At 42.5% G+C, this 48,803-nt stretch carries 73 protein-coding genes; 64 read left to right on the top strand and 9 right to left on the bottom strand.

The genetic code is table 11. The features are described from left to right. Nucleotides 1-113: 113 nt before the first annotated feature. From AC4EHK_RS19150 to AC4EHK_RS19120, 7 genes are all read right to left on the bottom strand, one after another. Nucleotides 114-1,307 (bottom strand): tyrosine-type recombinase/integrase, encoded by a 1,194-nt coding sequence (locus tag AC4EHK_RS19150; protein ID WP_490980325.1) that lies wholly within the window; start codon nucleotides 1,305-1,307, stop codon nucleotides 114-116. Between the two features lie 105 nt (nucleotides 1,308-1,412). Continuing rightward, nucleotides 1,413-1,601, bottom strand: a complete 189-nt coding sequence (locus AC4EHK_RS19145; protein WP_490980324.1) for a hypothetical protein — start codon at nucleotides 1,599-1,601, stop codon at nucleotides 1,413-1,415. Between the two features lie 12 nt (nucleotides 1,602-1,613). Continuing rightward, entirely contained in the window at nucleotides 1,614-2,075 is a 462-nt protein-coding gene (locus AC4EHK_RS19140; RefSeq protein WP_490980323.1) for an ImmA/IrrE family metallo-endopeptidase, read from the bottom strand. 128 nt (nucleotides 2,076-2,203) lie between these two features. Beyond that, nucleotides 2,204-2,692, bottom strand: coding sequence for a hypothetical protein (locus AC4EHK_RS19135; RefSeq protein WP_490980322.1), 489 nt, complete (start codon nucleotides 2,690-2,692; stop codon nucleotides 2,204-2,206). A 9-nt stretch (nucleotides 2,693-2,701) separates the two neighbouring features. Next, complete coding sequence (locus AC4EHK_RS19130) at nucleotides 2,702-3,142, bottom strand: hypothetical protein (protein WP_490980321.1); 441 nt, start codon at nucleotides 3,140-3,142, stop codon at nucleotides 2,702-2,704. A 57-nt stretch (nucleotides 3,143-3,199) separates the two neighbouring features. Beyond that, nucleotides 3,200-3,961, bottom strand: coding sequence for a hypothetical protein (locus tag AC4EHK_RS19125; protein WP_490980320.1), 762 nt, complete (start codon nucleotides 3,959-3,961; stop codon nucleotides 3,200-3,202). 17 nt (nucleotides 3,962-3,978) lie between these two features. After that, nucleotides 3,979-4,419 carry a helix-turn-helix domain-containing protein gene (locus AC4EHK_RS19120; protein WP_490980319.1) on the bottom strand — a complete coding sequence of 147 codons (441 nt, stop codon included), beginning with the start codon at nucleotides 4,417-4,419 and terminating at the stop codon, nucleotides 3,979-3,981. A 151-nt stretch (nucleotides 4,420-4,570) separates the two neighbouring features. On the opposite strand from AC4EHK_RS19120, the gene AC4EHK_RS19115 reads away from it, so the two are divergent. Both AC4EHK_RS19115 and AC4EHK_RS19110 read left to right on the top strand, forming a co-directional pair. After that, a complete protein-coding gene (locus AC4EHK_RS19115) occupies nucleotides 4,571-4,798 on the top strand; it encodes a helix-turn-helix transcriptional regulator (RefSeq protein ID WP_490980318.1) in 228 nt (75 codons plus the stop codon). Nucleotides 4,799-4,814: 16 nt separating this feature from the next. Beyond that, entirely contained in the window at nucleotides 4,815-5,006 is a 192-nt protein-coding gene (locus AC4EHK_RS19110) for a hypothetical protein (protein ID WP_490980317.1), read from the top strand. On the opposite strand, the gene AC4EHK_RS19105 is transcribed toward AC4EHK_RS19110, so the two are convergent. After that, complete coding sequence (locus tag AC4EHK_RS19105; protein WP_490980316.1) at nucleotides 4,995-5,372, bottom strand: DUF2513 domain-containing protein; 378 nt, start codon at nucleotides 5,370-5,372, stop codon at nucleotides 4,995-4,997. The two genes, AC4EHK_RS19110 and AC4EHK_RS19105, sit on opposite strands and share 12 nt — an antisense overlap. Nucleotides 5,373-5,630: 258 nt before the next feature. Then, nucleotides 5,631-5,843 carry a hypothetical protein gene (locus AC4EHK_RS19100; RefSeq protein ID WP_490980315.1) on the bottom strand — a complete coding sequence of 71 codons (213 nt, stop codon included), beginning with the start codon at nucleotides 5,841-5,843 and terminating at the stop codon, nucleotides 5,631-5,633. 59 nt (nucleotides 5,844-5,902) lie between these two features. Between AC4EHK_RS19100 and AC4EHK_RS19095 the strand changes: the two genes are divergently transcribed. From AC4EHK_RS19095 to AC4EHK_RS18790, 62 genes are all read left to right on the top strand, one after another. Beyond that, nucleotides 5,903-6,640 (top strand): antA/AntB antirepressor family protein, encoded by a 738-nt coding sequence (locus AC4EHK_RS19095; protein ID WP_490980314.1) that lies wholly within the window; start codon nucleotides 5,903-5,905, stop codon nucleotides 6,638-6,640. 56 nt (nucleotides 6,641-6,696) lie between these two features. Then, on the top strand, nucleotides 6,697-6,984 hold the full coding sequence (locus AC4EHK_RS19090; RefSeq protein WP_490980326.1) for a helix-turn-helix transcriptional regulator: 288 nt from the start codon (nucleotides 6,697-6,699) through the stop codon (nucleotides 6,982-6,984). Between the two features lie 88 nt (nucleotides 6,985-7,072). Continuing rightward, entirely contained in the window at nucleotides 7,073-7,585 is a 513-nt protein-coding gene (locus AC4EHK_RS19085) for a helix-turn-helix transcriptional regulator (protein WP_490980313.1), read from the top strand. A 498-nt stretch (nucleotides 7,586-8,083) separates the two neighbouring features. After that, nucleotides 8,084-8,329: a hypothetical protein gene (locus tag AC4EHK_RS19080; protein ID WP_490980312.1), complete on the top strand. Its 246-nt coding sequence runs from the start codon at nucleotides 8,084-8,086 to the stop codon at nucleotides 8,327-8,329. Then, nucleotides 8,322-8,492 (top strand): hypothetical protein, encoded by a 171-nt coding sequence (locus tag AC4EHK_RS19075; RefSeq protein WP_490980311.1) that lies wholly within the window; start codon nucleotides 8,322-8,324, stop codon nucleotides 8,490-8,492. Before AC4EHK_RS19080 ends, AC4EHK_RS19075 begins: the two co-directional genes overlap by 8 nt. A gap of 102 nt (nucleotides 8,493-8,594) precedes the next feature. Continuing rightward, nucleotides 8,595-10,568 carry an AAA family ATPase gene (locus AC4EHK_RS19070; protein WP_490980310.1) on the top strand — a complete coding sequence of 658 codons (1,974 nt, stop codon included), beginning with the start codon at nucleotides 8,595-8,597 and terminating at the stop codon, nucleotides 10,566-10,568. Then, complete coding sequence (locus AC4EHK_RS19065; RefSeq protein ID WP_490980309.1) at nucleotides 10,568-10,777, top strand: hypothetical protein; 210 nt, start codon at nucleotides 10,568-10,570, stop codon at nucleotides 10,775-10,777. The genes AC4EHK_RS19070 and AC4EHK_RS19065 overlap by 1 nt, the downstream gene beginning before the upstream one ends. A gap of 1 nt (nucleotide 10,778) precedes the next feature. Then, on the top strand, nucleotides 10,779-11,705 hold the full coding sequence (locus AC4EHK_RS19060; protein ID WP_490980308.1) for a recombinase RecT: 927 nt from the start codon (nucleotides 10,779-10,781) through the stop codon (nucleotides 11,703-11,705). Then, a complete protein-coding gene (locus AC4EHK_RS19055) occupies nucleotides 11,705-12,406 on the top strand; it encodes an MBL fold metallo-hydrolase (protein ID WP_490980307.1) in 702 nt (233 codons plus the stop codon). Before AC4EHK_RS19060 ends, AC4EHK_RS19055 begins: the two co-directional genes overlap by 1 nt. 21 nt (nucleotides 12,407-12,427) lie before the next feature. Next, on the top strand, nucleotides 12,428-13,291 hold the full coding sequence (locus tag AC4EHK_RS19050) for a DnaD domain-containing protein (RefSeq protein WP_490980306.1): 864 nt from the start codon (nucleotides 12,428-12,430) through the stop codon (nucleotides 13,289-13,291). Further along, nucleotides 13,227-14,054 (top strand): ATP-binding protein, encoded by an 828-nt coding sequence (locus AC4EHK_RS19045; RefSeq protein WP_490980305.1) that lies wholly within the window; start codon nucleotides 13,227-13,229, stop codon nucleotides 14,052-14,054. The genes AC4EHK_RS19050 and AC4EHK_RS19045 overlap by 65 nt, the downstream gene beginning before the upstream one ends. 11 nt (nucleotides 14,055-14,065) lie before the next feature. Continuing rightward, entirely contained in the window at nucleotides 14,066-14,269 is a 204-nt protein-coding gene (locus tag AC4EHK_RS19040; RefSeq protein ID WP_490980304.1) for a hypothetical protein, read from the top strand. A gap of 36 nt (nucleotides 14,270-14,305) precedes the next feature. Beyond that, entirely contained in the window at nucleotides 14,306-14,710 is a 405-nt protein-coding gene (locus tag AC4EHK_RS19035) for a replication terminator protein (protein WP_490980303.1), read from the top strand. 49 nt (nucleotides 14,711-14,759) lie between these two features. Further along, complete coding sequence (locus AC4EHK_RS19030; RefSeq protein WP_490980302.1) at nucleotides 14,760-15,470, top strand: hypothetical protein; 711 nt, start codon at nucleotides 14,760-14,762, stop codon at nucleotides 15,468-15,470. Nucleotides 15,471-15,615: 145 nt separating this feature from the next. Then, nucleotides 15,616-15,792 (top strand): hypothetical protein, encoded by a 177-nt coding sequence (locus AC4EHK_RS19025; protein WP_490980301.1) that lies wholly within the window; start codon nucleotides 15,616-15,618, stop codon nucleotides 15,790-15,792. 133 nt (nucleotides 15,793-15,925) lie between these two features. Next, nucleotides 15,926-16,348, top strand: coding sequence for a hypothetical protein (locus AC4EHK_RS19020; protein ID WP_490980300.1), 423 nt, complete (start codon nucleotides 15,926-15,928; stop codon nucleotides 16,346-16,348). 32 nt (nucleotides 16,349-16,380) lie between these two features. Then, complete coding sequence (locus AC4EHK_RS19015; RefSeq protein WP_490980299.1) at nucleotides 16,381-16,707, top strand: hypothetical protein; 327 nt, start codon at nucleotides 16,381-16,383, stop codon at nucleotides 16,705-16,707. A gap of 46 nt (nucleotides 16,708-16,753) precedes the next feature. Then, nucleotides 16,754-16,942, top strand: coding sequence for a hypothetical protein (locus AC4EHK_RS19010; RefSeq protein ID WP_490980298.1), 189 nt, complete (start codon nucleotides 16,754-16,756; stop codon nucleotides 16,940-16,942). Nucleotides 16,943-17,107: 165 nt separating this feature from the next. Beyond that, nucleotides 17,108-17,266 (top strand): hypothetical protein, encoded by a 159-nt coding sequence (locus tag AC4EHK_RS19005; RefSeq protein ID WP_490980297.1) that lies wholly within the window; start codon nucleotides 17,108-17,110, stop codon nucleotides 17,264-17,266. Between the two features lie 35 nt (nucleotides 17,267-17,301). Beyond that, nucleotides 17,302-18,327 (top strand): DNA cytosine methyltransferase, encoded by a 1,026-nt coding sequence (locus AC4EHK_RS19000; protein WP_490980296.1) that lies wholly within the window; start codon nucleotides 17,302-17,304, stop codon nucleotides 18,325-18,327. Between the two features lie 29 nt (nucleotides 18,328-18,356). Next, nucleotides 18,357-18,485, top strand: a complete 129-nt coding sequence (locus AC4EHK_RS18995) for a hypothetical protein (RefSeq protein ID WP_490980295.1) — start codon at nucleotides 18,357-18,359, stop codon at nucleotides 18,483-18,485. A 20-nt stretch (nucleotides 18,486-18,505) separates the two neighbouring features. Beyond that, nucleotides 18,506-18,745 carry a hypothetical protein gene (locus AC4EHK_RS18990; protein ID WP_490980294.1) on the top strand — a complete coding sequence of 80 codons (240 nt, stop codon included), beginning with the start codon at nucleotides 18,506-18,508 and terminating at the stop codon, nucleotides 18,743-18,745. Next, entirely contained in the window at nucleotides 18,742-19,071 is a 330-nt protein-coding gene (locus tag AC4EHK_RS18985) for a MazG-like family protein (protein ID WP_490980293.1), read from the top strand. Before AC4EHK_RS18990 ends, AC4EHK_RS18985 begins: the two co-directional genes overlap by 4 nt. 17 nt (nucleotides 19,072-19,088) lie before the next feature. Continuing rightward, complete coding sequence (locus AC4EHK_RS18980; RefSeq protein WP_008497880.1) at nucleotides 19,089-19,220, top strand: hypothetical protein; 132 nt, start codon at nucleotides 19,089-19,091, stop codon at nucleotides 19,218-19,220. Nucleotides 19,221-19,236: 16 nt separating this feature from the next. Further along, on the top strand, nucleotides 19,237-19,473 hold the full coding sequence (locus tag AC4EHK_RS18975; RefSeq protein ID WP_490980292.1) for a hypothetical protein: 237 nt from the start codon (nucleotides 19,237-19,239) through the stop codon (nucleotides 19,471-19,473). 14 nt (nucleotides 19,474-19,487) lie between these two features. Continuing rightward, nucleotides 19,488-19,766, top strand: a complete 279-nt coding sequence (locus AC4EHK_RS18970; protein ID WP_490980291.1) for a hypothetical protein — start codon at nucleotides 19,488-19,490, stop codon at nucleotides 19,764-19,766. Between the two features lie 11 nt (nucleotides 19,767-19,777). After that, the gene (locus AC4EHK_RS18965; protein ID WP_490980290.1) at nucleotides 19,778-20,290 is read left to right on the top strand and encodes a Holliday junction resolvase RecU; all 513 of its coding nucleotides are present in this window, start codon (nucleotides 19,778-19,780) and stop codon (nucleotides 20,288-20,290) included. Next, entirely contained in the window at nucleotides 20,287-20,439 is a 153-nt protein-coding gene (locus AC4EHK_RS18960; RefSeq protein WP_490980289.1) for a hypothetical protein, read from the top strand. The genes AC4EHK_RS18965 and AC4EHK_RS18960 overlap by 4 nt, the downstream gene beginning before the upstream one ends. Nucleotides 20,440-20,459: 20 nt before the next feature. After that, a complete protein-coding gene (locus AC4EHK_RS18955) occupies nucleotides 20,460-20,657 on the top strand; it encodes a hypothetical protein (protein ID WP_490980288.1) in 198 nt (65 codons plus the stop codon). A 269-nt stretch (nucleotides 20,658-20,926) separates the two neighbouring features. After that, the gene (locus AC4EHK_RS18950) at nucleotides 20,927-21,118 is read left to right on the top strand and encodes an XtrA/YqaO family protein (RefSeq protein WP_490980287.1); all 192 of its coding nucleotides are present in this window, start codon (nucleotides 20,927-20,929) and stop codon (nucleotides 21,116-21,118) included. Then, on the top strand, nucleotides 21,115-21,576 hold the full coding sequence (locus tag AC4EHK_RS18945) for a hypothetical protein (protein ID WP_490980286.1): 462 nt from the start codon (nucleotides 21,115-21,117) through the stop codon (nucleotides 21,574-21,576). Before AC4EHK_RS18950 ends, AC4EHK_RS18945 begins: the two co-directional genes overlap by 4 nt. 76 nt (nucleotides 21,577-21,652) lie before the next feature. After that, nucleotides 21,653-22,330 (top strand): hypothetical protein, encoded by a 678-nt coding sequence (locus AC4EHK_RS18940; RefSeq protein WP_490980285.1) that lies wholly within the window; start codon nucleotides 21,653-21,655, stop codon nucleotides 22,328-22,330. 89 nt (nucleotides 22,331-22,419) lie between these two features. Continuing rightward, on the top strand, nucleotides 22,420-22,611 hold the full coding sequence (locus tag AC4EHK_RS18935) for a hypothetical protein (protein ID WP_490980284.1): 192 nt from the start codon (nucleotides 22,420-22,422) through the stop codon (nucleotides 22,609-22,611). An 11-nt stretch (nucleotides 22,612-22,622) separates the two neighbouring features. Then, a complete protein-coding gene (locus AC4EHK_RS18930; protein ID WP_490980283.1) occupies nucleotides 22,623-23,075 on the top strand; it encodes a sigma-70 family RNA polymerase sigma factor in 453 nt (150 codons plus the stop codon). Nucleotides 23,076-23,289: 214 nt separating this feature from the next. Beyond that, on the top strand, nucleotides 23,290-23,607 hold the full coding sequence (locus tag AC4EHK_RS18925) for a hypothetical protein (protein WP_490980282.1): 318 nt from the start codon (nucleotides 23,290-23,292) through the stop codon (nucleotides 23,605-23,607). 69 nt (nucleotides 23,608-23,676) lie between these two features. Further along, nucleotides 23,677-24,048 (top strand): hypothetical protein, encoded by a 372-nt coding sequence (locus tag AC4EHK_RS18920; RefSeq protein WP_490980281.1) that lies wholly within the window; start codon nucleotides 23,677-23,679, stop codon nucleotides 24,046-24,048. A gap of 38 nt (nucleotides 24,049-24,086) precedes the next feature. Beyond that, nucleotides 24,087-24,938, top strand: coding sequence for a terminase small subunit (locus AC4EHK_RS18915; RefSeq protein ID WP_490980280.1), 852 nt, complete (start codon nucleotides 24,087-24,089; stop codon nucleotides 24,936-24,938). After that, the gene (locus tag AC4EHK_RS18910; RefSeq protein ID WP_490980279.1) at nucleotides 24,938-26,224 is read left to right on the top strand and encodes a PBSX family phage terminase large subunit; all 1,287 of its coding nucleotides are present in this window, start codon (nucleotides 24,938-24,940) and stop codon (nucleotides 26,222-26,224) included. The genes AC4EHK_RS18915 and AC4EHK_RS18910 overlap by 1 nt, the downstream gene beginning before the upstream one ends. Before the next feature lie 3 nt (nucleotides 26,225-26,227). Beyond that, nucleotides 26,228-27,844: a hypothetical protein gene (locus AC4EHK_RS18905; RefSeq protein WP_490980278.1), complete on the top strand. Its 1,617-nt coding sequence runs from the start codon at nucleotides 26,228-26,230 to the stop codon at nucleotides 27,842-27,844. A gap of 4 nt (nucleotides 27,845-27,848) precedes the next feature. Beyond that, nucleotides 27,849-28,943 (top strand): phage minor capsid protein, encoded by a 1,095-nt coding sequence (locus tag AC4EHK_RS18900; protein WP_490980277.1) that lies wholly within the window; start codon nucleotides 27,849-27,851, stop codon nucleotides 28,941-28,943. Nucleotides 28,944-28,948: 5 nt separating this feature from the next. Then, nucleotides 28,949-29,200 (top strand): hypothetical protein, encoded by a 252-nt coding sequence (locus AC4EHK_RS18895; protein WP_490980276.1) that lies wholly within the window; start codon nucleotides 28,949-28,951, stop codon nucleotides 29,198-29,200. A gap of 182 nt (nucleotides 29,201-29,382) precedes the next feature. Beyond that, on the top strand, nucleotides 29,383-30,156 hold the full coding sequence (locus tag AC4EHK_RS18890; RefSeq protein ID WP_490980275.1) for a hypothetical protein: 774 nt from the start codon (nucleotides 29,383-29,385) through the stop codon (nucleotides 30,154-30,156). Beyond that, nucleotides 30,157-30,525: a hypothetical protein gene (locus tag AC4EHK_RS18885; RefSeq protein ID WP_490980274.1), complete on the top strand. Its 369-nt coding sequence runs from the start codon at nucleotides 30,157-30,159 to the stop codon at nucleotides 30,523-30,525. A gap of 35 nt (nucleotides 30,526-30,560) precedes the next feature. Next, nucleotides 30,561-31,571, top strand: a complete 1,011-nt coding sequence (locus AC4EHK_RS18880; protein WP_490980273.1) for a major capsid protein — start codon at nucleotides 30,561-30,563, stop codon at nucleotides 31,569-31,571. Nucleotides 31,572-31,632: 61 nt separating this feature from the next. Continuing rightward, complete coding sequence (locus AC4EHK_RS18875; protein ID WP_490980272.1) at nucleotides 31,633-31,890, top strand: DUF7210 family protein; 258 nt, start codon at nucleotides 31,633-31,635, stop codon at nucleotides 31,888-31,890. A 13-nt stretch (nucleotides 31,891-31,903) separates the two neighbouring features. Continuing rightward, nucleotides 31,904-32,245, top strand: a complete 342-nt coding sequence (locus AC4EHK_RS18870) for a hypothetical protein (RefSeq protein WP_490980271.1) — start codon at nucleotides 31,904-31,906, stop codon at nucleotides 32,243-32,245. Continuing rightward, nucleotides 32,242-32,586: a hypothetical protein gene (locus AC4EHK_RS18865; RefSeq protein WP_490980270.1), complete on the top strand. Its 345-nt coding sequence runs from the start codon at nucleotides 32,242-32,244 to the stop codon at nucleotides 32,584-32,586. The genes AC4EHK_RS18870 and AC4EHK_RS18865 overlap by 4 nt, the downstream gene beginning before the upstream one ends. After that, nucleotides 32,579-33,067 (top strand): HK97 gp10 family phage protein, encoded by a 489-nt coding sequence (locus AC4EHK_RS18860; RefSeq protein WP_490980269.1) that lies wholly within the window; start codon nucleotides 32,579-32,581, stop codon nucleotides 33,065-33,067. Before AC4EHK_RS18865 ends, AC4EHK_RS18860 begins: the two co-directional genes overlap by 8 nt. Beyond that, nucleotides 33,067-33,489 (top strand): hypothetical protein, encoded by a 423-nt coding sequence (locus tag AC4EHK_RS18855; protein WP_490980268.1) that lies wholly within the window; start codon nucleotides 33,067-33,069, stop codon nucleotides 33,487-33,489. Before AC4EHK_RS18860 ends, AC4EHK_RS18855 begins: the two co-directional genes overlap by 1 nt. Then, nucleotides 33,486-34,064 carry a hypothetical protein gene (locus AC4EHK_RS18850; protein WP_490980267.1) on the top strand — a complete coding sequence of 193 codons (579 nt, stop codon included), beginning with the start codon at nucleotides 33,486-33,488 and terminating at the stop codon, nucleotides 34,062-34,064. The genes AC4EHK_RS18855 and AC4EHK_RS18850 overlap by 4 nt, the downstream gene beginning before the upstream one ends. 66 nt (nucleotides 34,065-34,130) lie before the next feature. After that, entirely contained in the window at nucleotides 34,131-34,601 is a 471-nt protein-coding gene (locus tag AC4EHK_RS18845; RefSeq protein ID WP_490980266.1) for a hypothetical protein, read from the top strand. A 68-nt stretch (nucleotides 34,602-34,669) separates the two neighbouring features. After that, complete coding sequence (locus AC4EHK_RS18840; RefSeq protein ID WP_490980265.1) at nucleotides 34,670-34,945, top strand: hypothetical protein; 276 nt, start codon at nucleotides 34,670-34,672, stop codon at nucleotides 34,943-34,945. Between the two features lie 3 nt (nucleotides 34,946-34,948). Beyond that, nucleotides 34,949-39,730 carry a phage tail tape measure protein gene (locus AC4EHK_RS18835; protein ID WP_490980264.1) on the top strand — a complete coding sequence of 1,594 codons (4,782 nt, stop codon included), beginning with the start codon at nucleotides 34,949-34,951 and terminating at the stop codon, nucleotides 39,728-39,730. A 5-nt stretch (nucleotides 39,731-39,735) separates the two neighbouring features. Beyond that, a complete protein-coding gene (locus AC4EHK_RS18830; RefSeq protein ID WP_490980263.1) occupies nucleotides 39,736-40,482 on the top strand; it encodes a phage tail domain-containing protein in 747 nt (248 codons plus the stop codon). A 15-nt stretch (nucleotides 40,483-40,497) separates the two neighbouring features. Further along, complete coding sequence (locus tag AC4EHK_RS18825) at nucleotides 40,498-42,153, top strand: phage tail protein (RefSeq protein WP_490980262.1); 1,656 nt, start codon at nucleotides 40,498-40,500, stop codon at nucleotides 42,151-42,153. 19 nt (nucleotides 42,154-42,172) lie between these two features. Next, nucleotides 42,173-42,535 carry a hypothetical protein gene (locus AC4EHK_RS18820; protein WP_490980261.1) on the top strand — a complete coding sequence of 121 codons (363 nt, stop codon included), beginning with the start codon at nucleotides 42,173-42,175 and terminating at the stop codon, nucleotides 42,533-42,535. A gap of 29 nt (nucleotides 42,536-42,564) precedes the next feature. After that, nucleotides 42,565-44,613, top strand: a complete 2,049-nt coding sequence (locus AC4EHK_RS18815) for a hypothetical protein (RefSeq protein ID WP_490980260.1) — start codon at nucleotides 42,565-42,567, stop codon at nucleotides 44,611-44,613. A 110-nt stretch (nucleotides 44,614-44,723) separates the two neighbouring features. Next, complete coding sequence (locus AC4EHK_RS18810; RefSeq protein WP_490980259.1) at nucleotides 44,724-45,251, top strand: hypothetical protein; 528 nt, start codon at nucleotides 44,724-44,726, stop codon at nucleotides 45,249-45,251. Between the two features lie 112 nt (nucleotides 45,252-45,363). Next, the gene (locus tag AC4EHK_RS18805; RefSeq protein ID WP_490980258.1) at nucleotides 45,364-45,876 is read left to right on the top strand and encodes a phage holin family protein; all 513 of its coding nucleotides are present in this window, start codon (nucleotides 45,364-45,366) and stop codon (nucleotides 45,874-45,876) included. A 2-nt stretch (nucleotides 45,877-45,878) separates the two neighbouring features. Then, complete coding sequence (locus tag AC4EHK_RS18800) at nucleotides 45,879-46,142, top strand: holin (protein ID WP_490980257.1); 264 nt, start codon at nucleotides 45,879-45,881, stop codon at nucleotides 46,140-46,142. 5 nt (nucleotides 46,143-46,147) lie between these two features. Further along, entirely contained in the window at nucleotides 46,148-47,167 is a 1,020-nt protein-coding gene (locus AC4EHK_RS18795; protein WP_490980256.1) for a M15 family metallopeptidase, read from the top strand. Nucleotides 47,168-47,320: 153 nt separating this feature from the next. Next, nucleotides 47,321-48,580 carry a Y-family DNA polymerase gene (locus AC4EHK_RS18790; protein WP_490980255.1) on the top strand — a complete coding sequence of 420 codons (1,260 nt, stop codon included), beginning with the start codon at nucleotides 47,321-47,323 and terminating at the stop codon, nucleotides 48,578-48,580. The last annotated feature ends 223 nt before the right edge of the window (nucleotides 48,581-48,803 follow it).

The following is a 48,803-nucleotide window of genomic DNA, read 5'->3' as shown; positions in this document are numbered from 1 at the left end:
TACGATAAATGTAAAACCCATTAATACAGAAAACAGGCTCAAAACGTTGGTAACACAGCGTTTTGAGCCTTTTCTTTTTGTCTTTTTTCGGCTACTCGCACAAAACTCGCACACTAGCTTCCAGCATAGGCTTTGAAAATCTCCCCGAAACGATTTTCCAACAGATCTGAAGCTTCTTTTTTCTTCTTACTGGAAACATGCGTATAAATGTTCCGAGTGGTCTTGGCATTTACATGGCCGACCCGTTCCATAATGATGTGAAGTTCCACTCCTGCCTCTGTCAGCATCGTCACATGGGTATGGCGCAGAATGTGCGGACCTTCAATTTTAGAAAGACCAGCCTTCTCACAAAGCCGTATGCAACGTTTGTAGAGAACCCGAGGTGAATAGGGGAACCCATTCTTTGGACGGGTAAAAACGTAGCTCTGATCGTGGTAATCATCCGTCAGCAGCTGGTACTTCATTTTGTTCTCCGATTGTTTCCGTTTCACTTGTTTCAACGTCGCGAGGATGTTGTCATCGATATCAATGGTCCGAATCGAATCCAAGGTTTTCGGGGGTGTTACCTGGTACGATCGATAGCCTTTGATGTTCTCCATCGTCTTGGTGATCCGCAGCGTTTTGTTCTCGAAGGAAATGTCACTCCATTTAAGCGCACACAGTTCCCCGACACGCATTCCAGTGAATGCCAGCAGCAAGAACCAATCCTGGTCGTGAATGAGCCCGTGCGTCCGTGTGGCAGCTAAAAATTGCATCAACTCGTGCTCTTCGAAAAACTTTTCCTTCAGTTCTGTGTTTTCGATTTCTTCCACGGTCTGACGTCTCTTAGGGATTACGGTATTGGTCACCGGGTTATCTGAGCGCAAATTAATTTGACAGGCGAATTGAAAGATAAAATTTGCGGTGACTCTGGCATGGACCAATGTAGACTTCGATTTCTTTTTTGAGAATAAGTCGGTAAACACATTCTGGATCGTTTGATGCGTGATTCGTCCAATCGCCAAATCTCCAATATACTTGTTCAGTAGATTGATGGATGAATTGCGGCTGACCAGTGTATTGTTTTTGACGCCCGTTAACTTGTACGACTCAAACCACTGCATAGCAAAATCCCTGAACAACAAATTATTTGCCTTCTTTTCATCTATACCGGAATTCAACTCGTTCAAAGCCGTTTTTACTTTCTGCATGGCTACTGATTTCTTATCGGATTGTTTTCGCACAGCATTTCGTTTATTCGTGATGGGATCCCTCGGACCTTCTGCATAGCATTCCCATTTCCCGTTAGCTAATTTCCTGCATTTCATCGCACACACTCCTCCGGTTCACCATAGCATCCAAAAAGATAGAGTGATGGTCTTTTATAAAGGCATTCACATTACATTTGGTCGTTTTTGGGTCACTTTGAGCCATCAATGGTCGTATTTCGTTTCGAAAGCTTCTTCAGGCAATGGATTTCCGAAAGAATCGCTATACCCTTTAACTTCACCTACCAGTTGCCCATCAACCTTGTGGATCTTCTTGAAGACAGGAAAGACACCAGGGAACTCCTTTTGCTTATCGCTCAATTCGCTAAACAAGATGTACTCTTCTTTTTTCATCCTCAACCACTCCTATCCATATTGAAAATTAGCAAGATACTGACGCAGCCGTTTTTCGGCAAACCATCGTTCGACTCCAAATGTCTCCATAATCATCCACACAGCTTCTTTTTCGTAGTTCGGCAACTCCATCTTATCCAGCATGAAGGTGGGGATACAGAGGTGCTGTGAGAAGTTTTCAGCCTTCCATTCCTGGTATTCGCGCATAGACAAGGGAATGATGGCTTGGTTTCCGGCATGCCAGAGGGCATGGCATAACTCATGTCCGAAATCTTGCCATTGTTCATCCGGTGATTGGCGGCTATCCAAAAATATATGGCCATTCATAAACATTGCATCATGCGGAGCATAGCTAATTGTCAATCCTAAGCGAGCGTAGATATTTTCGATCATCAATTGGTGTGGTTGATAAATGTCAATGCGATTCAGTAGTTTTGTAATGTAATCTTCCAAGTTATTGTATGTATTAGCCATTTTATACCTCCTTATTAGAACGTTTGTTCTATCTAAGGGTACAAGAAAAACCCGCTTTTGGGAAGCGAGTTCTTCAAAGAACTTCATATTAAGTGAAGATTTATTAAAGTTTAATGATTTGAACGCCTTTAATTCAATATCTGTTGTGCTATAGCAATTCCGACAGCAGTGATTATTGCTGCGCCACCTAATACCCAAGTAATAGTATTGTTTCTAGCGTTCTTTTGTGCTTGAACTAGTTCAGTTTTAAATTGATTGAGCTTTAAATCTGAATCGCGATTTAGCTCAGATTTAAGAAGTTCTATTTTCCCACCAATCGAAGTCGACAAATTAGTTATACTTCCATCGAGTTTTGTATTTTGGTTGCTTATTGCACCTTCGATTCTAGAAGTAAGATGATCGAGTTTTTCAGATATTAGATTTTCATTCGCACTAAAACGCTGATCAATAGACTTTTCAAGTGAATCGATGCGCTGATCAGTATATTCTTTGGACGTAATTTCCATACTTCTCACCTCGAATCCCTTTTGTTTTAGTATATCATCAGCTTGTAATAGTGAGCCACGATAACCCTTGAAATTATTATGAGCTTCGATTTTAATTACTTTATCGGCCATGAAATCACCTTATTTCTTGAAATCTATTTTAGAACTGAATAATCTATTATCCCTATTACTTAACATCATGTTAATGTCTAATGCATCCCCGGCTTCAGCTTCCGAATAACAGACATCAAGAGAGTAGTAGTTTGAAATGAAATCTTCTTCTGCATATATGTTGTAAACCGATAAATCAAAAACTATGCGAAGCGTTAGAGAATTTTCTTCGTTGTCAATTTCTATAAAATGTTGTGCTGAGGATACTATTTCAAAATCTTTTCCACCATTATAATAAGTTAAGAAAATATAAATATAGAAATCACGATTAGGATGTTCTTGTTCTACAGGTGAAATTAAGTATTGTAATCCATTTATTTCAAACTGAAAATCAACTTCTCTTTTTTGATCTTCTTTTGAAATATTCATCCAAACTCTGCTTATACCAGGTTTAAAATCCCACGACGACATTTGCTCACCTCCATAAAGATTTAAAAGAAAATACTGCTTAAAAGTAGAGAGAAAAATTTATTCAACATAAGATTGTAAATCAAATCGCTCTTCTTTCCCCATTGGGCCAGTTGATGTATCAACAGATCCATTTTCCACTTTCCAAGGACCGGTCATTATAACAGTAATGTTTTCAGGTAAAGATTCATCTTGTAAAGGAATAATATGGTATCCCTGTTGCGCTACTTGCCCGTAATAAGTCCCGACTATAGGATTATTACTCATTAATCCAGATGCTGCGGAAACTTGCTCCTTTGTATCAGTAATAATAGTCATTTCACCATTGTAATCAACATCATATTCATTAGTATTTTCAGTTTCTGTAATTGCCATAATCGCTCTAACTGTTTCTTTCTCTTCAAATTCATATAGGTATTCTTCGTTTGGCCGGAAATCTACTAGATAAAATGTTGTTTTAACTTGAAAGCCATCAAAATCTAATGGGATGCTTCCGCCTTCGTCACTATTTATCTCACGTTGGTAAGACTCCTCAGTGCCGAAATATGAAATTAAATCCATCTGACCTTCAGGGAAATCAATTGTATCTTGAACCACGACTTCTTCCTCTTTTTCTTTCTCTTCTTCTTTTTCTTCTGAATTACTATCAGTCGGTACTTGAGATTCAATTTCTTCGCTAGTTTCTTCTGTTTGATTGTCTTGAGTTACAGTTTCTTCAGTTACTGGAGACTCAGTAGAAGCGCTTTCTTGAATATCATCATTTCCGCATCCACTTAAAAGCAAAGCTAAACTTATTCCGAATACATATATACTTTTTTTCATATTGTCCCCCTAATTTTTTATAGACCTGACTTATTTTCCTTCGTCTTTCTTTTCTTCATAACTTTATCCACTTCATAAGCAACTTCGAGCCGTTCCATCATATCCAGTATGTTATCACTTTTGTTTTTAAAAAAGAGCGCATCTTCGTTGATTGCCCAGTCTAATACTTCCTGTTGGTAGGAGGAGAGGTTTTCGTAGTCATCTCGGCTGACACCTATCTGATCGTAGGTAAAGAGGCTTTGCGGTTCGGGGTCTTTGGCTTTTTCTTCTCTACCTAATAAATAATCTAAAGATACATCAAAATAGTCAGCTATCTTAATGAGAGTATCGTAATCCGGTTCTCTTTGCCCTTGTTCATACATAGCATATGTCGTTCTAGCTACACCTATTATCTTAGCGAAATCTGATTGTGTTATTTTCCTTCTGGATCTTAATGATTTCAAACGATGCGAAAGCATATCATCACCCCTTAATAGTTAAATTATACCTACACAATGTGTGTAATGAAATAAAATACACGAAATGCGTATTTATGTATTGACTTGTCACGTAATGTGTACTATTCTAATAACAAGAAGTACACGAAACGTGTATAAAGGAGGGGTGACGATGAGAGAGTGGCTGAAGAAAAAACGCATTGAAGAAGGTCGAACTCAGGAACAGGTAGCCAAAGACTCTGCAATAGCTCGTACTACTTACGCAATGATTGAACAAGGTGAAAGAGATCCAAGTGTAACCGTAGCTGCCAATATTGCAGAAGCATTGAACTTTGAATGGACGCTTTTTTTTGAAAACAAAGTACACGAAACGCGTAGTAAAAAGCGAGTGGCCGTCTAAGAAAGGAGAGGGTTAGATGAAGGAACAAAAACAGTTAATATCAGCGGTTATAGAAAACCATGAGATTCAGTCAGCCACTCGAAGTATGACTTTGAATCTCACAATTTATTCACAGGAATTGAAAGGTGTGGAGCCTTACAACTTCTTATACAACGAAATTGAACAATTTCTAAAAGATAGAGGTTACTATCCTGGTTTAAAGACCTAACTTTTTAAGTACCATCGTTTTAGCTACTTCAGAAAGGACTGATAGTGAAGTTCCGGCAACTTTAGCAGTTATGCTCTTAGTGTTTTTCCAGACTTCTGGATCTCGAATATTGTCGAGCAACTGATGTCCATCATATGTGATAGACTCCAGAGCCGCATCGACTAAGCCAAACTCTGCATTAAAAATATGGCCATTGATTAATTTAGCTTCATGGAGCTTTGCGGCTGTATATAAGATTTGATCGAAACTATAAGAATCCCCAAAATGTTGCTCATAAAAAATCGATAAAATTTCAGAACGATTCATTTCTAGATGCTCTTCCATTTTCAAAAGAAGATCTCTAACACAATCTTGATCAAGTTTCATGATATCACCTCCCATCAACTACATTTTACCAGTTGGTTCGGGAGAGTGCGGTAACAACAGGAAATATTAAACTCATAAAACTTTCGTTCTCAGTTTTTAATTAGAAAATTTTGAATAAAAAATAGGAGGAATTGGAATGACTGTTCATTGCACAAGCGAAGAGCAAACGAATTTGTTATTGAAGAGTGGGTGGAAGCTCAACGATGTTAGAAGCTCCACACCCACTGATGAGGGATTTGTTTACATTCTGATCAAGTCTTAAAGACTAATGCCGTCGTACTTGTTATCTTCATCAACCAAAGATGCTGCAACATCTTTTGGTAATCCTAAAGAATAGCTATGACTATCATAGCCTGGCACTTCACCTCTACTGAATCCAGAGGACAAAAGAATCCATCCTTTTCCAAGGAGTCTATTTACTTCTATTTCACTGGTAGTTTCTTTTACTCGAACAATATCAGCGTATTCCATTTACTCACCTCCCATCCATAAAGGATAGGAAAATTATAACAAAGAAAAGAGGAAGAAAAATGAATGAGTTGATTCCCACAACGCAAAGCGAAGCCGGTGAGATTACTTTAAGTGGTCGTGATCTTCACGATTTTCTAGAAGTCGGAACTCAGTACACAAAATGGTTTGAGCGAATGACTGATTATGGATTTGTTAAAGGAATTGATTATTTATTGGTTAGTCAAAAAAGACAGACCAATAATCCAAGAAATCCTTTTACTGAACAATTGGACCACCAAATCAAACTCGACATGGCCAAAGAAATTGCAATGATTCAACGCTCAGAAAAAGGCAAAGAAGCTCGTCAGTATTTCCTGCAGCTTGAGAAGATGTGGAACAGTCCAGAAATGGTCATCAAAAGAGCAATGGACTTCCAACAGCAGAAAATCATCCATCTCGAAACACAGATTACTGAAGACAAGAAATATACCGATTTCGGGAAAGTTGTCAGCTTAAGTGACGGAGCAATCAACGTTGGAGCTTTCGCCAAAATAATGTACGACAAGCATGGCGTTAATATCGGCCGCAACAAGTTAATGTCTTGGCTTCGCGAAAACGGGTTTTTGATTAAACAAGAATGTCGAGAAAAGAACTTCCCTAAACAACATTACATCGAACGTGGATGGTTCAGACTGGCGCCAACAATTATTAAAAGAACGAACGGTGATGTGCAAGGTGGCACCACATTGATTACAGGTAAAGGTCAAGTGGAATTGGCAGACCTTTTGATTAAAGAATTTAGCAAAGTCGGAGTTTAAAAAGAAGAGGGCGCGAGGGACGCCCAGGAGGAGTGAAGAGGATGGAACAAACAGTTTTGATAACGATGTCGGCTGAGGATTTCCGAGCAATCGTGAGGGAGGAAGTTGCACTGGCAACGAAGCACTTACAGCCGAGGAATGAGCTGCCATTGTTCTTAACGGTGAAGGAAACAGCGGAGCTTTTGAGGATTAGTGATTCCAAGATGTACGAATTGATGGGACGTACGGACTTTCCGGTATGTCGAGAAGCCGGTGTGAAAATCTACTCAGACGAATTGCTCTCTTGGATTGAAGCAAATACTCAAGGTCTCCAAAAGAAGAAGCGAACTTTGTCTGTAATTTAATTATACCAAGACCGCTTGGAAACGGCGGTCTCCATCAAGACAACTTGCAAGTGAAATGTGAAGAAAAAAGAGAGAGGGAGATTGAAATATGAAAAAGTCACAATTAACAAATGCCATGCGCGAAATGAGACAGGGGCAAACACAAGAGCAATTAGCAATGAATCTAAACGTAAACCGCGAGGCAATATCCAAGTACGAGAACGGGCGCACTAAAATTCCTGCTGATATAGCTGCGGCAATGATGGAGCGAAAAGAAAATCCTTGGTTCGCTCTAGCGATTAGAAATGAATACACCAAAACTGGCCCATTGCGATTGAATGGCCCGAACGTAGATTTGCATCGTTCCAGTGTACGAGAAAAGACCTTAGAAGAAGTAGGAGAGCTCATAGCTTGTCTGACGAAATTCAGTTTTGCAAAACCTTTAAAAAACTTATCGGAGTGGGAAAAACCTGAACTACATAACTTACTGGAAGAGGCGGTTGAAGCCATTACCGGTTTGGAGCATTTAGTCGCTGTTGTTTGTGAAGAAGCGAATATCAGCTACACAGAAACCTGGCAGAAGCATCACACACAGTTAAGAGCGAAAGGCTATATCCAATAAGAAGGGGTGAATAGATATGGAATTCAGTGATCCGGCATACCTTTTAGGAACGATGGTTTTTGTTTCATTTATCAGCCTAATGGTTGGCATTCACGTAGGCAGCATTAAAAATGAACACAAAAAAACCGACTGACGGCAAGGTCAGACGGCAATTACTACTCTGTGAATCAAGTATATACGAGGGCCATGGCTCTCGTCAATAAGCTCAGGAACGGTTTGGTTGGCCGTGAGTAATTCCTCGTCCTGAGTTTATTGATGGGACTCACTCCATCAGAAAGAGGTGAAGAAATGGAATGTCCATATTGTGAAGAAGAGTTGAATTGCCACGATTACTACGGTTTTGGAAATCCGTTTGGGCCTCAATTTGTAAAGCAGGGCGATGTTTACAAGTGTGATAACGAATCTTGCGAAATGTATGAAGAACACTTCTATACAGACAGTCAGGATGAATTGCACGAGGGTTATCCCTGCTAAATAAAACCGAAAGGAAGTGAATACATGACAGCGCACAGAAAAGCGACATTCAGCTTAGAACAGTTTGACCGGTCAACCAAGATGCAACAGATCCTACAACTAGTAAAAGCATCGAAGGAAGCAGGAAATCAGCACACGGTATTCTCTTTCCATGAACTTGGCACATCCAGAGAAGGCATTTTTATCATAACGCTACTGGAAATTAAGGGTTATAAGGTTGATTTGGGAGATAACGAAATCATTGTGAAGGAGGCGAATCCGAATGGGTGAATTTGCAGAAATGATGTTGGAAGGCGTCTTTTGCGAATCATGCGGTTGTTTTATTAATGCAGAAGCCGTTGGACATCCTCAAAAATGCGAAGACTGTTTTGAAGATGAATTGATTGAGGCAGTCAACACAAAAACCGTGACGTTTGTTCGTGAAATTAAATAAACCGGATGCAGAAGCAACCGGCTCACCGTCTCCATGTGGCGTGGAACGACTAAATAAAAAATATCTGTGCTAATTATAGCACGAATCTCAGGAGGAGACTACATGAAACAAGTACGCGTAAATCGACTCACCTTAACCAATTTTAAAGGCGTCAAAAGCTTCTCAGTTGATATGAACGGCTCAGACGCTTTCATCTACGGAGACAATGCAACAGGGAAAACCACCTTGTTTGATGCCTTCCTTTGGCTGCTGTTTGACAAAGACAGCCAGAATAAAAAGGATTTTGAAATCAAGACCTTGCAGGACGGTGTTGCAATTCCAATGTTAGACCACGAAGTCGAGTGTGGATTACTTGTGGATAACCAACCGGTTACCTTGCGAAAAGTCTACCGCGAAAAATACACCAAGACTCGAGGATCTGCAACGGAAGAGTTTTCCGGTCATGAAACCAATTACTTTATTGATGGCACGCCGTTGAAGAAAACGGAATACAACAAACGGGTGCAGCTGCTCATGGAAGAAGAGCACTTCAAATTGCTGACATCTCCGACTTACTTTAATGAGCAAGTGAAATGGCAGGACCGCCGCAGAATTTTACTCGAAGTATGCGGTGACGTATCGGACGATGATATCTTTGCTTCCAATAAAGAGCTACAGGGACTGAAATTGATTCTGAGAGGCAAAACCTTGGATGACTTCAAAGCAACTGTGAATAGCCGTCGCAAGACGATTAATGAAGAATTAAAACGGATTCCGATTCGCATCAATGAAATCCAGAAATCAATTCCAGAAGAAGAAGGTAACCTTCCGGAACTGCGTACAGAAGTAGATAACCTGGACTCGGAAATTGAAGAGCTGCAGGCTCAGGTTAGTTCCATCAAAAATGGCAATGCTGTACTCGCCAAGAAAGGCGAACTACAAAAGGTCGAAATGGAAATCCAGAATCTAAAACGAGATTTGGAAAGTGGATCGAAAGAAGAAGTGTATCGTTTGCGAGCGAAGCTCCAGGAAGAACAGTCTCATCTTCAAACATTCCAATCTCGAAAACTTTCGGCCGAAAACCAACAGCAATATAAACAAGATCAACTACAGCGTGTGGAACAAAATATATTTAATCTGCGAAATCGTTGGCAGGAAAGAAATAAAGAAGTATTCACTCATGAAGTCGCATGTGAATGTCCTTCATGTGGTCAGGAGCTTCCTGAAGAGAAGGTTCAATCAGCGAAGGAAAAAGCACTGGCACAATTCAATGCTCGTAAATCAACAGATTTAGGAAACATTCAGGAAGAAGGTAAACGCGGCACCGCTGAAAAGGAAAAGTATGAAGTTGAGGTCGCTCGTCTGCAAAAGGAAATTGATGATTTAAGCGGACCGATTGCCGACAAAGAAAAAGTTATCGAGGAAATTAAAACCGAACTACACGAAACAGAAAATACTGTTAAGAACATCTTCAAGGATTCTAAATATCTTGAGCTTACAGATTTACATGAGAATCTTCTTGGCGACATTGCGGATTTGAATGAACGCGCAGAAGATGCTGCCGGATCCATAGGTGATGAAATCGCTGAAAAGAAAGAGAAGCGCTCAGAATTGAATGCAGAAATTGCTCGTTACGCGAATGTGGGAGCATTGAAAAAGCGGATTCAAGATCTGATGGACCAGGAAGAACAACTGGCTGCCGAGTACGAAAAGCTGGAGCATCACCTATTCCTTTCAGAAGAGTTTACACGAGCGAAAGTAAGCATCATCGAAGACAAAATCGCTGCCAAATTCAAATACGCACGCTTCAAACTGTTTGAAACTCAAATCAATGGCGGGCTGCAGGAAGTCTGCGAAACGACGTTTGAGGGTGTGCCTTATGGTTCTGGATTGAACAATGCATCCAAGATTAACATCGGATTGGACATCATCAATACCTTATCCGAGTTCTACGGCATCCAAGCACCAATATTCGTCGACAACGCTGAGGCCGTTACGAAACTGGCTGAAACAGATTCACAACTGATCAGCCTGATTGTATCGGAGAAAGACAAAGCACTCCGCATCGAAACGACAAACTTAAAGGAGGCTATCTGATGCCACTTAAAACCTTCTATGAAATTAACGTAAGTGGTCTCCCGGTATACGAAAAGTTTACTTCTTATCCTTCTGAAGAGGAGATAGAAAAGGAAATCTATAAACGTTTTCCTAACGGGTACATTTACGACCAATACGCCAGACAGAACATCTATCCAAAAGTTCAAATTAATAAGTTCTACAAACTAGATCAGGAAGAGGAGATTTAATATGACAAATCAACCACAACATACGCAAGGCAATCTGCCTGCTGAATCAAACAAACAAAACGCAATGGTGACCAGGGTCGCTGAAAAGGTTCAGAGCATGGTTGAAAACAATCAAATTAATATCCCTGAAAATTACTCTATTGTTAACGCGGTCCAAGCGGCTTACTTCAAATTGACAGAGGTGGATTTCAAGAAGAAAACCTCATTAATCGACAGCGCAACAAGAGAGAGTGTCGCTTTCTCGTTGCAGGACATGGCAATCCAAGCACTGAGTGTTGCTAAAAATCAAGGTTACTTCATCGTGTACGGCGACAAGATGCAGTTCATCCGTTCTTATCACGGTACACAGGCGGTTATCAAGCGAATGCAGGGTGTAAAAGACATATGGGCCAATGTTATCTGGAAAGGAGAAGAGTTCGAGGTAGCGTATAACGAACGCGGTCAATTGGCTTTTAAATCACACCAAGTGAATTGGAAAGCCGCAACAGGAATTAAAGAAGATATAGAAGGCGCTTATTGCATTATCGAACGTGATGACGGCGTACAGTTCTTGACCGTTATGACGATCGAAGAAATTAAAACGTCGTGGTCTCAATCAAGTATGGCAACGGTTCAAAACAAGTACCCGCAAGAAATGGCTAAACGGACAGTTATCAATCGCGCAGCTAAAGCATTCATCAACACTTCTGATGATAGCGATTTGTTTATCGGTGCAATTAATCGAACCACTGAAAATGAGTTTGAGAACGAGCGCAGAGAAATAAATCCAGAGTATGAAATCAAGCAAAATGCCAACACTGAATCACTTGATGTTAAGCCGGAAATTATTGAGTCACCAAAAGCTGAGAAGAATGCAGAAATCAAACAGGAGAAAGAGCCTGAGCCAGTCGGAACTGCAACTGCAGAAGAAGACGCTCCACCGTTCTAATGATTGAAATCACCACACTTGCAACAGGATCGAAGGGGAATTGCTACTACATCACAGATGGCCAAACGCCCCTTCTCCTGGAAGCAGGAATCAAGTTTCGAGACATTCAACGGAAGTTGAACTTCCAGACACGGAATATTCAAGGCTGCTTAATCACACACGAACACAAAGATCACTGCAGTGGCGTTCCAGAGGTTCTGAAAGCCGGCATCACCTGTTACCTATCCAATGGCACAAAAGACGCCCTAGGCATCGAGCATCATCGAATCAAGGCTGTCGAGAATAAGAAACAATTTCAAATTGGCACTTGGACCATCTTGCCGTTTGATGTGCAGCACGATGTCTCTGAACCATTCGGATTTCTACTGGTCAATACGGCCGGTGACAAGCTGCTGTTCGCTACAGATACCTATTACATCAAATATCGCTTCCGTGGATTAACGCACTTGATGGTTGAGTGTAACTACTCACAAAAGATATTGGACGAAAACATTTTATCCGGGAGAACACCAGAAGTTTTGAGGAAGCGATTGATGCGATCCCACTTTTCTTTAGAGAACATTAAAGAGTTTTTGAAGGCAAATGACTTATCGGAGCTGCAGGAAATATGGTTGCTTCACCTATCGGATTCCAACAGTAACGAGGAACAGTTTCGAAAAGAAGTAGCGGAGCTGACTGGGAAGATGATTTATATACCGTAATGAGTTGAGGAGGCGCAAGGGATGAGCAAGTACAGACAAGTGCAAGTCAGTTTTTGGCAAGATGCGTTCGTTCTGGATCTAACACCGGAGGAAAAATACTTTTACATCTATCTCATGACCAATAGCAAATCAACACAGATTGGCATCTATGAGCTACCGAAACGAATTATTGAGACAGAGACTGGTTATAACCGCGAAACTGTCGAGAAGCTATTACAACGCTTTGTTGATTATCAAAAGATTGACTATCACGAACCTACAAAGGAAATCTTCATCTTCAATTGGGCGAAATACAACTGGAACAACAGCCCGAAAGTGGTTGCCAGAGTCCAGATGGAATTGAAGGAAGTAAAGCACAAACCATTCGCTCTAAAGTATCTCGAATTAGCCAATGAAGTTAAATCGGATACTGTATCGATACAGTATCAAAGGGCTACCGATAGTCCCGAGATACTCAGCCGTAAAGAGAAAGAGAAAGAGAATGATAAAGAGAAGGATAAAGAACAACAACAAACAGAAGAAACACCAAAAGAAAAAGTAGCGGTCGCTGCTGATGCTCCTGGAATGGCTTTCCGTTTCTATGAAGAAAACATTAGCCATTTGGTACCGCATATTGCTGAACGAATTTCCATCATGATTGATGAATCATCTGAGGAGTTGGTTCATGAGGCATTGAAACGTTCAGTCGAAGCCAATGCGCGAAACAAAATGAATTATGCCGACACGATCCTAAAGACTTGGGACTCTCAGCGAATCAAGACACTTGCTGATGTGATAGCTGCAGACAATGAAAACGAACGACGGAAGCGAGGGAACCCGAATGGAACCACTCCAAAACATCATGCAGGATCTCCTGACGAAGAATGGGACGGAATCTCACTCTGAAGGCGTTCGGTGCGAACATTGCAATGAAATTGTTCCGCCGCTTGAAATCGATGTCTTAGGAAAGACTCGCTGGGTGCAGCCTATCTGTAAATGTGAAGCGGATATTCAGAAGGCTGAACTCGAGACATTTAAGAATGCACAGCGTGAACGAGAGGTGCGGGAATTATTCTCCATCAGTGAACTGGGCAAACGGTTTGAGGAATCCGATTTCGCCAATTTCGATTCTCGTCCGGGTGCAGAAAACGCGGAAAAGATTGCTCGGCACTATGCCGATCACTTCGATGAGTTTGGTCTCGAATCCATCTTGCTTTGGGGCGTGCCAGGCAATGGGAAATCACACTTAGCCGCAGCTGTTCACAATCAATTGCGCAAACAAGCAAAAGTCGTGGTCTTTGTCTCGATGCCGGATCTGTTGAAGAAAATCAAGAATACCTTCGACAAAGGCAATACCGACAGCGAAGAGAAAATCTTGAAGGCGTTGAACATCTGCGACTTGCTGATCATTGACGACATTGGCGCAGAAAAAACAAGCGAATGGGTGCAGGAAATTCTTTTCTTGATCATTGACAACCGGTACCGTCGCAACAAGCCGATTATGGCCACTTCCAATTTGGAACCCAAGTTTTTAGAGGGGCAGATTGGCAAACGTTCTTATGACCGCATCTTAGAAATCTCGCAACCGATTGAAAACAAAGCGACCAGTTACCGGCGGCAAGTTGCCAAAGGACGCTTATCGAAGTTTGATGACTTACTCAAAAAATAGGAGGAATCCCAATGAAAACAAGCGATGATCCAATCAAGCAACGTGAATACATCTTGAATCAGATTGTGATAACAGCCGGCAGCTGGCAGGCAACAGGCTGCAAGGATGAAGCACTGGAGAAGCAATTCGACTCTTTGTTGTCTCAGCTGCATCCGACTCGGAAAACAGCACTGGCTATTCTTCAGCAGCATTTAGCGATGGAAGTAGCTGCATAAGTATTATTCAAAAAACTAATGAAAAGAGGAAATATCATGACAAAAACTATCGTAAACATGGATACATTCGCAAACGGTGCAGTTCAGGAACGTTTGAATTTGGAACTAGCAAAAGCACTTGAAAATATCGCAGATTTGAATACAGATCCAAAGAAAGCGCGCACGGTCCAGTTAAGTATCAAAATTACACCAGCTGAAAACCGACAGACAGCTGCAGTTGATGTAACTGCCAAGACTACACTCGCTCCAGCTAAAGCAATTCCGGCAACCATCATCTTGGACAAAGATTCAAACGGCAAGCCAACTGCGAAAGAGCTGAAAAGCAGCATTCCTGGACAAACGTATATCAACGAAAGTGGTCAAATTGCGACGGACACTGGAGATGTCATTCCAGAGCCTGAAAAGAAAAGTAAGCCAGGCAATGTTGTTGGATTCAAATAAACACCATATAAATTGAATAAAAAACCAAAAACAGAAAAGAGGAAATCAAATGTTAAAAGAATTACTGCAATACTTCAAGGAACACAACCGCCCGGAGACAGTGGAAGCAAATGGTCATATCTATTCAACTCGAAGCCTGGATCGTTTGGACAAAGAAAGCCCGGTCAATTCAATTAAAGTTCGAAGCTTAACTGGCTTGTTGGATTACATCAAATCAGATTTTGATACAGATAGAAAATTCATGATTCACGTTGAAGGTCCTCAACAGGTATATCTGTACGATGCACTGAACGATGAAGGAGATCGTCGCTGCTACGTAAAAGCGCATGCTTTATTGCCGGACATCAACTTCAATTCGTACATGGATATTGAACGCTTCATTATCCAGACACAAGCGAACTTTATTCAAAACGATCATACAGCCAACTTATTGCGATTTGTCGGTTCGATTTCCGAACAGGACAGCAAAGAAACAAAAGACAATGGCGTCACGCAATCGGTGGTTGCGAAAACGGGAGTTGCGACAGTAGAAGAGGTCAACGTGCCAAATCCAGTGCTATTACGCCCATTCCGTACATTCGTTGAAGTACCACAACCGGAATCATCTTTTATCCTGCGTTTACGAAACGGCCCAGCTGCTGCCTTGTTTCAAGCTGACGGCGGTGCATGGGAACTAAATGCAATGCACAACATCGAGGAGTATTTATCCGAATCACTCTCCGATGAAATCACTGAAGGAAAAGTGTTTATTGTCTCATAACTAATTGAAGGCCGTTTAAGAGTTGGTAGTTCTAAACTTTTGCGGCCTTCTTATAAAAATTTTTTTAACCACCAACTACCAATTTTTTCTTTTAAAAAAGGTGATAACGCCAAATGATTGGAAAACACTTGAAGGAGGACGGGGCATGAAACATTCACATGTACACATGGGCTTCTGGATTGATGAGTTAAAGGGTTATGGCATCGAGCATGGACCGAATGGAGAACCACTTGAGAAGATGGATTATTACGATCTCAGAGCGCTGCTGGTGAAAACTCACTTACAGTTGAATATCGAAATTAAGTCGAGTCCGTGGTTCTGATGGGTGGCAGGGTGCATTGGTTTTATCGCTTTGAAAAGGGACAACGGATCTGGCAATACGGCCGTTATCGTCCGACGGGAGTTCAGTGGATGTTGAGGAACGGCTGGCGATTGTTTGAGTGGGAGGATGAGAAATGATGGATGTGCACGAAATACCTGAAAATCAAATGGACATCTTCGAGATGCTGGAAGTCATTGAAGAAGCAACTGTTGAAACCTTTAATCCTTCTAAAGCCAATTGGCATGCAAATTCAATAGTTCCTAGCCAACTGCAATGCACTGTGCTCGGCATCATTCCAGAGAACGTTCTGGAGCCTAGGGAACGGATCTACAGCGACAATGACTGGGGCGATCAGCAAGATGCTTGGTGCGCTTACGTCTGGAGCATTGCACAAATGATTCCTTATAAAGAACGCGCTGAGAATGACATCAACGGTTGGCAGGCTGCTATGAAAACGTTTGTTGAGGTTCGAGATAAGAAAGAGCCGATCAAGTTAGAAATATCGGAGACCTGGGCGGATAAATTTAAAGACATGGAAGTGCTGGAGTATTTATAGGTATCGCACTTTTGATGGAAAAGGAGTGTTAGATGATGGATGAAAAATACTTAATCATTTGTTTGCGGCATGGCAATTGGGAAAGGTACGACAATCTTGTATTTTGGGGGAAAAACAGAAGTGGTTATTACTCTGACTTGTCAAAAGTTGGTCTATACACCAAAGAGGAAGCCACAAAGCTTTGTGATGCAGGCGATTGTTTTATATCAATTGACAAAATCGGGATTACAAAAGAAATGTTTGAATCTATTAATCCAGCAATCGAAATTAAGGTTAAGAAAACAGTTGAGATATGCAACTATGTCAACACTTTCGTAAGGATTATGAAAAATAAAGACCTTTTGAAATACGGAGCTTAATCAACGTTCGCACAGTATGTGCAGTTGATGGAAACGGGGTGAAGGAATGAAAAACTGGATAGAGTTTAGTTTTCTACAGAAAAACGCATATTGCAGTATTGGAAAAGGTTCAGTAGTAACTGTAAATGGCGAAAAACATATGGTTAAGCGCATAGATAAAATTATCTTGCTTGATGAAGCAGTAAAAGAGCCTAATACAGTACAGATATACGCCAGGGGCATTAAATTACAATAGCTGAAAAATTGATGGAAAAGGGAGTTGGAAAAATGACTGATTGCACACACCCTTTGTATTTCACGATTGATGATCGTGACGGCTTTAGATTAGATATTTGCGTAGTTTGCGAAGAAGAATTTCCGGCAGTTGAAGAAGAGTAGATGGAAACGGAGGGATTAAGTTATGAAAAATGTATTCGTTATTAGAACAGATGATGACAACTTTCAATCAGCAGTAGACCAATTTTTATCTAAACATTGCGACAAGTACGGATTAACGGCAGTTGTTTATGAAATGGATGAACTAGGCGGAGAAAAAGTTATGAAAGTTGTAAATGAATAGTCCGCCCAAAAAGCGCGGAAAGGAGGGACAAACTATTGATTAAAATACTTGAGCTATTCGGTGGCATTGGCGCTCCGAGAAAAGCACTGATTAATCTGGGTATTGATCATAAATCAGTTGATTATGTAGAAATCCAAGAGAATAGGGTCCGAGCTTACAACGCTCTGTACGATCATAGACACAAGCCTCAATCAGTGGTTGATTGGAATTTACGCCCAGACATATTGGTTCATGGAAGTCCATGCCAGGACAACTCCAGAGCGCAATACAGCAGTAACATCGATAAAGACAAAAAGAAGCGTGGATCCGCAGAAGGAAGTGGCACCAGAAGTTCCCTGATGCACGAAACCATAAAGATCATTCGTAACATGGGTGAATGGAAACCGAAAACAGTCATCTGGGAGAACGTCACCGGCGTTCTTGATAAAAAATCTATTGGTGCATTTAATCATTATCTCGAACAGCTCAATGAACTAGGTTATCAAAGTAGTTTTGATGTTCTGGATGCCAGGGACTTTGGTGTTCCGCAAGCGAGAGAAAGAGTTTTCTGCGTATCGACACTCAATCGGCCTTTCTACTTCGGCCATCTTCAACGGAAGTCTATGCGTCCTATATCCGATTTTTTAGAATCAAACGTTACAGATCCGAAGTATCAAATCAATATTCCTTCGATGTTGAACAAGATTGAGGAGTTCAATCCAGTGAGTGCTCAAGATTCCTATAAGCGCAGACTCGGCGTCATCGATACGCATTGCTGGACGATTACAGAACGCCAAGACAGATGCCCTAATGCCGGAATCATAAAAGCGCAGGATTCTTACAGGTATCTAACAGAACGTGAAGTCTGGAGATTGATGGGATTCGATGACACGGACTTTGATTTGATGCTAACTCAGTTCCCGACTAAAGAAGGAAAGCGAAATGCCACTTTATATGCATTGGCCGGCAACAGCATTGTGGTACCAATCTTAGAGGCCATCTTTGAAGAATTACTGTCAGAAAATCAAAGTCAGGAAGATTTCTCTCTCAATAAGGACGGCCAGTTGGAATTGATTTGCTAAATATTGCTGTACCCAAAAGGAGGGAAACCATGTTCATGATTTTAAATGCTGCAGTCCTGTCACTCTGGATTACAGTGACTGTAGCTTTGACCTTTAGTTACAGACGACATCTTAAAGCAGAACGCGTACAGGCTTCTGAAGCTGTGCGCAAAGGATAAATCAAAAGGGGGTTTAAGTTATGCGTATGGAAGAACGTTTGCGGCTTGTTGAGGAATTGATTGCTGAACGTCCAGATAGTTTATCTATAGCCGTTCCCACCCATGCATTAAAAGCGTTGTTGGATCATTGCCGGGACCGAGATGAAATTCAATATAAGTATCTTAAACAGCGTGAGAAAGCTAATTACTACAAGGAACACACTCATAGCTTGCGCGTTGCATTGAAACGGATTCAGGAAAAGGAGCGTGTGATGGGATGATGAAAGATAAAAACTCTACACTGCCCTCTGAAATTTTCACTGAAATGGAAAATCGAAAACTATTAGAAACTGTTCATTCTGAGGTTTTAACGGAAAGAGGCAGACAAAACAAAAAATGGGGATGGCAACGCCACTCGCACGGTGATTGGCTCATGATTCTCACTGAGGAAGTGGGAGAAGTGGCTGAAGCTATGCAGAAGGCAAAAGGCTGGGGCAAGGATACGGATGCTGACAATCTGTATGAAGAGTTGATTCATGTGGCTGCGGTGGCTTCTGCGATTGCTGAACAGGTGTTAGAAGAAAAAAGAAAAAGAAGTATTTTATGAGTGAAGGAGTAAGCGCAATGAAACCAGAAGATCGCGAAGGCATGATCATTACATTGGCCTTCAGAACAGGTAAAAGCGAAAGCTATTTCGAGGGCATGGAAACACGCGACCTCATTGCTGAATATGACCGGGTTATGAAATTGGATTGAGGGGTGAGTATCCGAAATGGTGAAAGCTAAAATTATTTACTACAAGAAGGGTCAAGTCGTTAAAGAATATCGCGGGAACTATAGTTGTTCTGCGCTTCATCTTAGTCTTGGAGCACGAAAGATCTTCGAGACAGATGCTGAGCAATTGATTAAGGAATCTTCATTTGCTGATTATGACCGAATTGAATTGTATAAGCGCAATCGTTCAGGTGTTCCGCGTAAATTAATAGCTAAGGTAGAGAAATATTGTTAAAGGGAGTGAACGCATTGAGAAATCATTTTACTGGAGAAATTACTCGCTTAAGAAACAGTCGGCAACAATTAGTTAGAGAAATCTATGAAGAGGCGAAAGCTTTCGATGGCACTTATGCCGGAGCTGTAGAGTATTTAAAGTTGTTTCAAAAAGAATGTATTCAATTAGATGATGATGCAAGAGGAAGTGATAAGCATATTGATGCTTATGCTATCTGGAAAGATGCTTACGATAAGCTAAATAACTTCTTCAATGAAGATACAGAACGCCGTAAGCACGAAAAGATTTGGTGAGGGGTGAGCAATTGCTACAGGGACAAAGAGGAACGCAATTAGAGCAATTGGTGGATATGGCAAATCGGCAGTACCGCAATAAAGGGATAGCTGATGTACGCAAGATCCCCACGCCATTCCAAATTACCGGAAGTGGCAGCCGCAGAGGGGAAATGGTCGGAAGAAAACAAAAGGGTGAGCTGGTTGATTATTTTGGCGTCACCAGTGATGGCCGTGCCTTAATATTTGATGCGAAAGAAACAGCCGTGACGACTCGGTTTGATTTAGACAACTTACACAGCCATCAATTTGAAATCCTTAAATCGTGGCATGAGAGAGGGGCGAGGGCGTTCCTCCTCGTCTGTTTCACTAAACGGCAGTACGAAACCTACATCTTGCCTTTTGAGCTCTTAAAAGAATCCTGGGAGGGTTATCTGGGAATGGGCGCAAAGTCGATTCCATACAGTGACTTTTTTGAGAAGTGTGAGAAGGTCCAGTCTGAAAAGGGATATGTCCTGCATTACTTAAAGGGGGTGGGGCTATGATCTTAGCATTCAAAATTATTTTGTTCATCATTATCATCTTGAGCTTCATGTGTTCCTTTGCTGACAAAGACAAAGAGCTGCAGAAGAGAATGACGGCAGTTTGTATTGCATCGATATTTGCAATGTTTGCGACGTTTATGTGGTTGTAGAGGGGAATGGAGGAATACAAATGAAGCTAGAAGCTTGGGCTATAGGGTTTGGAACTTGGGACGGTGGAGATCCTGAATTTTACTACAACACCGTTAGAGATACTTGGGTTAGAGGATTTCAAGGAGGCTGCATGTTTCATAGCGAAGTAGAAGCCAATAAAAAGAATAAAGAGTTAAATGCATATGGTACGGAAGTTGTTAAAGGGCTAGTCAGTTAATAGTCCGCAAAATAGGCGAAGGAGGAATCGCCATCAACTACTTTTTATTCGAAGCCGATGATCATGATTTAAACCTAATATTTTCAGAAGAGGAACTGGAAGTATTTCGTGATTTATGGAATGAGAATGTCAGTGTGCGAGAGATTGCTTCAGAAATGAAGAGAAAGGTCAGTGAGGTGGCGCTCTTGATCTTTGACCACGCTGAACGGGGACTGATTAAGAAAAGAGACAGAAGCTTGCACAGGCTATAAGGAGGGGTAATTTTGAGGATGGAACCGGTAGAAATCTCCGAGACAGGGGAGCTAAAGTTGGATATAATGAAGTTACCCATAAATTGTGTGCTAGTTATTTCTGGCGGGAAAGCAAAAATAGCTGCACTTCCTCCATACGCTGAAACGCGGATCAAGACGCATGGCGGGAAAGTTAAGCATGTGAATTTTGATGAGGGGGAAGAGTTTTGAATGAAAAAATATTAGAAAGTGTCTCTGGTTTCGCACTTTCTGGGGGTATTTTAACCGCTGGAATTTTAATGCTTTTTCATTTAGATTGGATATTTTTTATTGTATTCGCTTATTTTTTTATAGCAATAAGCGCAATAGGTTTTTTGGTTGAAATGAGTAAAATAGTTAAAGAGACAGAGTCTCTAAAAGCCTTTACAAAAGACTTCTCGATAGCAGTTTTTTTAGGAGTTTGTTTTATTGTAATATGGCTAATCTTAAGTTACTTTGGATTGCTAAATGATTGGGTGAAATTTTTAATTCTAGTAGTTTCAGTAATTGGTTTTTATGGATTATATCGTGGAATCTTTGGAGCCTTAACAATAATCTTGTTTTCAAATAATAAAAAACCGGGGTTCGACATGTTAATGCAAATAGTAGGTCTGATAATTGCTTTTTCAGTACTTTTAATTAGTATTTAAATAAGTTCTGTTAGTTATCGGGGGAGAATCATAAAAGTGATGTAATAATGGTAACTTGTGATTAGGGGGCAGAGTTTTGAGTGAAAAGGAACAAAGTGGAAATGGAAAAGAAAAAAAGAAAAGTGTTATAGAATCTCATTTCGCATATCAATTTGCAGATTTAATTATAGTTTTCATTGGATTATCTTTGTTTTTTCTGCCCGCTGTAAGTGTTTGGAGCTCAATACCTGGGGAATTCATCTTTGGAGCAACACTATCAAGTTTTTTGTTAGCACTCTCGGATGGATTGCTTATGAAAGATAAAATGAGCTATAGAAGGTTTAGTTTATATGGGTTCAGTTTTGTTTTTGGAATACTTTCTTTAATTTACGTACCTGTGATTTTGACAATGTTTCCAAAACTTTTTCCTGCAATAGAACCTTTTTCTGATATTCTCACTATATCAGCTCTAGGATTCGTATTAATTGTTGTCGGATTAAGATCATACAATTATAAAAAGAAATTTCAGGAAGATTTGAGAAACGATTTGAAAGAAGTTCAACGTGAAACTCAAAAACAACTTTTAGAATTGAAAGAACTTAAAGAAATTGCTGATAAATTCGAGAAAGTTATCGAACATAACAGTAAAGAAATAGGTAGTAGTAGAAGTGAAATCGAAGAAATTACAACAGATTTATTGACGAAGAATGAGGGTTTATTGACCGAAAATATGGATTTGAAAAACCAAATAACAGAATTAAAAAGAGAAGTCTAAATAGTCCCACCAGTCAACTGGAGGACATCATTACAGCATTGCGCTGTTTTGGTGTCCTCTTTTTTATTTACCTAAAAGGAGATGGGGTCATGAGAACGATGCAGCAACAACTCACAGAAAAAGGGCTCTCAGATGGTCCAGGACGTATTGAACAAAAACCAAACGCAAATACTAACAGACAGATAAAAGAAACCTTCAGCCGCAAAGAATGGGAAGAATTAATGGGGTTAAATCGTCCAACGTATCAAAAGCAAGGCGGCACTGTCCGGAGAAAACGATAGGGGGAATTGAAATGACATTCAATGACATGGAGCAATTGATCAGAGATTATCGCTGGATGAAAAATGAAGTGACACGGCTGCAACTTATCATTTACGGATACCAGGTTCCCATGAACAGCTGGGGAGTTGCTCAATACGGAATTGATGCTGCTATGCCCAACGGTTCCTCCATCCGAAGCGTAGAGGAAATGGATGCAATGGATCTACGCGATAAAAGGCAATGGGACCGTTTGAAGAAATACGAAGCCTATATCTATGCGGTAGAAAAGGCGCCGGATTTCTTAGCAGGAGAAAAGAACAAAATCGTATTTGATTGCATGCTCGAAGGAATGAGCTACCGTAAGATTGGCAGCCATCTTGAAATCTCTAGAGACAAAGTAAGAGAAGTTAAAGAGGACATTATCAGCCAATTATGCCAAAACGGCCATTTCAGTCAATTGTTGAATTGCGATAAATGCGCATAGTACACTGGAAGGCAGGTACGGGTAGGCAGGTTGTTCGAGTGATACACCTGAGTATATAACCCACTAAATACGGGATTTCTCCCTGATCACTGGGGCTTTGAGCATCTTCTTTTGGAGGTGCTTTATAAATGATTTTTTAGTGGCTTATATTGGGAATAAAGGATTTTATTCCTTCTCTATAGAAAGTAACAATGTAGAGAAGGAGGTGATTTATATGGATGATATCATGAAGCAAATACAAAAAATAGCGGATCAGGCTAAGCAAGAAGTTGAAGGAAATGTCTCTTTTGATGAGTTATTTAATTCCGGATTCATGAAAGAACATACGAAATTTCATAATTTCGAAGATTTTTTAGAACAAAGTCCCTTTGATGTTAATTCTTCAGAAGACTTTGAGGCTTTGTCAGAAAACGATTTGGATAAGTACGTTTCAGAAAGCACAAGCTTCTCTTCGTGGCAAGATTTTGAAGAAGCAGCAGGCAGAGAATATGCACTTCAGAAATTAAAAAAAGCTGGATTTGATGTTAAATAGTTAATAGGCATCCTGCCGGGTGCTTTTTCTTATGTCTAAAAAAGCGAATAGCATAGAGGAGTTGATAGTGTGGAAGCATTTATTTTAACGGAAGAGCAGTTGCAACAACGTTTACTTTATTGGCAAGAGAAATTGAATTTATCGGATTGGAAAGTCAAAGTAAATATTCGCAGAGCTCGTGACATGAGAGAGAATTGTGCTGGCTCTATTAACTGGACGCTGATAAAGAAGATGGCGAACATCAGTATTTTAGATCCTATAGATTATCCAGAAGATGTGATGGAAGAACAAGACATGGAGAACACATTGGTTCATGAGTTGTTGCATATCCATATGGCTCCATTGAATGATGATTACTCTGAGAATGAACATTACGAGTTATTTGAAGAGTGGGCGATTATTTCAATTGCTGATGCGCTGATTAACCTAGAACGGAAATAACGATGAATCTTTATAGAGGGGGGCGGCAGGTGATGTAGATGGCCAGAAAAAGAGATCCGCGCAGAGATGAAGCGTTTGAGCTATGGAAGAAGCATAAAGGTGATATTAAGTTAAAGGATATTGCTGAACGGTTAGGTGTCCTTGATACTCAAATACGTAAGTGGAAGAGCCAAGATAAGTGGGAACCTTCCAAAGGGAACGTTACTAATTCGAAAAGGAACGTTACCAAACAAAAAGAAGTTAAAGAAGTCTTTGTCGAGTCGGAAGGATTAACCGATAAGCAGAGGCTTTTTTGCATTTACTACATTAAGAGCTTTAATCAAACAATGGCAGCTATTAAAGCAGGCTATAGTCCGGACAGGGCACATGTCACCGGAAGCGAACTGGTAAGAAATCGTAAGGTCGGCGAAGAAATACGGCGGCTTAAAGGTGAAATGCGACAAGGCATCTTCATTGATGCGATGGATATTCTTGAGAAGTATATCAAAATCGCTTTCTCTGACATTACGGACTATATTCAATTCGGCACAAGAGAATCACCGGCAGTCAATATAGTTACAGGCGAACCACTCTTAGACGGAAACGGCGATCAAATCATGCAGCCGTATACTTATTTGGATTTAGGTGAATCTGCAATAGTTGACGGCTCATTACTTACAGAAGTTAAACAGGGACGAGATGGAATTTCTGTAAAGCTTGCTGACAAGATGAAAGCTTTAGAGATGCTCTCCAAGTACTTCGACTTGTTGTCTGAAGATGATAAGAAGCAGTTGCAGAAAGAGAAGCTGAAAGTCGACATTGCTAAATCGAATGCAGAAATTGAAAAACTCAGTGGTGATGATGACGGTGGTCCAATCGAAATCATGATCAGCCGAAAGGGTGGTCGCTGATGGTCCTCATTGAGAAAGAAGCGAATCCTCACTTCGAGGATTTTTTGTTTGACTGGAATCAGAAGTTTCAGTTCCTGGTAGGCGGTTACGGCAGCTCGAAAAGTTACCACGCCGCTCTTAAATTGATTATGAAGTTACTGCAAGAAAAAAGAACCGCTCTTGTCGTCAGGGAAGTCTATGACACGCACCGGGATTCAACTTATTCATTGTTGGAAGAAATCATCAATGAGCTAGGCCTAGAAAGCCGAATTCGCTGCGTAACTTCTCCCATGCAGATTCGGTTCCCGAACGGTTCGAAAATCATCTTCAAAGGAATGGACAAAACAGCCAAGCTGAAATCCATTAACAATATATCGATTATTTGGATTGAGGAATGCTCAGAAGTGAAGTATTCGGGCTTTAAGGAATTGCTCGGACGGCTGCGCCATCCCTTCTTGGATTTGTTCATGGTGTTAACGACGAACCCTGTGAGCGAAAGCAACTGGACATTCAAGTATTTCTTCAAGGACCAAAAGAAAAAGATATTGGTCCTGGATGATCAAGAACTTTATAAACGCCGCACAATCGTCGTGGGCAACACGTATTATCACCATTCGACTGCAGATGATAACTTATTCCTTCCGGAAAGTTATGTGGAGCAGCTTGACGAATTGGAAGCATTCGACCCTGACTTGCACCGCATTGCCCGCAAAGGACAGTTTGGTGTCAACGGCACCAGAGTCTTTCCGCAGTTCCGTGTGAAACCGCATAGCGAAGTCATGGCTGAGATTGAACGGATCAGACGGCCGCTCAAGCGAACCGGCATGGACTTTGGTTTCGAGACTTCTTATAACGCATTGGTTCGCATGGTCGTGGATCGAGAGAAACAAATCCTCTACATCTTCGGTGAATACTACAAGAACCGTCAGACTGATGACGTGACCGCTGAGGACTTGAAACACCTGAAGCGGGAGAACATCAAGGCTGACCCGGCAGAACCTAAGACGATTGCTTACTTCAGCAAGAGCGGCTTTCGGATGGAAGGTGCCAAGAAGTTTGCCGGGTCCCGCTTGCAGTACACGAAAAAGGTGAAGCGGTTCACACAGATCATTTGCTCGGATGAATGCGAAAACACCATCTTCGAGCTGGAAGATTTAACATTCAAGGTCAATAAGCAGGATGAAGTAGTTGAAGATGACTTCTCCATTGATCCGCATACACTCTCGGCCATCTGGTATGGCTTGGATGATTACGAGGTAGCGGATTTAAAAGGGGATTCAGTATTCAGTAGCGCGAGGGGGTATTAGAGCATGAACGAATGGACAGAATGGAACGAATCGGTAGTCAAAGATGCGCATGGCGACATTCACAATTATCGCAAACTATATAACGGGCAGCATATTGATCTTTTCCCTCGTGCGAAACGATTGATTGAGGATGAGGAAGCTTATGATGCTGACGAGATTGACGGCAAAGTCTCAGCGAATGTAAAGACGCCTTACATTATCGCTAACTTAGCAAAGCCTATTTGTGAGATCCCAGCAACGTATGTCAGCCGCTCCATTGGGAATGTGAAATCATCCATTGCCTATAACGAGCGGACGCAAGAGCAGAGTGAGTCGGACAATATCATCGAAGGTCCTGAAGGAGATGCGGTTAATAATCGAGTCGAGGATTTGCAGCAGGAAACCATTGACCAGATCACAAAGAACAGCCGGTTGAAATTCAGACATTGGCAAAACGTGGTGCAGCATCAGATTGACGGCGGCATTATCGGCGTACCCGTGATGGACGACATTGGCATTCGTATCGATTTTAAAAAGCGGGACCTGTATTTCCCTCATGAAGATGGATTGGGAATTGATTTGCCCTACTACTTTAAAAAAGATGATATCGAATATCTGCATGTGTACACAGAGCGCGTGGAAATCGATAACACTGAAAACGACCGCTCTTTGATCACCAGTAATACCTTGTATAAATTAGGAACAAGCACCAGTTTAAGAGCGCTGGATGAAGATGAAACGAAAAGAATTCTTGGAATGGATGAGCTCATTAAAATCTTTGAAGGCCGCTCCACTCCATTCATTATGTATTGGGCCAATGACCCGACGTTCGATGAGCCTTATGGTAAGAGCGTATTAAAAGGGCAATTTGGTCGCCAAGATGAAATCAACTGGACATTGACCAAGGCTTCTTCTATTTTCACCAAGAATGGTGAGCCGAAGATGGCCGTCTCAAAAGAAATCTTTCAAGCGGCTCAGGATAAATCATATGAGCGGTATCAAACGGAAGGCATAATCGATTACCGTGATTTGAATATCGTTACCTACGACGGAAACGGAAAAGCCATGGAGCTCATTCAATTGGACACAACAAAGATCGGCAACATGGAGTGGGTACGTTCCCAGCAGCGGGATATGCTTGCAGAAACGCGGACTAGCGAAAAGGCGGTCGATTTGTTCTCTGAAGGGAGCGGTGCCCAGTCAGGTGAAGCGAAATGGTACGACCTGCTGACATCTATCATGAAAGCTGAACAGATCCGCGAGGAATACATTGCTTTCTTAAAGGAACTCTATGAATCGGCGTTGTGGCTTGTTCACTACGAGGAAAAGCAGAAGAATCCTTCCGTGCAGCCACGCATCATCATTGAGGAGCCTGATATTGAAATGAAAGAAATGGTTCCTTACAGCCGCAAAGAATTGCTGGAAGAGAACATCAATTCATTCAAAGAAGGTACACAGTCGCTTGAAACGACGGTTCGTCGCATTCACCCATATGCTTCTGAAGAATGGATTGAAGAAGAACTGACACGCATTGAATCAGGTGGCCAATCGGATGATACGACAACATTGACTGCAGGCCGCAGTACGTTGCTGAACTTTATGGATAATCGAGACGCTAATGGTCAGACCGTAGAGGAGTGATTCCATGAATGAAGAACAGCTTCTAAAATACTTTGAAGAAATCATTCTGGAACTCTCGATAGCTATTGCCGAAAAGGATTTAACTGAAGAAGAGCAACAAGCTGAATTGGCTGAAGAAATTCAAGCGTTATTTGAAAGCTATGGAGCGGCCATCCTCGAAGCGATTCCGCAATTGATAATCGAGAAGTATTTCGGCGGTGTGGATCAAGCGACAGGGCTTTTGGTGAATGCTGGGGTGGCTGTCCAAGCAACTGCCGCTCTGACAGCTGGTGGATTGGTCGCTAAAGCATATCAGAAGAAGATTCACCTGGATGCCGTCGCAGAACTACTGGACGATACCTTATCAGATTTACAAGCCGCTTTTCGAACCGCTAAGTTGAATGCTATCAGCAATATCAATGAAACGGTCGCGGAAGTCAAAGGGGATATTGCCAAAGGGTTAATTATAGGAGATCCCCGCAAGGTTATGCAGGCGAAGGTGGCCAAGTCCTTTTCTGAAGGCGGCCTTACATCTTTCGTGACGAAAGACAATAAGGAATTGCCGCTCGATTTCTATGCCATGACCGTAACTCGAACGAAGATGCGTGATGCTGCCGTTAAAGGCTCTGCTGATCGTTATACAGATTCTGGTCAGGACTTGGTTAAGATAGTAGGTAATAGCGATTTATGCGGCGTGTGTGCGAAATACCGCAATCTAGTTGTCAGTTTATCCGGCAATACGCCAGGTTATCCGAAGGTTGGGGACAACGGGATAAAGCTCCCGCCGTTTCATCCGAATGATCGCTGTGGCGTTCAGCCTTTTGTTGCACGCTTTAAAACAGACGATGAAATAGCAGAAGCCAAAAAGCGAAACGCTCAATATGACCCTGAAAAGGATAATCGTACAGATGCTCAAAAACGAGCGTATGAAAAAGAGCAAACAGCACGGCGCCAGGCAAATGCAGAAAAGAAACAGTTCATGCGTTGGCAATCAGCTTTAAGAGCGGACGCACCAAAGACATTGGGCGCTTTCAGACGGATGAAGCGCTCGAACAGTCCTAAGTTCCAAGAGCTGCAGTCGAATTACCGTAGTTTAATGCAAACTCAGAATGGAGAGTGAATTTAATGGTAATCACGGAAAAGAATATTGAACTCGTTAAAGAAGCAAGAACCCAAGGGTTAAATGTCGATGTGAGATTCGAGGTAGAAAATCGTACAGAAGCGGAAATCATTATCAAACAATTTGCAGTTGCTCTTGAAAGAACTTGGCAGGCTGCTGAGTATACGAGCGAACATGGCCATAGTAAGTGGTTGGAAATTGTTAACCACGATGAAGACACGGTTGAAATAACGGTTTACTTCGACACTGCTGAATAGCGGTGTTTTTATTTTGCTTTGAAAGGGGTGATGGAATTGAAATGCTCTATGCCAAAATCATGAAAGGCTGGTGATCCATCATCTCCTTTGGTCGTTGGGTAACGACTAGTCCATATCCGCGATTGGCGACGTTAAACTTCGTGAGTATCGGTTCCTGCACCTTACGCAGAGGAGGCAATAACATGAAATTGTTCTACACCATGTACGTTTGGCTTGTAGCCATGATTCAAAACCTATTTAAAAGCGACCTTCCCGCTCCAACTGAAGAGAAAGAATATAAGCCGCTTCAGCTTGATTTGCAGTTCTTTGCAGATGAAGGGGACGACGATGATTCTGACAACGACGATGATGATCCAGAAGACGACCCAGAGGATGACCCGGAAGGCGATGAGCCAAGCCTAGACGAGTTACTGAAGAACCCTGCCTTTAAAAAGCAGTATAATCAGAAGCTCAAAGATCAGCTGGGCAAACGCATGAAGAAATTCGATGGCGTGGATCCAGAAGAATTTAAACGTCTAAAAGCGGCAGCTGAAAAGAAAGAAGGCAAAAAATCTGATGAGGATGACGATCCATCTAAAGATGTCGAGCAACAAAAACGCCTCCTGCGTGCGGAACGCAGAGAAAAGAAAGCGGTAGTAAAGGAGTTTGCGGTTGATAACGGCCACAATCCGAAGCTGCTTGCACGTTTACTTGATGTTGATTCCATTGAATTGGATGAAGACGGTGAGCCGGAGAACTTGGATGAGCTCTTCGAAGAGTTAGAAGCTGAATTTCCTGAGCATTTCGGCGCGAAAAACGAGGCCGATTATGAAGAAGAAGATGAAAAATCTTCTAAGCAAAAGAGCGGGTACGTTGCTGGACGCATGCAAAAAGGAAACAAGCAGAAGAAAAAGGATCCAAAAGCACGCGGGCTTGAATTGGCCCAAAGAATTTATGGAAACAAGGAGGAAAAATAAATGGGAAACTTACAAACACGCCGTGACTCAACGGTCTCGCGTCCCGAATTCCTACGTAACGCTGTAGGGCTTCAATACAAAACAGGTAATGTCGTTTTAGATGTTACAAAACTAACGCCAGGTGAAAACGTAAATGGCGGCACAGCTGTCCATTACAACGAAACTTCACAGATGTATGAGCCAGTTGTAGCTGAAACACCTGCAACGATGGTTGGAGCGGTTCTGACGCGCGATGCTACTAAAGTATACGCCGGACAAAATCCGATGGTTGGTGCCCTTACGGCATGCAACGCAATTGAGCAACGCTGCACAGGCGTAACAGCAAATTTCAAAGACGCTGTTAAAGGCCGCATTGTTTTTGACGTTTAAGATAAACAGGTTTAACTAAAAAGGAGGAACATAGAATGGTTTTAGAATATGAAGATTTCGCACAACCGACATTAACAACGTTCGTCGAGAACGTACGATCACCGAGAAGTTACCCACTGGCAGCGGTATTCCCAGAAGAGCCGACTGACGACATCGATTTCGCTTACGGGATCATCACTCAGCAGTACGCAAAAGCAGCGTCAATCACAGGATTCAATTCATCTGCTCCGCTCCGTTCTCAGAAGGAATTGGAGAAAGTAACAGGAGAACTGTCAAAACTACAGCATGCCCTTTACTTGGATGAGAAGGACTTGTACAAATTCAGCAATCCGCGTACAGATGCAGAACGTCAGCGCATTATTGACCGGACGCTTACGAGTGTTGGCGACTTGTCTATTGGTGTTCAAGACACGAAAGAGTTATTGCGTGCCCAGGCTACTTACAATGGCCGCATCGAATACCGTGACTCAGTAAACAAAACAGGAGTTGATGTGGTTTTCGAACGTCCTGCGGGCAATGACATCACTACGACGGTTCCTTGGACTGACAAAGTGAATTCAACGCCGCTTGCGGATCTAGAAGCTGCTGTTACTCAGTACAAAGCCGAAAATGGTCAAGTGGCTCCTGCTCGTTTGCATATTACATCAGCGACTGAATCATTGCTTAAAGGGAACGAAGAAATTCGGGTTCAGGTATTTGGTTCTGTGAGCGGTGGATCTCGTCGATTAAATTCAGAGGACATTCAAGGTGCTTTGACAGAACTGGGAATTCCGCGTTATGCGATTGATGATAACTTTACTGTAATGGAAGATGTGAATGGCGATGATCTTATTGTCAAACACTTGTCCGATGACAAAGTGGTCTTGTTCGCGGATACACTTGGCAAGACAATGATTGGGCCAACGAAAGAAAAAGGTTGGGCAACAGGCGTCTTCGCTAAGCCGATTGTTATGGAAGATCCAGAAGGCGAAAAAGTAATTGTGGGCGAAGCAACATTCCCAGCTTTTGAAAAACAAAGCTCAACTGTCATCGTAACGATCAAATAATCAAGGGAGTGTCTAACTGGCACTCTCTTTTTCTATTCTCAAAAAACAAGGAGGAAACACAATGCCGAAGTTCACAGCTAATTCATACCTATCTCACAAAGGGGCTCTCGTGAAACCCGGAGCAGAACTTGAACTAACAGAAGAGCAGGGCAAACGCTTGGCTGATAAAGTCACGCCGCATGCAGCCGCTCCAGAAAAAGCGTTAGACGAAAAGACGGTTGCTGAGTTAAAGGCTGAAGCCAAACAGCTTGGAGTCGAAGGGTTCAACGATCTGAAAAAAGACGAGCTCGTTAAAGCAATCTCTGAATCACAAAAGTAAGGAAGTGGTCTGAATGGACTTCCAATCCGTAAATACCTATTTAGGCAAGATGCGCAAAACAGCTGGATATTTCGACTTAGATGTGACCGACCAGGAAAAAGAAGTATTTGAAGCGACTGAATTGTTGAAAGATAATTTCGAGGCGTCAAAGCTGACTGATCGGGCGGTGGCGTTGCAAGTCATCTATACACTGGAAGGCGAAGAAGAGGAATACGGCAAGCTGAAAAGGCATGGGGTTAAGTCATATTCCGTGAAAGGCGTCTCCGTATCGTTTGAAGGCACAGGGATTTCTCCTGATGTCATTAGTCTATTGCTGCCGAAAGAACACAAGGCGATGGTAGGTAGGCTCGTATGATGCCGCCCATGAAGCAGCGCGTTATTGCCTTCTTGCCTGTCTTGGATGAAAACGGCAATATCAGCAAGGATGAATTCGGTCGCCCATTGAGTGAGCGTCAGGTTGATTCAAAAGCCAGAGTTCAGTTTAAATCGCAAATGGTCCAGGACGCACAAGGTCAAGAACATCGGGTGGCACTCGAAATCGATATTCCACCGAAATTTAATCCGGATGTCGGCACCGAGGTCGAATACCAAATGATTGATGGCCGGAAAGCTAAAGGGGTTATCCGGGCAAAAGATGAAGCGGTCAATTTGACGGGATCTAAGGTTTACTATCGGACGGTGTTTGTTGATGGTTAATCGTGGATTGAACTTTAACTTTAGCTTGGATGGACTGGCTGACTTCGAGAATAAATTGAAGGACATGGAAAAGGACTTTATGCGCAATGTCGAAACAGGCATGCGCGAATACTCCATGTTGGCAGAAGAAGGCTCGAAATCTTTGGCGCCACGAGATAGCGGCGACCTGGAAACTTCCATCCAATCGCAACCGGTTGCTTGGAAAGGCGATGTGATTGAGGGCAGTGTAGGTTCTAATCTCAGTTACGCTTTGCGCCGCCACGAAGCTCCTGAAAGACTGGGAGAACGTGATAAATACGACAACGGGGTAAGAGAAGCGGACTACTATAAGGATGGCAAAGGGCGAAGAACGAGGCAAAAGGCAACTTGGCGCGGTCAGATGCCCGGACGTAAATACATTGAACGAGCTGTCGTAGCCACCGAAGAAGAGTACGAACTGATCATGGCAGAAGCTCTCGAAAAAACATTAGGAGGGAACTGATGATACAGACATTCTTAAAAGATAAGCTGGCCGAATTGCTTCCTGACCTAATGTGGACTGCGAGCTTTCGGACAGCCAACGATAACACCGGCACCGTCTATTACGAGGGCGGCGGACAACCCGCTCAGTATGATGTGCCTACGCGTTATCCGCGGTATATGGTCTATGTCTCATCTTCAGACTGGAAGTTTGCTGAGTACGCTGCAGAGGCGGTATATCAAGCGCTTCATAAGTTGGAAAACGAAATGGTCGAAGTTCAATTTTATAAAGATGGAAACGTGGTGGCTACCAAAAGCTACCGCGTTTTTTTGATCACCGCAGCAGGTGAGCCAATTGATCTCGGTGTCAGCAATGACGTGCGGGATTTCAGCATCAATTTTGATGTGACATTAACAGAAATCAGAGGAGGCAACATTATATGAATCCAGAAGTTCGAAAGATTCCGTTTGGCATGTCCAATTTCACGATTGGCGAAGATGCAGATGTAATGAAGTTTGATGGCGTTGAACAATTGCAAGCAGAGGGCGGAGAAGTTACCATCACTCCAATTTTTGAAGAGGTGAATATCGCCGATTACGGTCCAGCTGTATACGATAAGCGATTCATGGGCAATGAAACGGCCGTTACGATTGTCGCTGCAGAAGAAACAATCAACATCATGGAATTATCCATGGGAGCTACGACCGCCATTACCGCAACAGATGGAGGCACTACAGTTGGCTTGATGGATGCCCCTATCGGGACGAGCATGCGAGCAAAAGGCAAACGCGTTTCTATTCATCCACGTCAATTCCCGGAAACATTCAAGGATTTGGATATCACTATCTACAAAATGATTGCAGATGGCGAATACACACGTTCAGCGGCTAACGAGCAAGGAAATGTCACGGTTACATTGACTGGCCTTCCGCGTGATGGGATGGATCCATCTAAGCCAGGTAACTTCTACTACATCGGCGGTACTGACCCGAATGCAGCAGTCGTACCAGCAGAATAATTAATGGATTTGAGAGAACTACGGTTCTCTCTTTTTTTGTACTCAAATTTTAGGAGGAAAACACAAATGACAAAAGTAACTTTGAAGACGAAAAAAGGGGAAACGGTAGAAAAATCCCAACATGAAATTGAGTCACTAACCATCGAACAATTCCAAGAATCAATGGGTGTGATTAAAGAAGTATTTGAAATTGTGCAATCAAACGAGGCTCTGAAAGCAATGTTTAGTCAGTTTTACAAAGACGAAGAATTGGATGACAAGGAACTAACGATAGATCTTATTCTTTCATACACAATTGGCTCGTTTGATCTCTTGCTAACGAATCTACCGGAACAAGCGGTTCAGCTAATCTCAGCAATGTCAGGCATCAAATTAGATGTACTGAAGAAGCAGAAGTTGGAAGACTTCTTTGACATTTACGATGCAGTACTTGAAGAAAATGATATTGAAAAGTTGTTTAAGCGGGGGAAGTTGTCTTTAGCTACAACCAAGATCAAGCTCAGCTTCGCGAAGAAACTCAAGAAAGCGACAGCTTAATCAGTCCGACCATTGCAGAAGCATTTGTTTTCAAGCTCGGAAAGGTACTGGGCGGTCGCAAGGAAGTCGTGACTGCACCAGCCGTGGAGTTGCTTCAATTTATGGACATGGAGTTGAAGAAGGAAAACCAAGAGGCGGAGCGGGAACGGGCTCGCGTCTGGTTGAACTATTTGGTCAACGTCTTTACTCAACCATCAATGGGCAAAGAAGATCCGAAATTCGCTATGGCCAAGAAAGAGTTTATCGAATCAATCAAGCCTCAGCAGAAAAAAGGGCCGGCTAAAGTTTACGAATATGACTTCGAACTTATGAAGAGACTGAAAGCGTCGCAGGAAGGAGGATGATGAATGGCAACAGTCAGAGAATTAAAGGCGATGTTTTCTGCAGAAACTAAAGGCATCAAGGCGGCCTTTAAACAGATTCAGCAGGAAGCTGCCAAATTAAGCGGGACCACGAAAAAGACAACCGATGATGTGAATAAGCACTACAACAGCTTGACTCAATCAACGGACAAGCTTAAACGTGCGTTAGAAGAAACAAATAATGTTGAAGCGTTCTCGGAGCTAACAGAAGCATCTGAGCGAGCGCAAGAAGAACTTCGAGAGACAGGCAAGGTCAGCGAACAAACCATGAGTGCTATGGAATCAGCTGTAGAGGATGCGGCTCGACGATTCAATTCATTAGGGCCAGATGCTCGTTCAAGCTTTGATGTAGTAGGTCGAGCGATTGAGGAAATTAACGGTGATCTTGTATCTTTACGCGATACTGCCGGCAATAGTCTGGATACGTTAGTTGATGCACAAGCGGATGCCGCACAAGGCTTTGAAAACTTGGGACAATCAGCAGGACGTATGAGAGATTCGATTCAAGCTGCCGGCCAGACAGATACATTTACCGAACTGACAGATGCTGCAGACAGAGCGCAGCGTGAAATTGAAGAAACGGGATCTGTTACGACATCGACCATGCAAGAATTGCGAACAGCCGTTGACGGTTCTACCTCTCACTTTAATTCTATGAGCACAGAAGCCCGCTCCAGCCTTTCAGATATCGAGAACGCCATCAACTGGGTTAATGATGATTTGGGCCGCTTAGAACAGGCTTCCCGAAACAGTTTGGACGGATTAAGCGATGCTTCTCAGAACGCTCGGCAAGATTTAAACCGCGTCGGTGATGAAGCTGGTGACTTGGACGATGAACTACGAAACCTCGGCGACGATAACGGCTTGCAAGATGTAAATGATGATGCGGAAGAGTTAGGTGACACATTGGGTTCACTTGGCGGTGCAGGTGGCGTTATTGCGGGTGTAGGCGGTGCGTTTATTGCTGCTTCAGCCGGAGTGTTGGGATTCGTTGCTGCAGGAGCTGGGATTTTTGGTGTCATTAAAGGTGGCGACGATCTACAGCGAACACTCAATGGATTACAAGCATCAACCGGAGCAACTAACGAAGAAATGGTAGGCATGAAAGAAACGCTGCTTAACATTTACGGCAACAATTACGGTGATTCATTCGATGACATTGCAGAATCTATGGATACCGTTAAGAAAGCTCTTGGACTAACAGGGGAAGAGTTAGAAAAAGCTACTACAGATTCTTTATTGTTGAGAGATTCACTTAAATGGGAAGTGCCAGATACGATGAACGCCGTTCGTAGTATGGTGGTAAATTTCGGAATCGATGCCGAAACAGCGATGAATCTCTTGGTGCAAGGAGAAAAAAATGGAATCAATACCGCTGGCGACATGTTAGATGTATTCAATGAATTCTCAGGCGCTTTCGATGATTTAGGGTTCAGTGGTGAAGATGCAATGAACATGATCAAGAATGCTATGGAAGCCGGTGCCAAAGATGCCAGCATTGCGGCTGATTCAGTCAATGAATTTGCAACGTTAATTCGTGATGGATCTGATGCGACGAAAGAAGCGTTGGAAGCTGCTGGATTAGATGCCAATGCAGTTCTAAAAGAGTTCGATAAAGGCGGTCCAGCTGCCGCTGCAGCATTCCAAAAAGTTACGGAAGCAATCGGTGGAATCGGCAGCCAAGCCGAGCAGGAACAAGTTGCTGTGGCTTTGTTCGGATCAATGGCTGAAGATGCAGGAGTTGATACGGTACTCGCGTTAGGAAGTGCAAAAGGTGCAGTTGATTCAACAACAGACGCACTGGCGGCGATGGATGCAATTAAATACAACACAATAGGCGAATCAATAGCTGGAATGGGCAGGTTGTTTGTTAAAGAGCTTTTAGTGCCAATTCAAGATAGAATCATGCCCGGATTAAATGATGGGATGAATAAAGTTAAAGACTTTGTTATGACATTCAAAGATGTTATGAAAGGCCTTGTTGATGGGGAAAGTACCAAAGACATAATAGCTTCTTATGGGTTAGAAGCTGATAAATTTATGCCTGCTATCAACGCAGCCAAACTCATACACGAAGCATTGTCGCGTATATATGATATAGCCGGTCCATTATGGACGCAGATAAAAGCTGTCTTTGATTTGTTCAGCAATGAAGACGAGCAAGCATTAAGCTTGTTGAGGAAAATGGGGATGACGCCCGAGGAGATTCAACCGATTTTAGATACGGTTTGGATGATTCAAGATCGTATCAGCAAGATAGCGGATGGCTTTATTCCCGTTCGCAAGGCCGTAGAAGCAGTCTTTGCGTTCTTCCGTAACCAAGCAGGGACAGGCATTAGCATCCTGCATGAATTAGGCATGAAGCCTGAAGAGATTCAGATGTTTATGGATGGCGTAGCGATTGTCAAAGGCTTGGTTTCTGGTTTAGTCGATAACGTAAAAGCGGCTGCATCTACACTGACAGACAATTGGGACAAGGCAGTCATGTTCTTGTTTACAGCCTTTCAATTTATCTGGCCGAAAATCCAACCGCTGCTTGCGGAAATATTAGGGTTTGCCGTTGACACCATAAAGAAAATCAGTGATTTCTGGAAGTCGGATGGTGCAGTTTTAGCGGAAGCTGTGGGGAATATTTTTAAAGGTATCATGGCGGTTATCGCATTTGTTATGCCCGCTGTGTTAGGCATTATCAAGATGGTCTGGACGAATATTAAAGGTGTAATTAACGGAGCGCTAAACGTAATCATGGGCCTAGTGAAAGTCTTTTCTGGATTATTCACAGGAGATTTTTCGAAAATGTGGGAAGGCATTAAACAATTGTTCATCGGAGTGGTTGAATTCCTCTGGAACTTTATCCAACTTACCTTCTTCGGAAAAATTCTAAGTGGCGCTAAAGCGTTTATTCTTTCATTCAGAACTTTCTTTGATGATTTATGGCGTGGCATTACCCAACTTTTCACAGGTAGCACACAAGCTGCCTCAACCACAATTTCAACAGCTTGGCAGACAATCCTTCGAACGACGCGTGAAACCTTTGGGAAGTTTATTCAATTCTTTAAAGATACATGGGCTTCTTTGAAATCCATCACAACAGGATTGATAGATGCACTGAAGTTGGTTTTCTCTCGTGGATGGTCAGCTATACGTGACAATACAACGAGTATTTTCCGAAATGTATTTGATTTTCTAAAGGGAATTTGGATAAACATACGCGACTCGGTATCTGGCTCTGTTTCAGGAATACTCACAAAGGTACGTGATACCTGGGCGGCTTTGAAGAATAATACATCTACCGCCTTTCGGGATATCTTCAACTCGATTAAGACAAGATTCTCAGACATCGTAAATGCAGCCAAGGCATTGCCAGGTCGTATCGGTGACGGTATCGGCTCAATGGCTTCGAAAGTGACAGCTGGTGTGACGAAAGTCATTAATAAATTAGCGTCAACCTTAGGAAAAGGCGTGAATGGTGTTATTGGCGGCATCAACTGGGTACTCGACAAAATGGGTTCAGATGCCGAAATTAAGAAATGGACTGTCCCGCAATATGCACAGGGTACCAAGCATAGCCGAGGTGCTCATCCGGGCGGCCCTATGATTGTTGGCGATGGAACAGGTAGCAATAAAGGGCCTGAACTAATCGAGACACCAGATGGCAAGCAGATGCTCTCTCCTTCGAAACCAACGTTGATGAATGGCGAGGAAGGAACAAAAGTCTGGTCAGCGAGAGAAACGAAAAAGATTCTTGAAATGGTTCCGCATTACGCCTTGGGCGATAAGATTCGCTCTGCAGGCGAATGGGTAGCTGACAAGTACAATGCCGGGAAAGAAAAAGTCAAAGCGGTAGGCGGTGCCATTAAAGATGTGGCAGTAAACGCGTTCGACTACATCAAGTCGCCTGGCAAGTTCCTTGACCTGGCTTTGAAAACACTGGGTATCGAGAAGCCAAAAGCAGGCAGCTTTGTTGGCGATATGGCAGTCGGTGGCTGGAACAAAGTTAAAGAAGAAGCCATTGATTTTGTGAAGTCAAAACTTAACACATTTGGTGCATCTCAAAGCGGCATTGCCTTAACTGGTGGTAACGGTGGAGGGTTTGGTGCGCCATTCCGATTCACTTCGGGACCAGGACCGCGTAACACAGGGATTCCAGGCGCTTCAACGTATCACAAAGGCTGGGACTGGGCAGCGCCAATCGGAACGCCGATTCCTTCTGTCACAGACGGCGTAGGGCATCGTACAGGCTATCACCCTCTCAGTGGTAATTTTGTTGAGGTTCGTGATGCTTCCGGCAAAGTCCATCGTTATCAGCACAACAGCAAGAATATTATGCGCGTTGGGCAGCAGGTCAAAAAGGGGCAGACGGTCGCGCTTGTCGGTAACACAGGCGTAGGTTCTGGCGCTCACCTTCACTACCAAGTCAACGGTTATGAGGATGGCGGCATTGTTGATGGACGCATGGGCGCGCAGCTTGCATGGCTTACAGAAGGCGGTTGGTCTGAATCGGTTATCAGTCACGATCCAGCTAAGCGAACAAGCCAAAGAGCTATCTGGGAAGAAACAGGAAGAGAGCTGGGCTTCACTGGCAATTCCAATCAGCTTGAGGAAATGATTTCATTACTGAAAAAGATTAGCGATAACAGTCCACTCATTCGGATTCTCGAAGATATTAGAGACAAAGAATTGGTTGTAGACGGGGATTCGCTAAATCGCGATATGGATTATAGATCCGGCCAACGATTGAACGGCAGCAAGTATATGAGGGGGTGAATGGATTGGGATTAACGATTCAAAAGCTTAATGGTCGCACCTATGATTTAGAATCAATGGGGATTTACGAAGCGGAGCGGCTATTGATTGGCTCCCCCAACTCAGAAACGAGTACTGAACCAATCGAGGGTGGAGAAGGCGTTAATGATGGCGAGACGTTTCTGAGAGACCGTCCATTAAAAGCATCGCTCATTTTACTGGCTGATCGCTTAGATGATATGTCACAAAAACGCAATGAAATATTTAAGTTGTTCGATGCTAGAGAAAAGTTCTATTTGATGGAATCAAGAGAACCTGGACGAAGGTGGCTGGTGAAGTGTACCAGCCCTTTTTCTATAGATGAAACGGCGACAATTGGCAGATTTAATGTCGACTTCACGAGTTTTAAACCATACTCGGAGTCGGTGATGATCATCAAACAGAAGTTCGAACAAAACATCTTCCGGTTTTTTAACAATGGCGAGAGAATCAATATGCTGACTCAAATGGAAACAGAAATTGAATTTAAGGGTGCTTCATCGTCTCTAACTATTACTAATAAAACTACAGGTGATATTTGGCGCTATAACGGCACAACTGGAGCGGCTGATGTCATTCTTTTAAAAGGGGTGCGCAGCTTTAAAAATCAAGACTCCATCTTTGGCCAAACGAATAAGAAGTTGATTTCAATTGCACCGGACTGGAACGAATTTGAAATAACGGGTGCCACTTCTTTTACTATTGAAATTCGCACCCGATTTTATTTCTTGTAAAAAGGAGTGTGAACTATGCTCAGTGTAAAGAATAAGGGGCAGGAAGAGGCGTTAACTTCCTATTCCGGTTATGAATTAGTGGAAGAAGTAAACGGGGAACTCTCTTTATCCTTCTCTGCTAAATCAGGTGAAAACAATCCAGGATATGATTTATTAGAAGGAGATTCTGTCATCACGGTTGCTGATGGAAGACAATTCAAAGTGAAGCAGTTTTCTGCAAAAAGAGGCAGGAAGACGGTAAAAGCTTTCTCGACTTTCTTTGATTTAAGCGGAAAGCAAAAAAAGGAAATGTTTGCTGGCACCAAAAGCTTTCAAACCTTTATCAGTTGGGTGTTGCAGGGTACCGGCTGGCAGTATAATCTCGAAGGCATACCACTTAATTCAAAATTGGTTCCTAACTTTGGAAATGCCAACGTGTTGAAGCTAATCGAAATTCTGATTGATGTATTTGAAATTGAACGGCAAATAATGCCGGACAACCGAATAGTGTTCAGTAAACTTTTGGGGCCTGATAATGATGCACAGTATCGCTATGGGCACAACGTCAAAACGCTCTCACTTAACGAAGATCGCACCAACTTGAGAACCTCTGTAACGGCATACGGCGGAGATGGACTGACGGTTAATTATGTATCTCCGAATGTGGCCTTGTATCCAGATGCGGGAGAAATGGATCCTTTCACTGATGATCGTTTCTTGATTGGTGAAAACTTGATTGAAGAAGCCAAGAGCAGGCTGCAAGACTATCCAGATGTCTCAATAGAACTGGAAGCTTTGGAGTTGACGGAGAAGGCTTTAGGGGAGCGCGTATGGTTGATTTACGATGAAGATTTAGGGTTGGAGTTTCAGACCAGAATATTGGCCAAGACAACCAGGATACCAAACGAAAAGTCTTCTGCAGTTATCGGCTCTTCATTACCCAAACCATTAAGCGACCAATTAGTTGATCAGAGTGTAATGATTGATGAAAATGCCAAGCAAGCTTACACCAAATTTGAACAGACCAATGAACGGATCACATTAGAGGCAGGTCATATTCGCACTTACACAGATGAAGAATTGGGCAAAGTTAAGGAAACAGCAACAGCAAACTTTACGGTGTTGGCCGGACAAATAAACTCTAAGGCAAGTGCCACTTTTGTTGATTCGCTTGGTACTCGTGTTAATGAAGTTGAATTTGATATGAATGCAATCGAAGGTGTTGTTTCCACTAAAGTTAGTCAAACAGATTACAACGGAAATACAATTGCCAGCTTAATCAATCAGACGGCAACCACGATCGACATTCAAGCCAGAAAAATAAACTTGGTTGGGGCTGTTACGGTGCTTTCTGAGCTATCTGGAAACCTCGGAAATATAACGGCAGGAACAATTACGGGTTCAACTATACGTTTGGATAATGGTGGACTATTGGACTTGCGCTCCGGGACAATTCTTTGGGGTGTAAATGTGCCGCAAGCAGACTATGCAGAAACTGCAGGTAACGCCAATATGTTAAACGGCCAGTATACCTATAGAGACTTCAGTTTAATGGGGCATAATCATTCAATTTTTGAATACGTCAAACCAAAAATAGGGCAAGGGCTATCGGTATGGAGAAGTGGTAGCAAAATACGTATTTATCAGGGCGATGCCTACACCGAATTAACCGGCGTTACGGGGTCAGACTAACTGAACGGAGGAAAAGACAATGAATTACATTTTAACAACCAATCGTGGAGTGGCCGTTGATTTTGTATCAGAGGATTTCGATCCAGCTGCTTATGTAGAAAACTTAAATATACCAACAATGAACACCTTGGCTATTATGAATATGGTCATTCAAAAGAATAATATCCAGTCCATTGTTCCGGTTCGCGAAGAAGGCGGAACTGCACCTTCAGGTACAGAAATAAAGATTCTGACAAACAATGGCGATTACATCACGGCTTATGTTCCTGATTACTCAGCCGTAGAGGTTTCTGCAGCATTTAACAACAACCAGGCCACTTTTGTTTTACTGGGTGACATCATCATTCACAGGCATCATGCAAATATGATTACCGTGGTATAAAGCAGCGGGAATAGAAAGGAGGGACGAGAATGTCGCAACGGGATATTACACAATTAGATTTAGTAGAGGGCGGGAATATCATCAGGCAGGGGCATTTTTTTACGCTTGCCTTTTTACCGCGTGATGCTAATGGTTCTGTAGTTGATTTAACAGGGAAAGAGATTGCGGTGTCTATCGTCAGCAAACAAGGTGTCGTATATGAAACAACCGCTTCTTTTGATAGCGCTGAGAAAACTGTAAAATTTAGTGTCAGCGAAAATATTGGTCATGGCGATATGTGGATGGAAATTACGGCTACAGATCCCAACAACCAAAATTACCGACTTAAATTCCCCACTTCCGAACACGAAGGCCGGCTAAAATTTATCCGAAGCACAGATGACTTGGCCTATGTTGGGTTCAACGGACTGACAGTTGCTCAGTTCCGAACGGAGCGAGACGAATTTCAAAATGGTATTACAGAAATAACTGAAGAAGCTGCCACAAAAGCTGAAAGTGCACTTAGCACGGCGGTTTCTGCCGAAGAAACAGCTACGAGTGTAAAGTCACAATTTGAGCAGGTAATCATCGAAGGTGATTCATCTATCGAGGCCGCTGCAGCTCGTGTGGCGCCAGACAAAACATATACCACTTTAAAGGCTCGTTTGGATGAAAAAGAACAAACCACTGCCGCGCTATTGGCAGATAAGGCAGACGAGGTAAGCGTAGCGACTATCCGCAGTCGTTCCTATGATGTATATAACGAAATGCGGGACGGATTAATCCAATTACCTGCTACTTTTCCAAAACTCCCCTTTGACTTATATAAACATCGGCAAGTTTATACGCATACCGCAACCGCTGAAAACCAATTTGACTGGACAGGTGCTACCGTTGTCTACATTTCATCGAAAGGCAGCCCGACAGCAGGAAGTGGCTCTGCAATTGAATCACCTATAACGTTCAAGCGCTTTTCGACTGTTTATTCCAGTGCTTTTTACAACTCAACTAAGTTCAAATTGATTGTACTTGATGATGTCTATACATTCGTTGATGGTGATGTAATGGATGTAATCAATTGCGATATGTTAATTGAATCAAAAAATGGGTTTAGTTGGATTGGTCAAGTCATAAAAAGCACTGATGTTGCGCGAAGCACTGGATGGGTTGCGGATAGTGGAGTTTACAAAAACACGATATCAGGCATCGGCACAGCGAGAGTTGCAGACCTCATTAATTTTAAAAACCTTGATTATTACGGCATGCCTAAGAATGTATATGTCGAAAAAACAACGTTAGCTGCCTGTGTTGCAACAAAAGGCACTTTTTTTGTTAGTGGTGCAATCATGTATTGCAATCCGTTAGATGGCGAGAAAATAGCCGATATTGATGTTGTTCTTTATGGATCAATGAATCTGTATTTCAGCGTTAGCGCAAACAGAACGTTTATGATGAAGAATATTGGCGTAATGTTCGATTATTTGCAACCAAGACCAAAAGAATTAACGTCAAAAGTTTACTTTTTTAATTGTAAATTCTATAGAGGTAAGCAAGATGCAATCGCATTGACAGTTAAGTATAAAGCTTATTTCCTTGATTGTGTTGCAGCGTACCCCTCAAAGGACGGATTCAATTACCACGCCAGCGACTTTAATACGCTAGCAGTAGAAGTAAATTGCATTTCTTATGGTGCTGGAAAATATAAAATATTTGGTGGCAATACCACTACGCAAAGCAACAACGCCAGCACTGCTCATGACGGGATGTGCATGCTCAGAGTAGGGGGTATTTATTATGATTGCGAGGGTCCAATTGTTGCTGACGTAAATAACCCATACTCAATTATAATTGGTTGTAGTTCTTATGATTGTATTTCAACCAATACTGGATTGATGGCGAGTTATTACTTTTCAAACACAGGTAATACACTGCGTACAGCATTAGCACCGAAATATGTGATTGACAGTATTGGTGGGGGTAAAAATGTGACTAATACTGTCTATGGAGATGATGATACAAAAACACATGTTTCAAATGTAAAGGCTGGGTATAAGGGATTGCGTATGGTGAAATATGTCGATTGGAGCGATGTGGTTTAACATTAGTTTAGGAACAAAAAGCGCGATAAGGTGACAATTTGATTGCAGGAATTCCCATCTGATCTGTCGAATAAATCGATTATCAAATATTTAAGAATGGTGGCTTGTAGATGAGGAAACCTGTGTTTGATTCGAGATTGAAAAAGCATTATAAAGAAAAAAAGCTCTTACGCTTCAAGAAAGATAATGAAGATTTACAAATAGGCTATACCAAATACGGTGAGCCGGTGCTAATGGCAGTGATCATTGAGGATGAAACTTTAATTTCTCAACTTTTTTATGTGGACGGTATGAAAATTTACAGCGCTTTACTTCAAGCTACTGTTGAAGGCGAGAGAATGGAAATTGATGATGTGAAAGTGTTGCGGGGTGGTTATTATTCACCTGAATCCCGCCCACCATTTGGGCGTGGCTATGGGACAGTTGTGATGCACCGAGCACTCAAAGAAGCCCGTACGAGAGGCGTTAGAGATGTATTTGGGAAACGGGTAGGTTCAGACAAAGACCAGATTGAACGGCAATACAATTATTATTCGAGATTCGGCTTCACTATCAATCCGCAGGGTAGGCTTCATCTGCAATTGACTGAAGGTCCGCCGATGGAATACAAACTTCCATTTCGGGAGCAAATTAAATGAAGTATTGAGAGAGTGTCCATTCGGGCGCTCTTTTTTCTATAGAGAAAAGATTCAAAGGGGGATTGGGATATGGGAGAGGATGAGGCATATGATCAGATGGGAGGTTGCGGCGGTGAAAGGTTTCTTAGCAGCATTGACAAGCTTTGCAGTATATTTGGCGGGCTTGATGAATGAGGCCACCGTCGTACTATTATTTTTTATGTTTCTCGATATGATTACAGGGTTACTTCGAGCCTGGATGACAAAATCATTGAACAGCACGCTTGGTATGGCCGGACTCATTAAGAAATTCGCAGTATTCGTTGTTTTGGCTATGACAGCCGGCATCGAATACTTTTTTATTCACATGGGTCAGGATACGAACGGCATCATCATCATGGGTGTGGCCAGTTTCTTTATTGTGAATGAGGGTCTCTCTATTTTAGAGAATTGCGCCCAGATGGGCTTGCCTATTCCACCAATTCTTTACAATGCACTGGACAAGCTGAACAAAGACCCTGGCGGCAAAGAACAGAAATTGCTTCGGGATCCCGAACTAGAAAAGATTGATAAAGCGGTTCTGATCAAAGAGATTCAACAAGTTCAGTACGAAAACATTCAGCAGGACAATACAAAGGAGGAATAACAATGGCAGCGGTTTTAATCTTTGCAGCTATTTTGGCACCAATCATCACAGCATTGGTCGAAATGATTAAAAAGGCATCGAACATCCCGATTAACTTTATCCCAGTCCTGGCCTTATTGGTCGGCTTATTAATCGGCTTAGCAGCACAACCATTTACTGATTTGGATCATGTCAATCGCTTATGGGCAGGTGGTTTGGCAGGTCTTGCCGCTACCGGCCTTTTTGAATTGGTGAAGCAACGGGATGAAACAAAGAAGGGTGGTTAATTAATATGTCAGTATCAATAGAAACGCTTATAACGCGAAGTGACGCTAGACTAGGCGCTGTGCATCCACGCATCCGGGAATACTCACTTGAATTAATCAGGCGAGCATACAAAGAAGGAATCCGTGTTCAAATCTCTTCTGGCTTCCGTTCGAATACAGAACAGGCACATATTTATGGCCAGGGCCGCCCGAGCTATGTATGGAACGGCAAGAAATACGGAAGAGCTGGCAGCATTGTTTCCAATGCACGCCCGGGTTCATCCGTTCATAACTACGGACTGGCCATCGATTACTTTTTAGTTAGCGAAGACGGGAACAGTTCAATATGGGTCGTCAACAACCAATGGCGCCGCGTAGCTGCGATAGCCAAAAGCATGGGATTTGAATGGGGTGGCGATTGGAAGTCATTCCGTGATTACCCGCATTTGCAAATCACTCGCGGTTTATCCATCGCACAATTAGCAGCTGGTAGCCTGCCGTCACTTCCGGCGCTTTCCGGTACAGCACCAGTGCCAGTCGTTAAAAAGCCGATCAGTAAGGATTACCTAACTTATGATGATCGTGGCCACGATGTCGAAATGCTACAAACGTATCTTACTAAGGTTGGGTTCCCTGTAGAGGTTATGGGCTATTACAATGCTGCAACCAGAAAAGCTGTGATGGACTTCCAAAATTCTCGTGGGTTAGAAGGAGACGGAATATACGGGCCTGTTTCTAAAGCGGAAATGAATAAAGCGTTAAAAGAACCACCTAAGCAAGTGGAGACTCCTGTAGTTAAACCACCTGCATCAGTAGCAACACAAAAACCAAAACAAGAGGAGATGGAAGAATTGGAACTGACAAAACGACAACGTGAAGAATTAGCAGCCACTTTCGAAAAGGCAAGAGAACGTGGAGTATTCTCTTCTGCAGAGCACGAAAAAGCTATTCTTGATGGTACAATGACACAGAGCGATTTGCTGTATCTTACCGCATTAATTGCAGGAGCTTCCTTAGTTGGTGGCGAACGTATTAAGCAAGGGTAAAGTAAGAATTGGATAAGAATAAAATAAGAATCTCAAAAGCCTGCTGACCTAAAAATTGGTTAGTGGGCTTTTTTTATTTGAAAAAAAAGGTTTGTTTGTACAAAATCCATGCTATATTATAGGAACAAGTGTTCTTATTTTGGAGGTGACAGTATGGAACTAAGCAACTTACCAAACCGCACCATAGCGTGTATCGACATGAAAAGTTTCTATGCCAGTTGCGCTGCCGTTGAGTTAGGACTGGATCCCATGAAAGCCTGCATTGCTGTGGTGGGTAATCAAGAGCGAAAAGGAAGCGTGGTTCTAGCAGCATCCCCTATGATGAAAAAGCGGTTCGGCATCAAGACTGGATCTCGCCTATTTGAGATACCCGACCATAGAGACATCCTACTGGTTGAGCCAAAGATGCAAAGTTACTTACTAAAATCCATGCAAATCACAGATTTGTTATTAAGCTATGTGCCAAAAGAAGCTATTCATGTGTACAGCGTTGATGAAAGCTTTGTCGATTTAACCGGAACAGAGAGGCTATGGGGACCACCAGCAGAAACGATGCGCCGTATTCAGGATGAGTTGCTAGAAAAGTTTAAGCTGCCATCGACAGTTGGAATGGGACCTAATATGCTGATGGCGAAATTGGCGCTGGATATAGAGGCAAAGAAAACAGGTTTTGCCGAATGGACTTATGCAGATGTGCCCTTAAAGTTATGGCCCGTCACGCCGTTGAGTAAGATGTGGGGGATTGGAACCCGGACAGAAGCGACTTTGAACAGCATGGGTATTTATTTTGTTGGGGATTTGGCTAACAGTGACTTGGAATGGCTGGAGGAACAGTTCGGCATCATGGGTCATCAACTCTATAAACATGCGAATGGCATTGATCTATCCGAACTAGGGGCGCCCATAGTAGAGGGTCAAGTCAGTTATGGTAAAGGACAAATACTCTACCGGGACTACGTTGAAGAAAAAGAAATCATGACGATCATCTTAGAAATGTGCGAAGACGTGGCGATGAGAACTCGGGAAGCAGGCGTCGCAGGTCGTACCATTCATTTGGGCATTGGCTACAGCAAAACAGCATTCGGTGGGGGCTTCTCCCGTTCTTATTCGGTAGATGAAGCTACCAATGAAACGATGAAAATCTACCGTGTATGCCAGGAACTATTTCGGGCATTTCATCAAGACAAACCAGTCCGACAGATTTCAGTCTCTATTACCAATTTAGAAGAAGAGTCATCGATGCAGCTCAGCCTGTTTGACGAACGAAAATTCGAACAGCGCAGATTAGATGCGGCCATGGATTCTATTCGAAAGAAATACGGCTACTCGGCCATCTATCGGGGCGTATCTGGAACAGCTGCAGGTACAGCCATCGCAAGAACCAAGTTACTGGGTGGGCATAACAAAGAGTAATAAGACTGTAAAAATCCCTCAACCTAAAACGGAAGAGGGATTCGTTTTGAGCGAAGCTTCAACTCGTACATAAACTTGCACACGGCAAAAACATATTTGCGGAGTTTCAAGGAGTACAGGTCAAAGTATTATATAGTAGAAACTCGTTTATTAAAGTATTAAAAAGGCATTCGAATAATCGTGGAATCTTGCTTACTTACGATAAATGTAAAACCCATTAATA

It is taken from the genome of Planococcus sp. TJ-307, from assembly GCF_058268435.1.
This window is presented reverse-complemented; position numbering and strand designations above follow the sequence as displayed.

What these genes read in the sequence shown, in the direction of transcription:
- AC4EHK_RS18865 (WP_490980270.1), top strand. Translation starts at nt 32,242, where the DNA reads ATGATGCCGCCCATGAAGCAGCGCGTTATTGCCTTCTTGCCTGTCTTG.
- AC4EHK_RS18880 (WP_490980273.1), top strand. Translation starts at nt 30,561, where the DNA reads ATGGTTTTAGAATATGAAGATTTCGCACAACCGACATTAACAACGTTC.
- AC4EHK_RS18870 (WP_490980271.1), top strand. Translation starts at nt 31,904, where the DNA reads ATGGACTTCCAATCCGTAAATACCTATTTAGGCAAGATGCGCAAAACA.
- AC4EHK_RS18900 (WP_490980277.1), top strand. Translation starts at nt 27,849, where the DNA reads ATGAATGAAGAACAGCTTCTAAAATACTTTGAAGAAATCATTCTGGAA.
- AC4EHK_RS19130 (WP_490980321.1), bottom strand. Translation starts at nt 3,142, where the DNA reads ATGTCGTCGTGGGATTTTAAACCTGGTATAAGCAGAGTTTGGATGAAT.
- AC4EHK_RS18995 (WP_490980295.1), top strand. Translation starts at nt 18,357, where the DNA reads ATGTTCATGATTTTAAATGCTGCAGTCCTGTCACTCTGGATTACAGTG.
- AC4EHK_RS18860 (WP_490980269.1), top strand. Translation starts at nt 32,579, where the DNA reads ATGGTTAATCGTGGATTGAACTTTAACTTTAGCTTGGATGGACTGGCT.
- AC4EHK_RS19055 (WP_490980307.1), top strand. Translation starts at nt 11,705, where the DNA reads ATGATTGAAATCACCACACTTGCAACAGGATCGAAGGGGAATTGCTAC.
- AC4EHK_RS19045 (WP_490980305.1), top strand. Translation starts at nt 13,227, where the DNA reads ATGGAACCACTCCAAAACATCATGCAGGATCTCCTGACGAAGAATGGG.
- AC4EHK_RS19125 (WP_490980320.1), bottom strand. Translation starts at nt 3,961, where the DNA reads ATGAAAAAAAGTATATATGTATTCGGAATAAGTTTAGCTTTGCTTTTA.
- AC4EHK_RS18850 (WP_490980267.1), top strand. Translation starts at nt 33,486, where the DNA reads ATGAATCCAGAAGTTCGAAAGATTCCGTTTGGCATGTCCAATTTCACG.
- AC4EHK_RS18910 (WP_490980279.1), top strand. Translation starts at nt 24,938, where the DNA reads ATGGTCCTCATTGAGAAAGAAGCGAATCCTCACTTCGAGGATTTTTTG.
- AC4EHK_RS19150 (WP_490980325.1), bottom strand. Translation starts at nt 1,307, where the DNA reads ATGAAATGCAGGAAATTAGCTAACGGGAAATGGGAATGCTATGCAGAA.
- AC4EHK_RS18990 (WP_490980294.1), top strand. Translation starts at nt 18,506, where the DNA reads ATGCGTATGGAAGAACGTTTGCGGCTTGTTGAGGAATTGATTGCTGAA.
- AC4EHK_RS18825 (WP_490980262.1), top strand. Translation starts at nt 40,498, where the DNA reads ATGCTCAGTGTAAAGAATAAGGGGCAGGAAGAGGCGTTAACTTCCTAT.
- AC4EHK_RS18955 (WP_490980288.1), top strand. Translation starts at nt 20,460, where the DNA reads ATGAAGCTAGAAGCTTGGGCTATAGGGTTTGGAACTTGGGACGGTGGA.
- AC4EHK_RS18905 (WP_490980278.1), top strand. Translation starts at nt 26,228, where the DNA reads ATGAACGAATGGACAGAATGGAACGAATCGGTAGTCAAAGATGCGCAT.
- AC4EHK_RS18895 (WP_490980276.1), top strand. Translation starts at nt 28,949, where the DNA reads ATGGTAATCACGGAAAAGAATATTGAACTCGTTAAAGAAGCAAGAACC.
- AC4EHK_RS19005 (WP_490980297.1), top strand. Translation starts at nt 17,108, where the DNA reads ATGAAAAATGTATTCGTTATTAGAACAGATGATGACAACTTTCAATCA.
- AC4EHK_RS18930 (WP_490980283.1), top strand. Translation starts at nt 22,623, where the DNA reads ATGACATTCAATGACATGGAGCAATTGATCAGAGATTATCGCTGGATG.
- AC4EHK_RS18855 (WP_490980268.1), top strand. Translation starts at nt 33,067, where the DNA reads ATGATACAGACATTCTTAAAAGATAAGCTGGCCGAATTGCTTCCTGAC.
- AC4EHK_RS18790 (WP_490980255.1), top strand. Translation starts at nt 47,321, where the DNA reads ATGGAACTAAGCAACTTACCAAACCGCACCATAGCGTGTATCGACATG.
- AC4EHK_RS18915 (WP_490980280.1), top strand. Translation starts at nt 24,087, where the DNA reads ATGGCCAGAAAAAGAGATCCGCGCAGAGATGAAGCGTTTGAGCTATGG.
- AC4EHK_RS19100 (WP_490980315.1), bottom strand. Translation starts at nt 5,843, where the DNA reads ATGGAATACGCTGATATTGTTCGAGTAAAAGAAACTACCAGTGAAATA.
- AC4EHK_RS18985 (WP_490980293.1), top strand. Translation starts at nt 18,742, where the DNA reads ATGATGAAAGATAAAAACTCTACACTGCCCTCTGAAATTTTCACTGAA.
- AC4EHK_RS19140 (WP_490980323.1), bottom strand. Translation starts at nt 2,075, where the DNA reads ATGGCTAATACATACAATAACTTGGAAGATTACATTACAAAACTACTG.
- AC4EHK_RS19040 (WP_490980304.1), top strand. Translation starts at nt 14,066, where the DNA reads ATGAAAACAAGCGATGATCCAATCAAGCAACGTGAATACATCTTGAAT.
- AC4EHK_RS19115 (WP_490980318.1), top strand. Translation starts at nt 4,571, where the DNA reads ATGAGAGAGTGGCTGAAGAAAAAACGCATTGAAGAAGGTCGAACTCAG.
- AC4EHK_RS18980 (WP_008497880.1), top strand. Translation starts at nt 19,089, where the DNA reads ATGAAACCAGAAGATCGCGAAGGCATGATCATTACATTGGCCTTCAGA.
- AC4EHK_RS18815 (WP_490980260.1), top strand. Translation starts at nt 42,565, where the DNA reads ATGTCGCAACGGGATATTACACAATTAGATTTAGTAGAGGGCGGGAAT.
- AC4EHK_RS18845 (WP_490980266.1), top strand. Translation starts at nt 34,131, where the DNA reads ATGACAAAAGTAACTTTGAAGACGAAAAAAGGGGAAACGGTAGAAAAA.
- AC4EHK_RS19075 (WP_490980311.1), top strand. Translation starts at nt 8,322, where the DNA reads ATGGGTGAATTTGCAGAAATGATGTTGGAAGGCGTCTTTTGCGAATCA.
- AC4EHK_RS19030 (WP_490980302.1), top strand. Translation starts at nt 14,760, where the DNA reads ATGTTAAAAGAATTACTGCAATACTTCAAGGAACACAACCGCCCGGAG.
- AC4EHK_RS18935 (WP_490980284.1), top strand. Translation starts at nt 22,420, where the DNA reads ATGAGAACGATGCAGCAACAACTCACAGAAAAAGGGCTCTCAGATGGT.
- AC4EHK_RS18810 (WP_490980259.1), top strand. Translation starts at nt 44,724, where the DNA reads ATGAGGAAACCTGTGTTTGATTCGAGATTGAAAAAGCATTATAAAGAA.
- AC4EHK_RS19095 (WP_490980314.1), top strand. Translation starts at nt 5,903, where the DNA reads ATGAATGAGTTGATTCCCACAACGCAAAGCGAAGCCGGTGAGATTACT.
- AC4EHK_RS19060 (WP_490980308.1), top strand. Translation starts at nt 10,779, where the DNA reads ATGACAAATCAACCACAACATACGCAAGGCAATCTGCCTGCTGAATCA.
- AC4EHK_RS18820 (WP_490980261.1), top strand. Translation starts at nt 42,173, where the DNA reads ATGAATTACATTTTAACAACCAATCGTGGAGTGGCCGTTGATTTTGTA.
- AC4EHK_RS18925 (WP_490980282.1), top strand. Translation starts at nt 23,290, where the DNA reads ATGGATGATATCATGAAGCAAATACAAAAAATAGCGGATCAGGCTAAG.
- AC4EHK_RS19050 (WP_490980306.1), top strand. Translation starts at nt 12,428, where the DNA reads ATGAGCAAGTACAGACAAGTGCAAGTCAGTTTTTGGCAAGATGCGTTC.
- AC4EHK_RS19120 (WP_490980319.1), bottom strand. Translation starts at nt 4,419, where the DNA reads ATGCTTTCGCATCGTTTGAAATCATTAAGATCCAGAAGGAAAATAACA.
- AC4EHK_RS19105 (WP_490980316.1), bottom strand. Translation starts at nt 5,372, where the DNA reads ATGAAACTTGATCAAGATTGTGTTAGAGATCTTCTTTTGAAAATGGAA.
- AC4EHK_RS18800 (WP_490980257.1), top strand. Translation starts at nt 45,879, where the DNA reads ATGGCAGCGGTTTTAATCTTTGCAGCTATTTTGGCACCAATCATCACA.
- AC4EHK_RS19020 (WP_490980300.1), top strand. Translation starts at nt 15,926, where the DNA reads ATGATGGATGTGCACGAAATACCTGAAAATCAAATGGACATCTTCGAG.
- AC4EHK_RS18890 (WP_490980275.1), top strand. Translation starts at nt 29,383, where the DNA reads ATGAAATTGTTCTACACCATGTACGTTTGGCTTGTAGCCATGATTCAA.
- AC4EHK_RS18795 (WP_490980256.1), top strand. Translation starts at nt 46,148, where the DNA reads ATGTCAGTATCAATAGAAACGCTTATAACGCGAAGTGACGCTAGACTA.
- AC4EHK_RS19145 (WP_490980324.1), bottom strand. Translation starts at nt 1,601, where the DNA reads ATGAAAAAAGAAGAGTACATCTTGTTTAGCGAATTGAGCGATAAGCAA.
- AC4EHK_RS19080 (WP_490980312.1), top strand. Translation starts at nt 8,084, where the DNA reads ATGACAGCGCACAGAAAAGCGACATTCAGCTTAGAACAGTTTGACCGG.
- AC4EHK_RS19085 (WP_490980313.1), top strand. Translation starts at nt 7,073, where the DNA reads ATGAAAAAGTCACAATTAACAAATGCCATGCGCGAAATGAGACAGGGG.
- AC4EHK_RS18835 (WP_490980264.1), top strand. Translation starts at nt 34,949, where the DNA reads ATGGCAACAGTCAGAGAATTAAAGGCGATGTTTTCTGCAGAAACTAAA.
- AC4EHK_RS19070 (WP_490980310.1), top strand. Translation starts at nt 8,595, where the DNA reads ATGAAACAAGTACGCGTAAATCGACTCACCTTAACCAATTTTAAAGGC.
- AC4EHK_RS19110 (WP_490980317.1), top strand. Translation starts at nt 4,815, where the DNA reads ATGAAGGAACAAAAACAGTTAATATCAGCGGTTATAGAAAACCATGAG.
- AC4EHK_RS18975 (WP_490980292.1), top strand. Translation starts at nt 19,237, where the DNA reads ATGGTGAAAGCTAAAATTATTTACTACAAGAAGGGTCAAGTCGTTAAA.
- AC4EHK_RS18885 (WP_490980274.1), top strand. Translation starts at nt 30,157, where the DNA reads ATGGGAAACTTACAAACACGCCGTGACTCAACGGTCTCGCGTCCCGAA.
- AC4EHK_RS19065 (WP_490980309.1), top strand. Translation starts at nt 10,568, where the DNA reads ATGCCACTTAAAACCTTCTATGAAATTAACGTAAGTGGTCTCCCGGTA.
- AC4EHK_RS19135 (WP_490980322.1), bottom strand. Translation starts at nt 2,692, where the DNA reads ATGGCCGATAAAGTAATTAAAATCGAAGCTCATAATAATTTCAAGGGT.
- AC4EHK_RS19010 (WP_490980298.1), top strand. Translation starts at nt 16,754, where the DNA reads ATGAAAAACTGGATAGAGTTTAGTTTTCTACAGAAAAACGCATATTGC.
- AC4EHK_RS18950 (WP_490980287.1), top strand. Translation starts at nt 20,927, where the DNA reads ATGGAACCGGTAGAAATCTCCGAGACAGGGGAGCTAAAGTTGGATATA.
- AC4EHK_RS18875 (WP_490980272.1), top strand. Translation starts at nt 31,633, where the DNA reads ATGCCGAAGTTCACAGCTAATTCATACCTATCTCACAAAGGGGCTCTC.
- AC4EHK_RS19035 (WP_490980303.1), top strand. Translation starts at nt 14,306, where the DNA reads ATGACAAAAACTATCGTAAACATGGATACATTCGCAAACGGTGCAGTT.
- AC4EHK_RS19025 (WP_490980301.1), top strand. Translation starts at nt 15,616, where the DNA reads ATGAAACATTCACATGTACACATGGGCTTCTGGATTGATGAGTTAAAG.
- AC4EHK_RS19015 (WP_490980299.1), top strand. Translation starts at nt 16,381, where the DNA reads ATGATGGATGAAAAATACTTAATCATTTGTTTGCGGCATGGCAATTGG.
- AC4EHK_RS18960 (WP_490980289.1), top strand. Translation starts at nt 20,287, where the DNA reads ATGATCTTAGCATTCAAAATTATTTTGTTCATCATTATCATCTTGAGC.